Source organism: Gordonia sp. QH-12 (assembly GCF_001578675.1).
Classification (GTDB): Bacteria; Actinomycetota; Actinomycetes; order Mycobacteriales; family Mycobacteriaceae; genus Gordonia; species Gordonia sihwensis.
The window spans coordinates 171,692-229,362 of sequence record NZ_KQ969285.1 but is presented as its reverse complement, the minus strand read 5'-3'; the positions used below and the strand labels follow the sequence as shown (position 1 = coordinate 229,362).

51 protein-coding genes (1 of these 51 cut by a window edge) are annotated in these 57,671 nt (G+C 68.8%); 10 read left to right on the top strand and 41 right to left on the bottom strand.

The window, feature by feature from the left end:
• The 13 genes from Y710_RS05690 to lspA all read right to left on the bottom strand — a co-directional run.
• Positions 1-711, bottom strand: the 5' portion of a protein-coding gene (locus tag Y710_RS05690) for an MlaD family protein (RefSeq protein WP_039866956.1). It extends 459 nt beyond the left edge of the window; only the first 711 of its 1,170 coding nucleotides appear in the window; its start codon is at positions 709-711; its stop codon lies off the left edge, out of view.
• Positions 699-1,799, bottom strand: a complete 1,101-nt coding sequence (locus Y710_RS05685) for an MlaD family protein (protein ID WP_045537433.1) — start codon at positions 1,797-1,799, stop codon at positions 699-701. Before Y710_RS05685 ends, Y710_RS05690 begins: the two co-directional genes overlap by 13 nt.
• A complete protein-coding gene (locus tag Y710_RS05680; protein ID WP_231875686.1) occupies positions 1,796-2,893 on the bottom strand; it encodes an MCE family protein in 1,098 nt (365 codons plus the stop codon). Before Y710_RS05680 ends, Y710_RS05685 begins: the two co-directional genes overlap by 4 nt.
• 2 nt (positions 2,894-2,895) lie before the next feature.
• Positions 2,896-3,888 (bottom strand): MCE family protein, encoded by a 993-nt coding sequence (locus tag Y710_RS05675; RefSeq protein ID WP_006895354.1) that lies wholly within the window; start codon positions 3,886-3,888, stop codon positions 2,896-2,898.
• Entirely contained in the window at positions 3,885-4,919 is a 1,035-nt protein-coding gene (locus Y710_RS05670; RefSeq protein ID WP_062366736.1) for an MlaD family protein, read from the bottom strand. Before Y710_RS05670 ends, Y710_RS05675 begins: the two co-directional genes overlap by 4 nt.
• The gene (locus Y710_RS05665) at positions 4,916-6,211 is read right to left on the bottom strand and encodes an MlaD family protein (protein ID WP_006895352.1); all 1,296 of its coding nucleotides are present in this window, start codon (positions 6,209-6,211) and stop codon (positions 4,916-4,918) included. The genes Y710_RS05670 and Y710_RS05665 overlap by 4 nt, the downstream gene beginning before the upstream one ends.
• 3 nt (positions 6,212-6,214) lie before the next feature.
• Positions 6,215-7,081: an ABC transporter permease gene (locus Y710_RS05660; protein WP_006895351.1), complete on the bottom strand. Its 867-nt coding sequence runs from the start codon at positions 7,079-7,081 to the stop codon at positions 6,215-6,217.
• Between the two features lies 1 nt (position 7,082).
• Entirely contained in the window at positions 7,083-7,928 is an 846-nt protein-coding gene (locus Y710_RS05655) for an MlaE family ABC transporter permease (protein WP_006895350.1), read from the bottom strand.
• Positions 7,929-8,216: 288 nt separating this feature from the next.
• Positions 8,217-9,599: a threonine ammonia-lyase IlvA gene (gene ilvA, locus Y710_RS05650; protein WP_006895349.1), complete on the bottom strand. Its 1,383-nt coding sequence runs from the start codon at positions 9,597-9,599 to the stop codon at positions 8,217-8,219.
• Positions 9,556-9,837 (bottom strand): hypothetical protein, encoded by a 282-nt coding sequence (locus Y710_RS05645; protein ID WP_039866952.1) that lies wholly within the window; start codon positions 9,835-9,837, stop codon positions 9,556-9,558. The genes ilvA and Y710_RS05645 overlap by 44 nt, the downstream gene beginning before the upstream one ends.
• Positions 9,838-9,906: 69 nt before the next feature.
• On the bottom strand, positions 9,907-13,443 hold the full coding sequence (gene dnaE / locus Y710_RS05640) for a DNA polymerase III subunit alpha (protein ID WP_006895348.1): 3,537 nt from the start codon (positions 13,441-13,443) through the stop codon (positions 9,907-9,909).
• Between the two features lie 137 nt (positions 13,444-13,580).
• Positions 13,581-14,507 carry an RluA family pseudouridine synthase gene (locus Y710_RS05635; RefSeq protein ID WP_062366734.1) on the bottom strand — a complete coding sequence of 309 codons (927 nt, stop codon included), beginning with the start codon at positions 14,505-14,507 and terminating at the stop codon, positions 13,581-13,583.
• Positions 14,500-15,102 (bottom strand): signal peptidase II, encoded by a 603-nt coding sequence (gene lspA / locus Y710_RS05630; protein WP_006895346.1) that lies wholly within the window; start codon positions 15,100-15,102, stop codon positions 14,500-14,502. Before lspA ends, Y710_RS05635 begins: the two co-directional genes overlap by 8 nt.
• A gap of 83 nt (positions 15,103-15,185) precedes the next feature.
• On the opposite strand from lspA, the gene Y710_RS05625 reads away from it, so the two are divergent.
• On the top strand, positions 15,186-16,172 hold the full coding sequence (locus Y710_RS05625; protein WP_062366732.1) for a hypothetical protein: 987 nt from the start codon (positions 15,186-15,188) through the stop codon (positions 16,170-16,172).
• 53 nt (positions 16,173-16,225) lie between these two features.
• Here Y710_RS05625 and Y710_RS05620 read toward each other — a convergent pair whose 3' ends face one another.
• Positions 16,226-16,807 (bottom strand): WKL family lipoprotein, encoded by a 582-nt coding sequence (locus Y710_RS05620; RefSeq protein ID WP_006895344.1) that lies wholly within the window; start codon positions 16,805-16,807, stop codon positions 16,226-16,228.
• A gap of 196 nt (positions 16,808-17,003) precedes the next feature.
• Between Y710_RS05620 and Y710_RS05615 the strand changes: the two genes are divergently transcribed.
• Entirely contained in the window at positions 17,004-17,939 is a 936-nt protein-coding gene (locus tag Y710_RS05615) for an asparaginase (RefSeq protein ID WP_006895343.1), read from the top strand.
• A gap of 23 nt (positions 17,940-17,962) precedes the next feature.
• Here Y710_RS05615 and Y710_RS05610 read toward each other — a convergent pair whose 3' ends face one another.
• Both Y710_RS05610 and Y710_RS05605 read right to left on the bottom strand, forming a co-directional pair.
• A complete protein-coding gene (locus Y710_RS05610; RefSeq protein WP_006895342.1) occupies positions 17,963-19,378 on the bottom strand; it encodes a DNA polymerase IV in 1,416 nt (471 codons plus the stop codon).
• Positions 19,371-19,556: a hypothetical protein gene (locus Y710_RS05605; protein ID WP_006895341.1), complete on the bottom strand. Its 186-nt coding sequence runs from the start codon at positions 19,554-19,556 to the stop codon at positions 19,371-19,373. Before Y710_RS05605 ends, Y710_RS05610 begins: the two co-directional genes overlap by 8 nt.
• A 44-nt stretch (positions 19,557-19,600) precedes the next feature.
• Between Y710_RS05605 and Y710_RS05600 the strand changes: the two genes are divergently transcribed.
• Positions 19,601-20,365: an SGNH/GDSL hydrolase family protein gene (locus tag Y710_RS05600; RefSeq protein WP_039866949.1), complete on the top strand. Its 765-nt coding sequence runs from the start codon at positions 19,601-19,603 to the stop codon at positions 20,363-20,365.
• A gap of 12 nt (positions 20,366-20,377) precedes the next feature.
• On the opposite strand, the gene ileS is transcribed toward Y710_RS05600, so the two are convergent.
• The 21 genes from ileS to Y710_RS05495 all read right to left on the bottom strand — a co-directional run bounded on the left by ileS (position 20,378) and on the right by Y710_RS05495 (position 45,929).
• Complete coding sequence (ileS, locus tag Y710_RS05595; RefSeq protein WP_062366730.1) at positions 20,378-23,566, bottom strand: isoleucine--tRNA ligase; 3,189 nt, start codon at positions 23,564-23,566, stop codon at positions 20,378-20,380.
• Between the two features lie 301 nt (positions 23,567-23,867).
• The gene (locus Y710_RS05590; protein WP_062366727.1) at positions 23,868-24,650 is read right to left on the bottom strand and encodes a hypothetical protein; all 783 of its coding nucleotides are present in this window, start codon (positions 24,648-24,650) and stop codon (positions 23,868-23,870) included.
• A 56-nt stretch (positions 24,651-24,706) separates the two neighbouring features.
• Positions 24,707-25,489 carry a DivIVA-like cell division protein Wag31 gene (locus tag Y710_RS05585; RefSeq protein WP_006895337.1) on the bottom strand — a complete coding sequence of 261 codons (783 nt, stop codon included), beginning with the start codon at positions 25,487-25,489 and terminating at the stop codon, positions 24,707-24,709.
• Between the two features lie 327 nt (positions 25,490-25,816).
• Positions 25,817-26,116, bottom strand: coding sequence for a YggT family protein (locus Y710_RS05580; RefSeq protein ID WP_006895336.1), 300 nt, complete (start codon positions 26,114-26,116; stop codon positions 25,817-25,819).
• Between the two features lie 87 nt (positions 26,117-26,203).
• Entirely contained in the window at positions 26,204-26,986 is a 783-nt protein-coding gene (gene sepF / locus Y710_RS05575) for a cell division protein SepF (RefSeq protein WP_062366725.1), read from the bottom strand.
• Positions 26,987-27,070: 84 nt separating this feature from the next.
• Positions 27,071-27,811, bottom strand: coding sequence for a YggS family pyridoxal phosphate-dependent enzyme (locus Y710_RS05570; protein ID WP_062366723.1), 741 nt, complete (start codon positions 27,809-27,811; stop codon positions 27,071-27,073).
• Positions 27,808-28,545 (bottom strand): peptidoglycan editing factor PgeF, encoded by a 738-nt coding sequence (pgeF, locus tag Y710_RS05565; protein ID WP_062366721.1) that lies wholly within the window; start codon positions 28,543-28,545, stop codon positions 27,808-27,810. Before pgeF ends, Y710_RS05570 begins: the two co-directional genes overlap by 4 nt.
• Positions 28,545-29,708 (bottom strand): cell division protein FtsZ, encoded by a 1,164-nt coding sequence (gene ftsZ, locus Y710_RS05560; RefSeq protein ID WP_006895332.1) that lies wholly within the window; start codon positions 29,706-29,708, stop codon positions 28,545-28,547. The genes pgeF and ftsZ overlap by 1 nt, the downstream gene beginning before the upstream one ends.
• 176 nt (positions 29,709-29,884) lie before the next feature.
• The gene (locus Y710_RS05555; protein ID WP_006895331.1) at positions 29,885-30,634 is read right to left on the bottom strand and encodes a cell division protein FtsQ/DivIB; all 750 of its coding nucleotides are present in this window, start codon (positions 30,632-30,634) and stop codon (positions 29,885-29,887) included.
• Complete coding sequence (murC, locus tag Y710_RS05550; protein WP_062366720.1) at positions 30,631-32,109, bottom strand: UDP-N-acetylmuramate--L-alanine ligase; 1,479 nt, start codon at positions 32,107-32,109, stop codon at positions 30,631-30,633. The genes Y710_RS05555 and murC overlap by 4 nt, the downstream gene beginning before the upstream one ends.
• A complete protein-coding gene (gene murG / locus Y710_RS05545; protein WP_062366717.1) occupies positions 32,106-33,296 on the bottom strand; it encodes an undecaprenyldiphospho-muramoylpentapeptide beta-N-acetylglucosaminyltransferase in 1,191 nt (396 codons plus the stop codon). Before murG ends, murC begins: the two co-directional genes overlap by 4 nt.
• A complete protein-coding gene (gene ftsW, locus Y710_RS05540; protein ID WP_062366715.1) occupies positions 33,275-35,071 on the bottom strand; it encodes a putative lipid II flippase FtsW in 1,797 nt (598 codons plus the stop codon). The genes murG and ftsW overlap by 22 nt, the downstream gene beginning before the upstream one ends.
• Complete coding sequence (murD, locus tag Y710_RS05535; RefSeq protein ID WP_045540523.1) at positions 35,068-36,564, bottom strand: UDP-N-acetylmuramoyl-L-alanine--D-glutamate ligase; 1,497 nt, start codon at positions 36,562-36,564, stop codon at positions 35,068-35,070. The genes ftsW and murD overlap by 4 nt, the downstream gene beginning before the upstream one ends.
• A 1-nt stretch (position 36,565) precedes the next feature.
• Positions 36,566-37,657: a phospho-N-acetylmuramoyl-pentapeptide-transferase gene (gene mraY / locus Y710_RS05530; protein WP_006895326.1), complete on the bottom strand. Its 1,092-nt coding sequence runs from the start codon at positions 37,655-37,657 to the stop codon at positions 36,566-36,568.
• A gap of 64 nt (positions 37,658-37,721) precedes the next feature.
• Positions 37,722-39,797, bottom strand: coding sequence for a UDP-N-acetylmuramoyl-L-alanyl-D-glutamate--2,6-diaminopimelate ligase (locus Y710_RS05525; protein ID WP_062366713.1), 2,076 nt, complete (start codon positions 39,795-39,797; stop codon positions 37,722-37,724).
• Positions 39,798-39,925: 128 nt separating this feature from the next.
• Positions 39,926-41,842 carry a peptidoglycan D,D-transpeptidase FtsI family protein gene (locus Y710_RS05520; RefSeq protein ID WP_045539581.1) on the bottom strand — a complete coding sequence of 639 codons (1,917 nt, stop codon included), beginning with the start codon at positions 41,840-41,842 and terminating at the stop codon, positions 39,926-39,928.
• Between the two features lie 22 nt (positions 41,843-41,864).
• Positions 41,865-42,677 carry a cell division protein FtsL gene (locus tag Y710_RS05515; protein ID WP_231875684.1) on the bottom strand — a complete coding sequence of 271 codons (813 nt, stop codon included), beginning with the start codon at positions 42,675-42,677 and terminating at the stop codon, positions 41,865-41,867.
• 5 nt (positions 42,678-42,682) lie between these two features.
• The gene (gene rsmH, locus Y710_RS05510; RefSeq protein WP_062366709.1) at positions 42,683-43,711 is read right to left on the bottom strand and encodes a 16S rRNA (cytosine(1402)-N(4))-methyltransferase RsmH; all 1,029 of its coding nucleotides are present in this window, start codon (positions 43,709-43,711) and stop codon (positions 42,683-42,685) included.
• 249 nt (positions 43,712-43,960) lie between these two features.
• Complete coding sequence (gene mraZ / locus Y710_RS05505) at positions 43,961-44,398, bottom strand: division/cell wall cluster transcriptional repressor MraZ (protein ID WP_006895321.1); 438 nt, start codon at positions 44,396-44,398, stop codon at positions 43,961-43,963.
• Positions 44,399-44,852: 454 nt separating this feature from the next.
• Positions 44,853-45,263, bottom strand: a complete 411-nt coding sequence (locus Y710_RS05500) for a DUF3040 domain-containing protein (RefSeq protein ID WP_006895320.1) — start codon at positions 45,261-45,263, stop codon at positions 44,853-44,855.
• Between the two features lie 132 nt (positions 45,264-45,395).
• Positions 45,396-45,929 carry an SAV_6107 family HEPN domain-containing protein gene (locus Y710_RS05495; protein WP_062366707.1) on the bottom strand — a complete coding sequence of 178 codons (534 nt, stop codon included), beginning with the start codon at positions 45,927-45,929 and terminating at the stop codon, positions 45,396-45,398.
• Between the two features lie 337 nt (positions 45,930-46,266).
• Here Y710_RS05495 and Y710_RS05490 point away from each other — a divergent pair, with 337 nt between their 5' ends.
• Positions 46,267-46,935 (top strand): GNAT family N-acetyltransferase, encoded by a 669-nt coding sequence (locus Y710_RS05490; protein ID WP_062366705.1) that lies wholly within the window; start codon positions 46,267-46,269, stop codon positions 46,933-46,935.
• A 78-nt stretch (positions 46,936-47,013) separates the two neighbouring features.
• Positions 47,014-47,832 (top strand): LppM family (lipo)protein, encoded by an 819-nt coding sequence (locus Y710_RS05485; RefSeq protein ID WP_231875683.1) that lies wholly within the window; start codon positions 47,014-47,016, stop codon positions 47,830-47,832.
• 42 nt (positions 47,833-47,874) lie between these two features.
• Here the strand turns inward: Y710_RS05485 and Y710_RS05480 are convergent, their stop codons facing one another.
• Positions 47,875-48,858, bottom strand: a complete 984-nt coding sequence (locus Y710_RS05480) for a methylenetetrahydrofolate reductase (RefSeq protein ID WP_062366767.1) — start codon at positions 48,856-48,858, stop codon at positions 47,875-47,877.
• A gap of 114 nt (positions 48,859-48,972) precedes the next feature.
• Here Y710_RS05480 and Y710_RS05475 point away from each other — a divergent pair, with 114 nt between their 5' ends.
• From Y710_RS05475 to Y710_RS05460, 4 genes are read left to right on the top strand one after another with little or no spacing between them, the layout of a single operon-like run.
• Positions 48,973-50,067, top strand: coding sequence for a polyprenyl synthetase family protein (locus Y710_RS05475; protein WP_062366701.1), 1,095 nt, complete (start codon positions 48,973-48,975; stop codon positions 50,065-50,067).
• 5 nt (positions 50,068-50,072) lie between these two features.
• Positions 50,073-51,599, top strand: a complete 1,527-nt coding sequence (crtI, locus tag Y710_RS05470) for a phytoene desaturase family protein (protein ID WP_006895314.1) — start codon at positions 50,073-50,075, stop codon at positions 51,597-51,599.
• Positions 51,596-53,077: an alpha-(1->6)-mannopyranosyltransferase A gene (locus Y710_RS05465; protein ID WP_006895313.1), complete on the top strand. Its 1,482-nt coding sequence runs from the start codon at positions 51,596-51,598 to the stop codon at positions 53,075-53,077. The genes crtI and Y710_RS05465 overlap by 4 nt, the downstream gene beginning before the upstream one ends.
• The gene (locus Y710_RS05460; RefSeq protein ID WP_006895312.1) at positions 53,070-53,981 is read left to right on the top strand and encodes a phytoene/squalene synthase family protein; all 912 of its coding nucleotides are present in this window, start codon (positions 53,070-53,072) and stop codon (positions 53,979-53,981) included. Before Y710_RS05465 ends, Y710_RS05460 begins: the two co-directional genes overlap by 8 nt.
• Before the next feature lie 12 nt (positions 53,982-53,993).
• Here the strand turns inward: Y710_RS05460 and Y710_RS05455 are convergent, their stop codons facing one another.
• Complete coding sequence (locus tag Y710_RS05455) at positions 53,994-54,359, bottom strand: Rv2175c family DNA-binding protein (protein ID WP_006895311.1); 366 nt, start codon at positions 54,357-54,359, stop codon at positions 53,994-53,996.
• A gap of 70 nt (positions 54,360-54,429) precedes the next feature.
• Here Y710_RS05455 and Y710_RS05450 point away from each other — a divergent pair, with 70 nt between their 5' ends.
• Positions 54,430-55,659, top strand: coding sequence for a protein kinase domain-containing protein (locus Y710_RS05450; protein WP_062366698.1), 1,230 nt, complete (start codon positions 54,430-54,432; stop codon positions 55,657-55,659).
• Positions 55,660-55,698: 39 nt separating this feature from the next.
• On the opposite strand, the gene Y710_RS05445 is transcribed toward Y710_RS05450, so the two are convergent.
• Positions 55,699-57,093 carry a class II 3-deoxy-7-phosphoheptulonate synthase gene (locus Y710_RS05445; protein WP_006895309.1) on the bottom strand — a complete coding sequence of 465 codons (1,395 nt, stop codon included), beginning with the start codon at positions 57,091-57,093 and terminating at the stop codon, positions 55,699-55,701.
• 70 nt (positions 57,094-57,163) lie between these two features.
• On the bottom strand, positions 57,164-57,664 hold the full coding sequence (locus Y710_RS05440; RefSeq protein WP_006895308.1) for a polyadenylate-specific 3'-exoribonuclease AS: 501 nt from the start codon (positions 57,662-57,664) through the stop codon (positions 57,164-57,166).
• Between the last annotated feature and the right edge of the window lie 7 nt (positions 57,665-57,671).

The window sequence follows — 57,671 nt, the reverse complement described above, 5'->3', positions numbered from 1 at the left end:
CGTCGCGTCGAAGAGCGAGTCGAGCCCGCCGGCGAGGCGTCCGAGATCCGGTTGGACCTGCGCCGTGGTCTTGAGGATCGTTCCGGAGTTCTTGATCAGGGTGGTGGTCTCCGGCAGCACCTTCGCCAGATCGGCGAAGATCACGCCTCCGGAGTTGAAGACCGACTTGAGCTGGTTGGGCCCGCGGTCGTTGAGTGCGATCTCGAGTTCCTTGAGCGTCGCGGTGAGTTTCGGCGCATCGATCTGGCTGATGACGTCGAGCGTCGACTGCAGCATCCCCGGGAAGGCCGCCGTCACGTGCGTCTGGCCCACCTGGATCACATCTCCGTCCTGCAGGTACGGGCCGTCATCGGTGGTCGGGGTGATGTTCACGTACTGCTCGCCCGCTGCCGACAGGCCGAGTGCGGAGAACGTCGCTCCCTTGTTGATCTTGTAGTCGTCGCGCAGATCGAGAGTCACGTCGACGCTCTTGGGCGTGACCTGAATGGAACGGACCTCGCCGATCTGGGCGCCGCGCAGCATCACCTTGCTGGTGTCCTGCAGGCCGCCGGAGACCGGGAAATGCACCATGACCTGATACGTGCTCTGCCACGGACGCCAACTGAGACTGTTGAAGGCGAGGAACGCCAGACCCACCAGCATCACCACGACCAGCCCCAGGTTGCCGATCATGATCTTGCGTTTGCGCAGCCATCGCATCATGAGCAGCATCCCTTCGTTCCGGTGAGACGAGCGATGATGCGGGCGAGTGTCTGTTCCAGACTGTGCATGCCGTTGGTGACGTCCGCGCCTTCGGGCAACCGCGACGCCGAATCGAATCCGGCGCCCGGCGTCAGCCAGTACACCTTGGCCGAGACCGCCGCCGCACTTCCGGACGTCGACTTGACCCACTTCGGGTTCAGCTCGGCCATGCGGTCGGCGAGCGGCCCGAAGATCGGCGCCGCATTCTCCAGCGCCACCAGCGTGGTGTTGAGGTGGCCGAGCATCTCGCCGAAGTCGGCCTGCTCGGTGTTCAGGAAATCGTTGGTCGCGGCGGTCACCTTGTTCGTCTTATCGAGGGTCGTCAGGATCATGCCGAGTTGGTCGTTGACCGTGTTGATCGCCGCGGGGAGCTTGTTGATCGCGGCGGCGATCTGGTTGCGGCCGTTCGCCAGTTCCTTCGACCACCGCGCTGTGACGGCCATCGATTGGTCGACCGCCGCCGAGTTCTTGTTGAACTTGTCGATCGCGGTCGTGAATCCCTCGATGGCGCCGTGCAGTTCGGGAGCATTGCCGCCGATGGCGGTGCTGAGCTCGGTGAAGATCCGCTGCAGGGAGCTCACCGAACCCGAGTCGACCAGCCCCGTCAGGCTCACGAGCAGGTCCTCCACCGTCGCCGCCGCCGAAGTGGGGCCGGTCAGGGTGCCGCCGTCGCGCACCATTCCCTTCGAGGTGTCCGCCGGCGGCTGCAGCGCGACGAAGACGTCGCCGAGCGGTGTCGCCTGACGCAGTTCGGCTCCGGTGCCGATCGGCAGTTCGGTGTCCTTCGCCACCTTCATCGTGACCTCGGCGCGGTAGTTCTTCGCGACGATGGACTCCACCTCGCCCACATCCAGGCCGCCGAGACGGACCTTGGCCTTGTTCGGCAGGTTGAGTGCGTTCTCGAACGAGGTGTGGACGGTGATCGAATCGCTGATCCCGCCCGGGGCGGGCAGCGGGATCTGCTCCACCGTGACGCCTGGGACGGCGCCGCATGCGGTGAGGCTGACCGTGGTGACGAGTGAGACCGCCGCGAGACCGGCCTTGCGAATCCTGGTCATTTCTTGCTCAGCTCCAACAGTCCGGAATAGATGCCCAGATCGGGGCCGAAGTCCTTCAGCTGACCGGTGTCGCAGCCCTTCTGGTTCAGGTTGATCGCATTGCAGAACTTGTTGAGCATCTGGTTGTCGAGCAGCGACTTGTCAAGGAAGACCGAGGCCCGCCACGCACCCTGTTCGGCCGAGATCGAGTTCGAGAGGTTCTGGAACAGCAGCGGCGCCACATCGATCGTCTCCACCACCTCGCGGGAGAAGTCGGACAGATTGGCCGCCAGCGACGCCATCCGCCCGGTCGCACCGCTGATCGCACCCGAGTTGGCGGCGAGGAACTCGGAGGTGTTCTGCAGGGTCTTGTTCAGGTCGTGCAGCGACGCGACGAGGCCGACCGACTGGTCGCCCAGCATGTCCGAGACCTGCGTCATCGACGACGAGAACTGCTGCATCTTCGGATAGTTGTCGGTGAGCGCCGTGGTGAGCGTGCTCAGCGACTTGATGATCGACATCAATGCGTCACCGTTGTCCGCGCCGAGCTTGCCCGCCTTCGAGAGCGCATCGAGCGCCTGCCGCAGCTTCTCGCCGTTGCCGGAGGCGATTCCCGAAGTCACGTCGACGAAGTCGGCGATCGGCCCCTCGCCGGGCCGGTCTCCCGACATGGCCTTGACGATCTTGTCGATCGAATCGAACAGCGTGCCGATCTCCACCGGCGCCTCGGTGTGGCGGATCACGTCGCCGTCGCCGAGCTTGGGTCCCTTGGTGTAGGTGGGCGACAGCTCGATGTGCCGCGTGGTCACGATCGAGGTGTTGACGATCGCCGCCGTCACATCGGCGGGCACGTCGACGCTGTTGTCGACGGTCATCGTGACCTTCACCCGAGTGCCCTGGGGCTCCACGGAGGTGATGCGACCGACCGGCATTCCGAGAACCGCGACGTCGTTGCCGGTGAAGATTCCCGACACGTCGTCGAAATAGGCTGTGACGGTGTTGGCCTGGCCCAGCGCCGCGGTCCAGGTGGCGGGCATCAGCGAGCAGCCGCTGACGGTCGTCGCCGTCACCGCGACCAGCGCCACCGCGGCCATCGCGCTCTTGATCCGGGACATCCTCAGCATCCGTCCACCACCCGCGCCGCGCAGAGCCAGTTGTCGGGGAACAGGCCCCACGGCAGGTAGCCGTTCGCATAGGGCCCGTCACCGGTGAGATTCGTGGTCAACCGGGCGGTGACCGGCAGGACGTCAAGCAGCTTGCGCAGGTTGTCGCGGTTCTTCTCGAGTCCGTTCGCAATCGTGTTGAGGTTCGCCATCACCGGTGCGAACTGGTCGCCGTTCTCCGCGGCCACCGCCGACGCCTGATCGGTGAGGGCGGCCACGCCGTCGAGCATCCGGGTCACGAGTTGTTCGCGAGCCACGATCTTGTTCGCCAGTTGGGCGCCCTGGCCGACGATGATCGACAGCGCGAACTGACTGTCGACGACCTGCTTGGTGACCGCATCGGTGTCTTTGAGCAGCTGGTTGATCTGATCGTGCCGATTGTTGAGCACGTTCGACATCCGGGTCAGCGCATCGAGTGTGGGTCCCATGATCGCGGGCGCACCCGCCAGCTGCGTGCTCAGCGTGCGGATGCTGTTGGTGAGGTCATTCGGTTCGATGCCCGCAAGCACCGGGGTGCCCTTGGCCAGGGTCTGCTGGAGGTCGTAGGGCACGTACGTGTGCTGGATCCGGTCGTTCGGCGTCGCCTTGTCGCTTTGCCCGAGCACGATGTCGACGTACCGCTGCCCCAACAGCGTCGACATCTTGATCTCGGCGGAGCCGTCGTCCTTGACCTCGACGTCCTTGTCGACCTTCATGGCGACCTCGACGTGGTCTCCGGCCAGTTCGGTCTTCGACACTTCGCCGACGTCGATGCCCGCCACGCGGACTTTGTCACCGGGACGGATTCCGCCCGCCTGTTCGAAGTCTGCGGTGTACGTCCGCTTACCGAGTCCGGCCGAACTCAGCCCGACCACGGCGACCAGGACGATCGCGATGACGACGACACCGAGGATCCCGTACCACAGCCGGCGGTTGCCGTGGAACGACCGGGCGAGACGCTTCTTCATCGGCACACCACCGAGTGGTTGGTGCCACCGATCTTGTTGATCAGGCCGGGCGGGAACAGGACGTCGCCGATGGAGATGTCGAGGTCACACGCGTAGATGTTCAAGTAGTTGCCCTGCATCATCACATTCGGGAAGTGTCCGAGGAAGATCGGCAGCTCGACCGCGAGCCGGTCCATCTTGGCGCCGTTGGCGATCAGTTTGCCGGTGGCGTCGTCGGCGGCGGTGCCGGCCGACTTGAGGGTCGCGCGGTTCTGCGCGAACACCTGGGCGAAACCGGTGGTGGTCTGGCCGAGCTGATCGATCGCCTTGCCGAACTGCTGAGAGTTGCCGTTGAGACCCTCGATCAGCTTTCCGGTGCTGTCGAGGAGGGTCTGCACCTGGTCGCCCTGTGAGGCCAGTTCGCGCATCACCACCCCCATGTTCGTGATGATCGCGCCGAGCACCTGGTCGCGGTCGGCCATGTCGCTCGCCACCTGCCCGATCTCGGCGATCGTGCGAGAGAGAGACACCTCGTCGCCCTGGAAGGCCTGGATCAGGCTCTCCGACAGCGCGTTGACCTGTTCGGGTGTCAGCGTGTCGAAGACCGGCTGGAATCCGGCGAGGAGTTTGGTGACGTCGAACGAGTCCTCGCCCGGCAGACGCAGCGCCGAGCCCTCGCTCAGCTGAGCCTGGGGTGTCGGACCGTCCAGCGACAGCGCCAGGTACCGCTGACCGATCAGGTTCTGGTAACGGATCGCGGCCCGGGTGTTCGCGTACACCTTCTGATCGTCCTGGACCTCGAACCTGACGAGGGCCCTGCCGTCGTCGAGGTCGATGCTCTCCACGCGCCCGACGCGCACGCCCGCCATTCTGACGTCGTCGCCCTCCGCGAGCCCGGACGCGTCGTTGAACGTGGTCGTGTACCCGCTGGTCGGCCCGCTCACCGAGCGCTCGAGCGTGGACCAGATCAGATACGTCATCGCCAGCGCGACGATCGCGAACAGGGTGAATCCGATCAGCGGCTTGCGGATGGTCGATTTAGCGGCGCTCACCGGCCTCCCTCCTGCGGTGTCACGGCCGAGACCAGCGGGCCGAGCATGAGGCTGTCGGCCGAGGTCGGCTTCCGTCCGAGCGCGCCCTTGAGCGTCTTCTCGTCCTTTCCGGTCGTCACAGCACTGACCGGCTTCTGGGCGGCGGCCCGCTTCATTCCCGGCGGGTACACCGTCAACGGTCCCGACATGGTCGGGCCCGTGCCGGTCCCGGGGCCGACGCATCCCGGCCCACGGGCCGTCCCGTAGGGGCCGCCGTCGTACACCGGGCAGTTCTGGCGCGTGTACTGCGCGAACGCACTGAAGCTGACGCCGAGGTTCAGCTGAACGTGGCCGTTCACGCCGGTGAAGACTCCGAGCACTCTGCCCGCCAGGACGTAGAGCTGCTGCAGCGCCTCGGGCAGTGAGTTCGGTTCCAGGGTGATCGCTCCGAGCATCGTGTTCAGATCACGCACGATCCGCTTGCCGCCGTCGCCGTTCTTGGCGAAGAGGGTGTGCACTTGGTCGAGCATCCCCTGGCCGGCCGACAGCAGTGCGGTCAGCTGGTCGGCGTTCTGCGCGATCGTCATCGCCGGAACCACCGACTTGCCGAGCGCGTCGAGCAGTTGCGGGGTCGACTGCGCCAGACCGCGGATCGCCCGGTCGAAGTTCTCGAAACCGGACGGTGCGCCCGGCGGGAACTGCGCGTTGATGGTCTTCCAGTAGGTGTCGAGAACACCGACGAAGGTGGAGAAGGTTGCGCCGCCGCCCTGCAGCGCGTCGGCGATGGTGCCGAGCACCATGCCGAGATCTTCGGGCGGGACACTCCGCAGCAGCGAGCGGAGCTCGTTCTGCGCGTCCTGCAGCCGGATGGTCGGCTCGGAGGTGTCGGCCTTCACCACGTCGCCGCCGCTGATCGACTCCGAGGCGGGATTCGCCGGCGCGATCAGCTCCACCGAGTTCACGCCGAAGAGGTTCGACGGAACGGTGCGCGCGGTGGTGTTCGCCGGGATGCCGGACGCCTGGTCCGGGTTCAGGATCAACGCGACGTCCTTCGTCGGGTTGTCACCGCTGCCGACCAGGGTGATCGAATCGACCGACCCCACGATGAAGCCGTTGTAGCGGACGTCGGCCCCGGGAACCAGTCCGTCGCCGACGTCGGTCAGCTCCGCGGTGACCTCGGTGCGGTCGTCGAACTTACCCTCGTACCGGGCCAGCAGCAGTGCGAACACGACCACCGCCACGGCGAGGAACGCCAGCCCCCGCAGGAAGTACGTCTTGAGCGACGGATCGCGCCCACCAGTATCGATTCGCATCCGTCACCCCGATATCTTGATGCCGGCCGAGGTGCCCCAGAACACCAGCGTGAGGATCAGGTTCGCGAAGACGATCGTGATGATCGACAGCCGGATCGCATGCCCGGCCGCGACACCCACGCCTTCCGGACCGCCCGACGCGAAGTATCCGTAGTAGCACTGGATGAAGGTCGTGAGCAGGACGAAGACTATGACTTTGAGGAACGAGAAGACCACATCGCGCGACAGGATGAATTCGTCGAAGTAGTGCAGGTAGGTGCCCGATCCCTGTCCCGACTGGATCTGGAACATGAACTGGCAGGCGATGTAGTTGGCGGCCAGCGAGATCGCGTACAGCGGGATGATCGACAGGACCGCCGCGGCCATCCGGGTCGTCACCAGATAAGGCAGCGGCCGGATCGCGATCGATTCGAGCGCGTCGATCTCCTCGCTGATCCGCATCGACCCGAGCTGCGCCGTGAACCGGCAGCCCGACTGTGCGGTGAACGCCGTCGCGGCCAGCAGCGGAGCGATCTCACGGGTGGTCGCGAACGCCGAGAGTCCGCCCGTGATCGGCGACATGCCGAGCAGGTTGAGCGCCGTGTAGCCCTCGATGCCGACGGTCGCGCCGCCCATCACGCCGAGGATCACCATGACGCCGACGGTTCCGCCGCCGACGACGATCGCGCCGTTGCCCCACGCCACGTCGGAGAGCAGTCGCCAGACCTCTTTCCGGTAGTGCGTGAAGGTGATGGGCGCCAGTCCGATCGACTTCACGAGGAAGGTGATCAGGTGCCCCATCGCGACGATGCCGTCGCGCGGCGCCTCCCACAGCTTCCGCAGCCAGCCGAGCGGTTTGAGCAGCGGCGGTACGTAGCGTGACGCGGCCATCTCACACCACCTTCGCCGGCACGACGAGTGCGAACACCTGGGTGAGCACCACGTTGACGGTGAACAGCAGGATCACCGAGTTGACGACCGCCGCATTCACCGAGTTCGCGACACCGGCCGGGCCGCCGCTGGTGGTGAGGCCGCGGTCGCAGGCGACGATCGCCACGATGGCGCCGAAGATCACGGCTTTCACCAGGGCGAACAACAGATCGGGCACGCCGGCGAAGGAAGCGAACGTCCCCGTGTAGCTGCCGGGCGTCCCGCCCTGGAAGTAGACGTTGAACAGGTAGCCGGTGATGAAGCCGACGAAGCAGACGAAGCCGCAGAGCAGGAACGAGACCACCATCGTGGCGAGCAGCCGGGGCGAGATCAGACGCTGGATCGGGTTGACTCCCATCACCCGCATGGCGTCGATCTCCTCGCGGATCGTGCGCGAGCCGAGGTCGGCGGCGATGGCCGAGCCGACCGCACCCGCCAGCAGCAGCGAAGTCACCAGCGGCGCGCCCTGCCGGATGACGCCGAGGCCGGTCGCGGCGCCGGAGAACGACGTGGCGCCGATCTGGCCGGCGATGTTCGAGACCTGGATCGAGACGATGACGCCGATCGGGATCGCCACGAGCAGCGTCGGGAAGACCGACGTGGAGGCCATGAACGCGCACTGCCGGATGAACTCGCCGAAGGGGAAGCGCTTCTTGACGATGTCTTCGATGAGGACCTTGAACACTTCGACGAACATCGCGAGCTGACGGCCGAAGGTCTCGAAGGACTTCTTGATGTGCTCGTCGAACCATTTGCGGGCGCCGCTGTCGGACCAACGACGCGCAGCAGCACGTGGGTGCGCGTCCACCGTGTCTGTGCTCAATCCCCTGCCTTCGCCCTCTTCGCCTCCGCGGGTGCGGTGGGGAGTCGACAGTCGCCGCGCCCCCCGCCGGCCCCACCCCCGAGGGGGTGTTCGGTCGTAATATACACAGCGATTTCGGGAAAGTGTGCCAGGCGCCACACATAACTTCACCTATGTAGGAAATAGGCAGGTGACCCTCCCACGACGCCGGTAACCAGGTGATCGGGTGGTCGAGACGACGACGGCGGCCGCCCCCGTCGTTGCCGGGAGCGACCGCCGTCGCGCTGGGTCCGCCTACGTCAGGTAGCGGTACGCCGGAGTGTCCGGCTCGAGTTGTTCGACGTCCAGACGGGAGCGCTTCATCCGGTCCTGCAACCCGGACAGATCCGACGGGTCGCCGAGTTCCACGCCGACCAACGCGGCCCCGGTCTCGCGGTTGTTCCGCTTGACGTACTCGAACAGAGTGATGTCGTCGTCGGGACCGAGGACGTCGTCGAGGAAGCGGCGCAGCGCGCCCGGCTCCTGCGGGAAGTTCACCAGGAAGTAGTGCTTGAGACCGCGGTGCACCAACGACCGCTCGATGATCTCGCCGTAGCGGGAGACGTCGTTGTTGCCGCCCGAGACGAGTGCGACCACGGTGGCACCGGCGGGAAGATCGAGTTCGCGCACCGCGGTCGCCGCGAGCGCGCCCGCGGGCTCGGCGATGATCCCCTCGTTCTGGTACAGCTCGAGCATGGTCGAGCAGATCGCCCCCTCGCTCACATTCGTGATGGTGACGCTGCCCGGCGCGAGGTCGATCTCCGAGGCCTCGATCACCGGCACCCGCGGGTGCGAGGTGACGTCGGCGAGCACGGGGTGGTTCACCACCCGGGCCCCGGCGGCCGCCATCACGCCGTGCCCCAGGCCGCCGATGCGCTGCACTGCCGCACCGTCGACGAAGGAGTCGACGGTCGGCAGCGTGTACGGTGCACCGTTGACCAGCGCGGCCGCGAGCGACACGGCACCGTGCGGCTCCACGCCGACGATCGCGACGCCGGGGCACGCCGCACGCAGGTAGGTGACGATTCCGGCCATGCAGCCCGCACCGCCGACCGGCAACACGACGACGTCGGGATCGGCTCCGAGCTGCTCGAGGATCTCCTTGCCGATCGTGCCCTGCCCGGCCGCCGTGCGCGGGTCGTCGAAGGCGTGGATCCACGTGGCGCCCGTGCGGATCACATCGCTCTGGGCCGCGGCCGCCGCGGCGTCGTAGGTCTCACCGACCGGAATGAGCTCGACGAACCCTCGGCCATGCCACAGAATCCGGTCGCACTTCTGCTTGGGAGTGGTCGTCGGTACGTAGATCCGACCCTTGACCTGCATGGTGGCGCACGCGAACGCGACGCCCTGTGCGTGATTGCCCGCGCTCGCCGCGACGACGCCTGCGGCCAGTTCATCTGCGCTCAGCTGCGCCATGACGTTGTAGGCGCCGCGGATCTTGTAGGAGCGGACGGTCTGCAGATCCTCGCGCTTGAGATGCACTCGCGCACCGGTGGCGTCACTCAGGCGGGGGCAGTCCTCCAGCGGTGTCCGGCGTACGACGCCGTCCAGACGACGTGCCGCAGCCTCAATGCTCGCCGGGGTGAGGGTCGAATCAGCGGCGGGAGTGGTGTTCGGCGATGAAGTCACGCTCTCCATCGTCCCACCGTTCACGAAGCAGCACATAGCCGCCCCACCACACCGTGATCACCGCGACTGCACTGGCCCACATTGACGCCGTCCCGGAGCCGGTGAAGGTGAACACGAGCGCGGCGACGACCACGCCGGCGACCACAGCGGCCAGCTTGTACAGCGGCCACGGCACCCCGAACACCGGAACCTGCACGGCGCGATGCACAGTTGCGGGCTGAGGTGCCTGTCGGATCAGCGTGGTCATATCCACAGTGTAGCTCAGTCGACGAGTTGAGATTCGGTGAACCGAATCTCGGCCTCGTGCCTGCCCTTCTCAGGTCAGACAGCTCGGGCCCAGGAGTGCCTTCAAATCCCCCATCAGGGCCGACGACGGCGCCACGCGCAGTGAGTCCATCAACCGCAACTGCGTCTGCTTCCGGTCGCTGACCAGCGTCACATGAACGTCGGAGGTCCCCGGATGACGCACGAGGATCTGTTTGAGCGCGCTGACCCGGTCGGGCGTGCAGACGCGGGCCGACAGCGTGAGATTCAGCGGCTTGGTGGTGCCGACCGCTGACAGGTCCGGAACCGCGAGGTCGTTGGCGCTGATCATCGTCGAATCGTCACGCTTGTTGACACGGGCCTTGACCAGGACGATGTTGTCGGGCACCAGGTCCATCCCGTACGCGACGTACGCGCGCGGGAAGAAGTACACCTCGACGCCGCCCACCATGTCCTCGAGCTGGACCGCCGCCCACGGCTCGCCCTTCTTGTTCACCCGTCGGGTCACCGAGGAGATGATGCCGCCGATGGTGATCTGCGCGCCGTCGGCCACCGACCCTTCGAGGAGCGCGGTGATCGAGGTGTCGGTCTGCGCCGCGATCGCGTGCTCCAGTCCTGCCAGTGGGTGGCCGGACACGTACAGGCCCAGCATGTCTCGTTCGAGAGCGAGCTTGTGCTTGGTCTCCCACTCGTCCTCCGGCACCTTGACCGCGAACACGTCCGAGGCACCGCCGTCGTCGTCTCCGACACCGCCGAAGAGGTCGAACTGGCCGACCGCTTCGGCCTTCTTGGTCGACAGCACGGCGTCGATCGCTTCGGAGTGAACGAGGAACAGGCCCTTGCGGTCGTGACCGAGCGAATCGAAACCGCCGGCTTTGATCAGCGACTCGGTGACCTTCTTGCTGCACGCCTGCACGTCGATCTTGCCCAAGTAGTCCGAGAAGCTCGTGTAGGTGCCCTTCTCCTCGCGCGCCGAGATGATCGAGGAGACCACTCCGGACCCGACGTTGCGGATCGCGGCCAGACCGAATCGGATGTCCTCCCCCACCGCGGCGAAGTCGGCACGCGACTCGTTGACGTCGGGTGGCAGCACCGTGATGCCCATCTTGCGACAGTCCGCGAGGTAGATCGCCGCTTTGTCCTTGTCGTCGCCGACCGACGTCAGCAGCCCCGCCATGTACTCGGCCGGGTAGTTGGCCTTGAGATAGGCGGTCCAGAACGAGACCAGCCCGTAGCCGGCGGCGTGCGATTTGTTGAAGGCGTAGCCGGCGAACGGCAGAACCGTGTCCCACAGGGCGGTGATCGCCCCCTGTGAGAAGCCGTTGTTCTTCATCCCCTCCGCGAAACCGTCGTAGGCCTCGTCGAGGATCTCCTTCTTCTTCTTTCCCATCGCACGACGGAGCAGGTCGGCCTGTCCGAGCGAGTAGCCCGCCACCTTCTGAGCGATCTGCATGATCTGCTCCTGGTAGACGATCAGGCCGTAGGTCTCCGCCAGGATCTCCTTGAGCGGCTCCTCCAACTCGGGATGGATCGGCTTGACGTCCTGCAGACCGTTCTTCCGCTTGGCGTAGTCGGTGTGCGCGTTCACACCCATCGGCCCCGGGCGGTACAGCGCCAACACGGCGACGATGTCTTCGAAGCCGGTGGGCTGCATCATCTTCAGCAGCTCGCGCATGGCCGCGCCGTCGAGCTGGAAGACGCCGAGCGTGTCGCCCCGCGCCAGCAGCTCGTAGGTCTTCGGATCCTCGAGCGGCAGCTTGTCGAGATCGAGGTCGATGCCGCGGTTGGTCTTGATGTTCTCGATCGCGTCACCGATGACGGTCAGGTTGCGCAGCCCGAGGAAGTCCATCTTGAGCAGACCGATGGCCTCGCACGAGGGATAGTCCCAACCGGTGATGATGGCGCCGTCCTGCGCACGCTTCCAGACCGGGATCGCGTCGGTGAGCGGTTCGCTCGACATGATCACCGCGCAGGCGTGCACGCCCGCGTTGCGGACCAGCCCCTCCAGGCCGAGGGCGGTGTCGTAGATCCGCTTGACGTCCGGATCGGTCTCGATCAGCGTGCGGACCTCGGTGGCCTCCGAGTACCGCTCGTGCTCGGGATCGGTGATGCCCCAGACCGGGATGTCCTTGGCCATGATCGGCGGCGGGAGCGCCTTGGTGATCCGGTCTGCGATCGCGAAGCCCGGCTGACCGAATTGGACGCGGGCCGAGTCCTTGATCGCGGCCTTGGTCTTGATCGTGCCGAAGGTGATGACCTGAGCCACTTTGTCGTGGCCCCACTTCTGGGAGGCGTAGGTGATCATCTCACCGCGGCGACGGTCGTCGAAGTCGATGTCGATGTCGGGCATCGACACGCGCTCGGGGTTGAGGAACCGCTCGAACAGCAGACCGTGCGGAATGGGATCGATGTTCGTGATGCCGAGCGCGTAGGCCACCAGCGACCCCGCGGCGCTGCCTCGTCCCGGCCCGACGCGGATCCCGACCTCCAGGGCGTGCCGGATGAGGTCGCCGACGACGAGGAAGTAGGCCGGGAAACCCATCTGGTTGATGACCGACAGTTCGTACTCGGCGCGCGAGATGTAGTCCGCGGGCGGATTGCCGTCGAACCGGCGGTCCAGACCGGCCATCACCTCGCGCGCCAGCCACGTCTCCTGCGTGTAGCCGTCCGGCACCGGGAAGATCGGCATCCGGTCGTGGTGCGCGTAGACCTCCTCGTACGACTGCACGCGTTCGCCGATCTCGAGCGTCGAATCGCAGCCGCCGGGGACGACGTCGTCCCACAGCGCTCGCATCTCCTCCGCCGACTTGAGGTAGTAGCCGTCGCCGTCGAACTTGAACCGTGTCGGGTCCGACAGCGTCTTGCCCGTCTGGAGGCACAGCAGCGCCTCGTGCGCCTTGGCGTGATCGCGGGTGACGTAGTGACAGTCGTTGGTGACCAGCGGCTTGATGCCGAGCTTGCGGCCGATGTCGAGGAGCCCCGACCGCACCCGCTGCTCGATCTCGAGGCCGTGCTCCATCAGCTCGAGGTAGAAGTTCTCCTTGCCGAAGATCTCCTGCCACTTGCCCGCCGCCTCGAGAGCCTCGGCCTCGTGGCCCAGCCGCAGCCGCGTCTGCACCTCACCGGACGGGCAGCCGGTGGTCGCGATGATCCCTTCGGCGTGCTCGGCGATGATCTCGGCGTCCATACGCGCCCACTTGCCGAGCTGTCCCTCGATCGACGCCAGCGACGACAGTTTGAAGAGGTTCCGCAGCCCGGTGGCGTTCTCGGCGACCATCGTCATATGCGTGTACGCACCCGAACCGGAGACGTCGTCGGACTTCTGGTCGCGCGTGCCCCACTGGATCCGCTTAGTGTTGAAACGGGACTCCGGTGCGATGTACGCCTCGATGCCGATGATCGGCTTGATGCCGTGCTTGCGCGCGGTGTTGTAGAACTCGCTCGCACCGAACATGTTGCCGTGGTCGGTCATCCCGATCGCCGTCATGCCCAGGCGCTCGGCCTCGGCGAACAACGGGGACATCTTCGCGGCACCGTCGAGCATCGAGTACTCGGTGTGATTGTGAAGATGAACGAACGACCCGGACACGCGGCGACTCCTTGAGGCGATCGAACCAACTTGAGACCACTCCACTGTAGAGAAGACCTCGGACACTTCCGCCGTGGCACGCGGACCTGTGACGGATGAGACGAGCGGCCCGCGCGAGGGCCGATCACCTCCTCGTCTCACGGCTCCCGGAGAACGTCCAGGGCGTGCTGCAGATCGGCCGGGTACTCCGAGGTGAACTCCACGCGACGACCGTCGGCGGGGTGCGCGAAGGCCAGCATCCGGGCGTGCAGCCACTGCCGTTCGAGCCCCAGCCGGCCCGCGAGCCGAGGATCGGCGCCGTAGGTCGGGTCGCCGCAGCACGGATGGTGCATCGCCGAGAAGTGCACACGGATCTGGTGCGTGCGTCCGGTCTCCAGATGAACGTCGAGCAACGACGCCGCCGCGAACATCTCCAGGGTGTCGTAATGCGTCACGGATTCACGACCGCCCGCGGTGACGGCGAAACGCCAATCGGACCCGGGATGTCGACCGATCGGCGCGTCGATCGTCCCGGACGGCGGATCGAGGTGCCCCTGCACCAGCGCGTGGTACCGCTTCTCGACGGTGCGTTCCTTGAACGCCCGCTTCATCAGCGAGTACGCGCGTTCGGACGCGGCCACCACCATCACCCCCGAGGTACCCGCGTCGAGGCGGTGCACGATGCCCTGGCGCTCGTGCGCACCCGAGGTGGAGATGCGGAAGCCGGCCGCCGCCAGCGCTCCGATGACGGTCGGCCCCGACCAGCCGAGCGACGGATGCGCCGCGACGCCGGCGGGCTTGTCGACGACGATGATGTCGGAGTCGTGGTAGAGCACCTCGAGGTCTTCGACCGGTGTCGGCTCCACCGTGAGCGGCTGCTCCGGCTCGGGAAGAAGCACGTCGAGCCACGATCCGGCCGCCAGCTTGTGGGACTTGCCCACCGGGACGCCGTCGACGGTGATGTCACCGGCGTCGGCGAGCGTCGCGACCACCGTGCGCGAGAGACCGAGCACGCGCGCCACGCCCGCGTCCACGCGCATCCCGTGGAGACCGTCGGGGACCGGCATCGCCCGCGAGTCACGCATCGTGGTCCTCCTCGTCCTCGCCCGACTCCGCCGGGTGCTTCTCACTGCCGTGCCGAGCCGCCCATCCGGTGCGGGATCCGTCGTAGTCGTAACCGAGCAGGGTCAGCACGACCAACAGAACCGCACCGCAGACGACCGCCGAATCGGCCATGTTGAAGGTGGGCCACCAACTCCCCACCTGAATGAAGTCGACCACATGGCCGCGCAGCGGCGCCGGATCGCGGAACATCCGGTCGGTCAGATTGCCCAGCGCCCCGCCCAGCACCAGGCCCAGGCCGATCACCCAGCCCAGCGAACCGAGCCGCTTGGCGTAGCGCGCGATCACCACGACGACGGCCAGCGCGACGAAGGTCAGCACCCACGTGTAGCCGGTGGCCATGGAGAACGCCGCGCCGCTGTTGCGGACCAGGTGAAAGGTGAGGAAGTCGCCGATCACCGACACCGTCTCACCGGGTTCCATCTTCGCAACCACCAGCACCTTGCTGAGGACGTCGATCAGGTAGGCGGCGACCGCCACCGCGATGAGAACGGGGATCAGCCCGACTCCGCGGCGGCGCGCCGGGTCTCCGGCGCGCTGCGCCGCAGGTTGGTTCATGACCTCAATTCTCCACATCGGCCGCGTCAGCGTCGCACCCCGCCTCGTCGGGACGGCCCGCGGCCCGCACTACTCTGGCTCGGGTGACTGTCTCGTCTCCGGTTTCCCCGCGTTCCACCACTGCCCGCCGCGCCGTCGGCATGGCCGCCGCGGCGGTCGTTCTGGCGTCCGGCGCCGCGGCGTGTTCGTCTTCGAACGACGCCTCCGGCGACGGTCCGTGTGCCACGACGCCGGCCAGCAAGTCCGACGGCGCGCGGTCGATCACCGTGCCCGACGCCGAGGTGACCGTCCTCTCCCCCGGCGAGGGTCCGGCGCAGCCGCTCACCGTCTCGCCGAGGACCGATGCCGCCCAGCGGGTCACGCTGGAGACCTCGTCGCTCGAGGCGAGCGTGGCACCGACCTCGCGCACGGAGAACACCAATCAGGTGCAGAAGACCGAGCAGCAACTCGTCACTCCGATCACCGCGCGCGCCGTGTGCGACGATCCGAGCAGTCTCGAGTTCTCCATCGGAACGCCCACCAGCAAGGACACCGCTCTCGACGGCCTGCTCGGCGCGCTCGACGGATCCACGGGCGGCATCTCGTACGCCCCGGGCCTGGTGCCCACCCGGCTGCGCCTCAAGCCCGACGAATCGTCCGAGTCACCCGCACGCAGCGCGCTGGAGCAGTCGCTCGTCGGGGCGCTCGACTACGCGGTGCCGGTGCCGACCACCCCGGTGGCCCCGGGTGCCCGATGGCAGTCGGTGCGGACGGTGTCCGCGGCCGCGACGGTCACCCAGACCATGACCGTGACACTGACCGCTCGCGAAGGCGACATCCTCAAACTCGACGTGCGGGTCGACGAGACACCGGTCGACTCGGTCTTCTCTATCCCGGGGTCCGACGCGAAGCTGCACATCGCGAAGTTCTCGATGAGCGGCTCGGGCTCGTTGACGGTCGATCTCCGCTCGCTGCTGCCGGTCTCGGGCGACCTCACGATGAAGGGCGGCCGCGAACTGACCGGCGACGACCCCAACCGGCCCATCCTGCAGCAGAACGAATTCACCCTCACCTGGCGGAAGTCGGAATGACTCCGCGCCTGGCGAGGGCGAATGGATGTGCTCCGGTCAGCGGCTGACCGGAATCAGCCCGCGGCCTTCTTGCTCGAGGTCGCGCTCTTGGCCTTGCTCGACGGCGAAACGCACAGCGGCGACTGCACGTCGGTCTGGCTCAGCAGCGGGCAGACGGTCTCCTTGGAGAGCTTCCAGCGGCCGTTGTCGAAGACGATCGACGCGTCGATCTTGGTCGGCGGGTTGTTCGGCAGCTTCACCTCGACCTTCACCTTGGCTCGGTTGGGCCCGGCCTTCAGGATCGGCTTCTTGATCTCGTAGGTGACGTCCGGGTTCTCCTTCTTGGCCTTCACCAGCTGCGTGAAGAGGTTCGGGTCCACCTCGGAGCCCTCGACCAGGTCGGTCTTGGCCGCCGGCTTGATATTCGGATCGAGCGCCTTCTGAAGCATGTCGTTGAGTGCGGCGACGCCGGGAACCTTGTTCGGGTTCGTCATCTCGGCCTCGGTGCCGGTGGCCGCACTGCTCGTGGCCGCGGCGCTGGACGTGGTGGCACTGGGCACGGGCGGAGCGTCGGAGTTGTCGTTGCCGCCGCACGCCGCGGTCGCGGCGATGGCGCCGGCAAGCACGGCACCGGTCACGATTCTGCGAATGTTCACCGAAGTAGTCCTCACATTGGGGTCGGATTCCAGCGGGCCCTCCCAGACCCGAACTCAGACCACTATGCCAAAGAGCCCGCGATCCGCACACTCGCTCAGGCCGGTATCGGGTGACTTCTCAGCTTGGTCTCATCTGTCTCGCCAGCCCCACCGCGAGCTGCAGACACGATCGACGCGGGATGCAAGAATCGAGACCATGAGCACACGTCAGGTCGTGATGATCACCACTGGCGGCACCGCCGCCTCGCAGACCACCGACGACGGGGCCGTGCCGGTCCTGCACGCGGCCGACCTCGTCCCGGCGACCGCCGACGACGTCCGGGTCGCACCCGTCGAGCTGATGGCCAAGGACTCGTCGGCGATGACCGTCCGCGACCAGTTCGCAATCGTCGCAGCGATCGCCGAGGCCTTCGCCGATCCCGCGGTCGCCGGAGTGGTGGTGACGCATGGAACCGACACTCTCGAGGAGACCGCCTACTTGGCGGACGTCTTCGCCGCCGACCCCCGCCCGGTGGTGTTCACCGGCGCGCAGTTCCCGGCCGATCACCCGCTCTCCGACGGTCCGGCCAACATCGCCGCCGCGGTGGCGCTGGCGGCCGACGCGGACTCGCGCGGACGCGGTGTGCTGGTGGCGATCGGCGGCCGGGTTCTCGGCGCGCGCGGCGTGTTCAAGACCTCGACCACCGAGGTCACCGCATTCGACACCGTCCATCCCGACCTGCCGCGACCGCTGGTCTCGGACACTCTTCCCGAGGGCAGGCCGGCCCGTGTCGACCTGCTCGCGCTCTACCCCGGCGTCTCACCCGGCACCATCGCGTCGGCGGTCGCCCAGCGGGCGGCGGGCATCGTGCTGTCGGCGACCGGCTCTGGCAACACCCATCCCGACATCACCGCCGAGGTGAATCTCGCGGTGCAGCGCGACGTGGCGGTGGTCGTGTCGACCCGGGTCCCGTACGGCCCGGTGGAGCCGACCTACGGTGGTGGTGGCGGCGGCGTCGATCTCGTCCGGGCCGGCGCGATCTTCTCCCCGTGGCTGCGGGCGCCGCAGGCGCGGATGGCCCTCATCGCCCTGCTCTCCCGCGGCGCCGACGCCGACGCGATCGCCGCCTTCTTCGCGGCGTCGTCCCCCTGACCGCACAGCCCCAGCTGTACTGTCTAGTCCGGATCCCCCGATTCGGCGACCTCGTCCCAGGCGAGGCTGTCGAGCGGGTCCGCCCGCGTCAGTCTCGGCTCGGGCAGTCGGAAGGTCTGCGCGCGGCCCGGACCGGTCGCGCGCGTCTCGAACCGGACGGTCACGAAGCCGTGACCCCCGCCCTGCACCCATCCGTGGCCGTGATCGGGATGCGAGACGTCGGTACCGGTGGGCCAGTCGACGACGGGTTCGGCGGCGGTGTCCTCGTCCGGGACGCCGGGCGCACCAGTGGCCGCAGCCCCCGTGCCGGAGGGCGACGCGGAGTCACCGAGGTCACCGAGATCGGGAAACAGCGTCTCCTGGTGAGTGTCCGACAACCCGGAGTATCCGACGCCGACCAGGCGGATCGGCCCCACCTCCAAGGGATCGAGCATCACCCGGTGCGCCGCCGCGGTCAGCGCATCGAGGTCGGTCGTCGGCGCGGGCAGAGTGGTCGAGCGGGTCAGGATCGACATGTCGGAGCGGCGCAACTTCACCACCACGGTCCGCGCGCCGCGGCCGTCCGCCAGCAGCCGTCGATGCGCATGCGACGCCGCGCCCGAGACGGCCGCCCGGAGTTCGGCCGCGCGCACGATGTCGACCGCGAAGGTCGATTCGGCGCTGATCTGCTTCGCCTCCGCCCGCTCGGTCACCGGGCGATCGTCGATCCCGCGCGCGAGCCGGTGCAGCGACGGTCCCGCGGTGGCGCCGAGGACCGAGGCGACCTCGACATCCGAGAGCGCCGCCAGGTCGCCGATGGTCTCCACTCCCAGCCGAGCCAGTCGGTCTCCGGTCACCGGGCCGATCCCCCACAGCTTGCGCACCGGCAGCGCTTGCAGGAAGTCCAATTCCGTGGACGGCGGAATCACCTTGGCCCCATCGGGTTTGGCCATTCCGGAGGCGATCTTGGCGATCTGTTTGCCCGAGCCGAAGCCCACCGAAGCGGGCAGCCCCGTCTCCTCCCGGATCGCGGCGCGCAGCCGGTGGGCGAAGTCGAGCGCGTCGGCGGCGGTGGCGCCCGCGAGCTCCTGCGGTTCGCCGAACGCCTCGTCGAACGAGAGCGTCTCGATGACCGGGACGAAGGTTCTCACGAGTCCGAAGACGCGGCGGCTCACCACCGAGTACACCGATCCGCGCGGCGGAACCACCACCGCGGAGCCGCCGACCAGCCGCCGCGCCTGATGCATCGGCATCGCCGAACGGGCACCGAACGTCCGCGACTCGTAGCTGGCTCCGGCCACCACGCCGCGGCCACCGGTGCCGCCGACGAGCACCGGACGCCCGGCCAGGGTCGGCCGCGTGAGCTGCTCCACCGACGCGAAGAAGGCATCCATGTCGATGTGCAGCACCCAGCGCGCGCTGCGCTCCCCGCCGGCGGTGCCGGGTGCGGAGTCAGTCACGGGGACGGCGGCACAGGGCCAGCACTCGGGGATCGGTGGTGACGAAGCGGTCGACCTCTTCACCCGCGTCGCAGCGCAGCAGCGCGATGGTCGCCGAGTCCGGCCGCAGCGACACGACCTCCCACTGCGCGCCGTTGTCCTCCCAGCGCTGGAGTCGCTCGAGATCGTCGCCGCTCATGGCCCGATTCTATCGCCGGCCCCGCGGGCGTACTCTCGGCAGACGTGCCTTTCCTTCGATATGCAGCATTGGGCGACTCCTTCACCGAAGGAGTCGGGGACCACGACCCGCAGCGGCCGAACGGAGTCCGCGGCTGGGCGGACCGGGTGGCGGCCGAGTTGGCGCGGCTCGAGCCCGGCGCCGAGTACGCCAACCTCGCCATCCGCGGTCGCAAGCTCGAGCCGATCGTGGCCGAACAGGTGGAGCCGGCGCTCGCACTCGACCCGGATCTGATCACCCTCTACGCCGGCGGCAACGACATCCTCCGGCCCAAGGTCGACATCGACGCCCTGCTCTCGACGTACGACGCCGCCGTGGCGCGACTGACCGAGTCCGGTGCGCGACTCGTGCTGTTCACCGCGCACGATCCGGGCGGCTGGCCCCTCTTCAGCGCCCTTCGCGGGCGCTTCGCGATCTACAACGAGGGCGTCCGCGAGATCGCCGACCGCCACGGCGCCACCATCGTCGACTTCTGGCGGATCGACGACTACCGCGACGTCCGCCTCTGGGACTTCGATCGGCTGCACATGTCGGCCGCGGGCCATCAGCGCATGGCGATCGCCGTGCTCGACGCGCTCGGCGTCGAGCACGGCCTCCGGCCGCTGGAGCAGGCCCCGCTCCCCGACCTGTCGCCCGCCCGCCGGCGCGCCGAGAACCGGCGTTGGATCAGGGAGTTCGCCGTGCCGTGGATCGGCAGACGCCTGCGCGGCACCTCCAGCGGCGACGACCTCTCGCCCAGGTTCCCGGAGATGACCGCGCTCGGCGCGTGAGCCGAGCGGCGACTACGCCTTCTCGATGTCGGCGGTGACGCCGTCTCCGAGTTCGATCGCCCCCGGTCGGTCCGAGGTCACGTCGAACGCGGTCGCCAACACCTCGCCGGCGATCATGTCCGAATGACGCCTCGCGGTCTCCACCCGCTCCTCGGGCACCGCCAGGCGCACCGAGATGCGGTCGGAGATCTCCAGCCCGAGGTTGCGGCGCGCGTCCTGCAGTTCGCGGACCCGGTCCTTCGCCCAGCCCTCGGCTTCGAGTGCGGGCGTCACCGCCGTGTCGAGGACCACCAGACCCGCCCCGCCCGGCATCTCGGCGGTCGAATCGGGTGCGACGGCGACCAGCTTCCGTGAGAACTCCTCGCCCTTCAGGACGATCCCGTCGGCGACGACGGTCTGTTCGCCGGTCTCCGGATCGGTGCCGAACTCCCAGTCGCCCGACTTCACCGCCTTGATCGCGCGCTGGACGTCCTTGCCGATCCGCGGCCCGGCCGCTCGTGCGTTCACGGCCACCTCCACGCGGCCGACGGCGTCGACGTCGGTCGAGAGCACGACCTGCTTGACGTTCATCTCGTCGGCGATCAGATCGGTGTACGGCGCCATCCGTTCGGCCGCGGGCGCGGCGACGGTCAGCGCCGGAAGCGGGAGACGGACGCGCAGCTTGTTGGCCTTGCGGACACTCGACGCGACCGAGCACACGGTCTGCACCTGATCCATGGCCGCCACCAGTTCCGTATCGGAGGGCAGCTCGTCCTCGGCCGGCCAGTCGGTCAGGTGCACCGACCGTTCACCGGTCAATCCCCGCCACATCGCCTCGGTGGCCAGCGGAAGCAGCGGTGCGGCGAGCCGGCCCGCCACCTCCAGCACCGTGTACAGCGTGTCGAAGGCGTCGGGGTCGGTGTCCTGGCCCGCCCAGAACCGGGCCCGCGACCGCCGCACGTACCAGTTGGTCAGCGACTGGCAGAACTCGCGGAAACTCTCGCAGGCGCCGGCGATGTCGTAGACGTCGAGCGCCGCGGTCATCTCGTCGCGCGTCTGGGCCAGTTTGGCGAGGATGTAGCGGTCGAGGACGTGCTGCGAATCGGTGCGCCACGTGGCCGGGCGCTCCGCGTACAGCTGCAGGAAGCTGTATGCGTTCCACATCGGCAGCAGAGCCTGGCGCACTCCCTCGCGGATGCCGCGCTCGGTGACCACCAGGTTGCCGCCGCGCAGGATCGGCGAGGCCATCAGGAACCAGCGCATCGCATCGGAGCCGTCGCGGTCGAATACCTCGTTGACGTCGGGGTAGTTGCGCTTGGACTTGCTCATCTTCTGACCGTCATCGCCGAGCACGATGCCGTGTGCGGCCACCGTTTTGAACGCGGGGCGGTCGAAGAGGGCGGTGGCCAGCACGTGCAGGTTGTAGAACCAGCCGCGGGTCTGTCCGTTGTACTCGACGATGAAGTCGCCCGGATTGTGCGCCAGCTGATCGCCGCCGCCGTCGAACCACTCGGTGTTCTCGAACGGGTAATGCACCTGCGCGTACGGCATCGACCCGGACTCGAACCAGCAGTCCAGGACCTCCGGCACGCGTCGCATCGTCGAACGCCCGGTCGGATCGTCGGGATTCGGCCGGGTCAGTTCGTCGATGTGGGGCCGGTGCAGGTTCTCCGGCCGCACCCCGAAGTCGCGCTCGAGCTCGTCGAGACTGCCGTAGACGTCAACCCGCGGGTACGCCGGATCGTCGGAGACCCATACCGGGATCGGCGCTCCCCAGAAGCGGTTGCGGCTGATGTTCCAGTCCTTGGCTCCGGCGAGCCACTTGCCGAACTGCCCGTCCCGGATGTGGGCCGGCGACCAGGTGATCTGCTGGTTCAACTCCAGCATCCGGTCCTTGATCTCGGTGACGGCGACGAACCACGACGGCACGGCCATGTAGATCAGCGGCTGGCCCGACCGCCACGAGTGCGGGTAGGAGTGCTCGATGGTCTCGTGCCGAAGGATGCGGCCCGCCGCCTTGAGATCTCTGATGATGTTCGGGTTGGCGTCGAAGACCATCTGGCCCTGGTACGGCGGCACCAGATCGGTGAAACGGCCGCCCGGATCGAGCGGCTGCACCACCTCGATGCCGTTGGCGGTCGCGACGTCCATGTCCTCCTCACCGAAGGCCGGCGCGAGATGGACGACGCCGGTGCCGCTGTCGGTGGTGACGTAGTCGGCCAGCAGCACCACGTGCGAGGCGGGGTGGCCGAGGAAGAAGTCGAACGGCGGTCGGTAACTCAGCCCCGCCAGTTCCTTGCCGAGGTACACCCCGACCGTCTCCGGTTCGCCGAGTTCCTTCGCGTACGCACCGACAAGAGCCGAGGCCAGCAGGTACTCGTCGCCGTCGGCGGTCCGCACATGCGAGTACTCGGTCTCGGGATGTACCGCGATCGCCAGGTTCGACGGAAGGGTCCACGGCGTCGTCGTCCAGATCAGCGCGTTGACGCCGTCGAGCGGTGATCCCGGCGCGGAGAGCGGCATCGTCACGGTGACCGCCGGATCCTGGCGCATGCGGTAGGCGTCGTCGAGCTTGGACTCCTGGTTGCTCAGCGGCGTCTGCTCGTACCAGGAGTACGGGAGCACGCGGTATCCCTGGTACACCAGGCCCTTGTCGTGCAGGCGCTTGAAGGCCCACATGACCGACTCCATGAAGTCCAGATCGAGCGTCTTGTAGTCGTTCTCGAAGTCGACCCAGCGGGCCTGCCGGGTGACGTAGTCGCGCCACTCGCCCGTGTAGCGGAGAACCGAGTCGCGGCAGTATTCGTTGAACTTGTCGACGCCCATCGTCTCGATCTCCGATTTATCGGTGATCCCGAGTTGCCGCTCGGCCTCGAGTTCGGCGGGCAGACCGTGGGTGTCCCAGCCGAATCGGCGGTCGACCTTCTTACCGCGCATCGTCTGGTACCGCGGGATCACGTCTTTGACGTAACCGGTGAGCAGGTGGCCGTAGTGCGGAAGTCCGTTGGCGAAGGGCGGACCGTCGTAGAACACGAACTCCGGTGCGTCCTCGCGATTGGCGATCGACGCCTTGAAGGTGTCGTCCTCCGCCCAGTACTGCAGGACGGTCTCCTCGACCTGGGGAAACGACGGCGCTCCCCGCCCGGTTCCGTCGGTCAGATCGACGATCGGGTAGGCGCGCGCCGTGGTGCTCTGCTGTGATTCGGGGGTCGTGTCGCTCACGCGCTGCTCCTCGTGCCTGGTCTTCGCCGACGCTCTCGTCGGCCCTGTGGGCACGGGGACGCGACTGTGTGGACTCGCCTGAGTTCACGGTCTGCGCGCGGTACCACCCCGCTTGCACGCCCGAGGGGCGTGCCTCTCATCGTGACGGCTGTGTCGGGCCGCACCCGCCCGGTTCTACTGAGACCCAGCGGGTCCGTTCTTCCGGGAGCTCACCGGTGATTGCCGGGTCGTCGCTGCGAACAATCAGTCTACTGCACGGGGCCCGACCGCACCGGGCCGGGAGGTCTGCTCGGGCGGTGGCTCAGTCGTCGGAAGGGTCGCTCTTCGGTGACCGCCCGCCATCGTCCTCGGTGTCGTCCCAGACGAACTGCATGGCCGGCAACTCGGGGTCCGACGACCGCACCACGATGTCGTCCGTCGGATCGCCGGCCAGACGCCGCCGCCCGACATATGTCTCCGGCAGCGCGTCCGCCTGCGGTGCACTCGTCTCCGGTGCGCCGCTCTCCGCTGCTGCCGACGGCGCCGGCTGCTGCGGAGTCTGCGCAGGCCCCTGCGGAACCGGCTGCGGTCCCGTGCGCGGCCCGCTCGCCGACTGCACGGGGAACGACCCCGTCGAGCGGAGGTAGTCGTTGACGTCTCCGGCGCCCTCGGGAGCGCGCTCCGCACCCGGCTGCGGAGCGGAGAATCCGCCCGACAGAGCGGACAGTTCGCCGTTGCCCGGATCGGTGGGCACTTCCGAGACGGGTTCGGGTGTGGCCGAGACGATCGAACCGAGACCCGCCGACTCGCCGCCGCCGACATCGCCCGAGTCGACGGGCACGTGCTCACGAGCCGGACCCTCGTCCTCGGCGTCGAGGGGCTCCTCGCGCGCCGCGGATTCACGCCCGCGGATCGTGAACAAGGGCTCGTCCTCGGCGCCGGCGCCACCGCGCCGGTTGGCCCGCAGTGTGTCGATGACCAGAAGGATCAGGCCGACGACGCAGACCGCCACGCAGGCGATCGCGAGCGGGAGATTACTGGTCACCAGTGCGACCACCAGAAGGCCGAAACCGACGAGGGTGGCGGCCAGCGCAAGGCTCAGCATGTCACCCTCGTCGGTTCGGGGAAGATGTGCGTGTACACGTCGGTGTCAGCCCCAGATCAGCTCTGCGAGTATCCGCCCTCAGCGGCATAACTCGCCTGTCCGTTCTCCACCGGGGCGGCACTGCCGCGCTGCTGGAGTTCCTCGAGCTGCGACTCCAAGTACGTCTTGAGTCGAGTGCGGTACTCGCGCTCGAACGTCTTGAGCTGCTCGATGCGGCCTTCCAGCACCGTGCGCTGCTGGTTGATGGTCGTCATGATCTCGGTGTGCTTCTGCTCCGCGTCGCGCTGCAGGAAGTCCGCGCGTTCCTGCGCCTGGCGCACCTGGGTCTCAGCTCGGGTCTGTGCATCGGCGAGGAGTGCCTCGCTGCGCTGGCGAGCGTCGGCGAGCGTGGCGTCGGCGTTCGACTTCGCCTCGGCCACCATCGCGTCCGAGCGCTGGCGAGCGTCGGCCATCAGGCTCTCGGCCTCGCTCCGGGCGCTGCCCGTGACTCGGTCTGCGGTGTCCTGGGCCAGCGCCAGCACACGTGCCGCACGCATGCTGGCCTCTTCGTCAGCGGCGGGAGCCGGCGCCGCGGCGGGCTCCGGTGCGGGCGCGGGAGCAGGCTCCGCGACGGCCGCGAACGCCTGAGTGCGATCCGGGGCACCGGAACGCGCCTCGTCGAGTTCGGTCTCGAGTTCGCCGACGCGCTGCTTCAGGTCGTTGTTCTCGTCGATCAGCCGTGCGAGTTCAGCCTCCACGAAGTCGAGGAATTGATCGACCTCGTCCTCGTTGTAACCGCGCTTGCCGATCGGCGGTTTGCTGAACGCGACGTTGTGCACATCAGCTGGTGTGAGCCGCATTTCTGCCTCTCCCCTTAGGTCATTTCGCGTGTTGATTTCGTACACGCCGTCTTCTGGCACGGTCAGCCGGAACGTAGGTCCGCACAGGCGAACACGAACTGCCCCAATCTTGATCGCGTTTCTATTAATACCAGTACCACTACGCAACTAGCGTGTCATCTCGTCACACCAGGACCAAGGCGTGTTGTCTGCCCGCGACCCGTTCGCAATCGAATCTAGGCCGAATCATCGGGTCACCGTGGACTTCGTAAATGACACGCTGAGGCAGCAGAATTGGCGTTGCACACCGACCACCAGCGACTATTCGATTAATCACATTCGTGGAAGTCACGTGGTGTGGATCGCGAAGCCCAGAACCACCCGCATCAGGATCGACAACACGATCAGCACGATCATCAGCGAGAGGTCGAGCCGCACCGGACCCAGAGACAGCGGCGGGATCAGTCTCCGCAGCAACTTCACCGGCGGATCGGTCAGTGTGAAGACGAATTCGATGACGACCACGCCGGGCCCGGACGGACGCCACCGGCGCGCGAAGGACTGCACCAGCTCGACGACGAAGCGGCCGAGGAGCAGCAGAACGTAACAGAACAGTACGAAGTACAGGATCCAGAGGAAGGTGCTCACCCCTCAAGGGTGCCTGATAACCGTGCAGAACGCCGCGCCGCCCCGGAAACGACCGGGGCGGCGCGGCGGACGACGACGAGCTGCGGCTCAGGACTGACTGTAGAAGCCGCTCTCGGCGATGCGGCGACGCTCCTCCGGGCTGACGTCCACACCGTTGGGCGAGAGCAGGAAGACCTTGGTGGCGACCTTGTCGAACGAACCGCGAAGCGCGAAGACGAGGCCGGCGGCGAAGTCGACCAGACGCTTGGCCTCGTCGTTGCTCATATCCGCCAGATCCATGATGACCGGGCTGCCGTCGCGGAACCGTTCGCCGATCGTGCGGGCCTCCGAGTAGTCGGCCGGCCGCAGCGTCGAGATCTTCTTCATGGCACTCTCCGACAGCGGATCGTTGTCGACCTGGGGGTCGAGCGCGACGGCGTTGGCGCCGCGCACCGTGACGTTGGACGAACGATTCAGCGGCTCGAGCCTGCGGACCGACTCCACGTCGGGCGAGCGGCGGGCGCCCACAAACGGGCGATCCGACTCGGCGCGTACCGCGAAAGCGCGGTCGTCGGCCGAACGGGCGAACTCCGCCTCGCGGTAGGCCGGTTCGCGGTAGCGCGGCTCGGCCTCTCCGAACGGTTCGCGGTACTCCGGCTCCCGGTAGTCGGCCTCGCGGTAGCGGGATTCGCCCCGGTAGTCCCGCTCGCGGAACTGCTCGTCGCCGTAGAAGGCGTCCTCGCGGGTCCCGTTGCTGCGGTACTTCTCCATGTACGCACGCTCACGTGCCGACATGGCCGGCTGCTCCTCGGGGTCGGCCAGGTAGTCGTCCTCGAACTCGCTCGGGGGCACCATGCCGAAATATGCCTTGAACTTCTGCATCGTCGTCATTACGAGCCTTCCTGAACGGTGAAGTCATTGCGGGTGGATGGGCGCTACACCTGATCGCTAGTGGTTCTGTTGTGACCAGTGTGACTAAAGCGAGACTATCGGCCGCGTCCCCATAATTGCGGTTCCGACACGCACACACGTCGATCCGTGCGCGATCGCCGCTTCGAGATCTCCGGACATCCCCGCCGACAGCTCGACTGCGTGTGGGAACCGTCGCAGGAAGTCCGCGCGGATCCGGGCCAGCCGCTCCATGGCCTCGTCGGGGTCCGCTCCGAGCGGGGCCATGGCCATCAGTCCGTCCAGGCTGAGCGTGTCCGGCGAGGCGAGCACCCGTTCGGCGGCCGGAGCCAGTTCCGCCGGGGCCAGACCGCCGCGCTCCGGATCGCCGTCGATGCTCACCTGCAGCAACAGGCCCAGCGTCCGGTCCCGGTCACCCGCCTCCAGAGCGCGCGCCGATGCGCCGTCGAAGGCCTCGATCAGTGGGAGGGAGTCCACCGAATGCACGCGGCGCGCCCAGCGGGCGATACCGCCTGCCTTCTTGCGCTGCACCCGTCCGATCATGTCGACGGCGAAATCGACGTCCACCCGCGCACGGACCGCCGCCGTCTTGCGCCCGGCCTCCGGCTCACGGGACTCGCCGAACTCCCGCACACCCAGGCGCAGAAGCCGCACCACGTCGTCGGCCGGGAAGTACTTCGTGACGACGAGCAGGCCGATCTCGGCCGGATCGCGTCCGGCCGCGGTCGCGGCGGCCGCGATGCGACGCGCGGTGGCGGCCAGTCCGTCGGCGAGCTCGGATGAGCGGGGATCCCGCTCGTCGGTCACCGCCGCGCTCCGGCGCTGTCCATCCAGATCACTGAAGCCAGGCGGCCGGTCGGCGCGCCGCGCCGATGGCTGAACAGCGACGTGTCGCTGATCGTGCAGCGCGGGTCGACGGCCACCGCCGACACACCGGCCTCGAGCAGTTGACGCCGGATGCCCGCACGCAGGTCGAGCCCGGGCGTCCCAGTGGAGGTTCGGCACGAACTGCCCGGCAGATGCCGTTCCACATCGGCCTGCATCGCCGCGGGCACCTCATACCGTTCGCCGCTCGCGGCCGGGCCGAGGAAGGCCCCGATCCGTTCCGGCCGCGCTCCCAGCCGGATCATCGCGCGCAATGCCTCCGGCACGATACCGATCCGGGCACCGACGCGACCGGCGTGCACGGCGGCGATCACCCCCGCCTCGTCGTCGCTCAGCAGCACCGGAACGCAGTCCGCGGTCAGCACCGCGAGCACCAGGTCGCGCTGGTCGGTGACCAGTCCGTCGGTAGCGCGCACCGGTTCGGCGACCGGTCCGTCGACGACGGTCACGTTCCTCGTGTGCAGTTGTTCCATCCACACCACCCGGGCGGGCTCCACGCCGAGATCCCGGGCCAGCCGCTCCCGGTTGGCCGCCACCGCGGCGGGGTCGTCGCCCACGTGATCGCCGAGATTGAAAGAGTCGTACGGTGCCGCGGAGACGCCGCCGGCGCGCGTGGTGACCGCGCGCCGGACGACGAAGGAATCGTCAGCCGCCATCACTTCATGAAATCGGGGACGTCGACGTCATCGTCGTCGAGCCGCACCGAGTTGCGGCGGGGCGTCGGCTCGCCGAACGGGTTGCCCGAGCGCTCCCGGGAGGTGCCGAACAGCGGGTCCTTCGCATCGGGCTTGGCGGTCTCCCCCGCCTGCGCCTGCGCGACGCCGGCATTGCTCGCCGTGGCGGCGTGGGCGCCCTGCTGGCGCTTGGACGGTGCGCCGGCGTCGAAGCCCGCGGCGATCACCGTCACTCGAACCTCGTCGCCGAGGTTGTCGTCGATGACCGTGCCGAAGATGATGTTGGCGTCCTCGTGTGCCGCTTCCTGCACCTGCGAAGCCGCATCGTTGATCTCGAACAGACCGAGGTCGCTCCCGCCGGCGATCGAGATCAGCACACCGCGTGCACCCTCCATCGACGCTTCGAGCAGCGGCGAGTTGATCGCCGACTCGGCCGCCTTGCGCGCCCGGTCCTCGCCGCGCGAGGCCCCGATGCCCATCAGCGCACTTCCCGCGTCGCTCATCACGCCCTTCACATCCGCGAAGTCGACGTTGATCAGGCCCGGCGTGGTGATGAGATCGGTGATGCCCTGCACGCCGTTGAGGAGGACCTCATCGGCACTGCGGAAGGCGTCCATCAGACTCACCTGCGCGTCGCCCAGGTGCAGCAGGCGGTCGTTGGGGATCACGATGAGCGTGTCGCACGACTCGCGCAGCGCCGCGATGCCCGCCTCGGCCTGGTTGCCACGTCGCTTGCCCTCGAACGAGAACGGGCGGGTCACGACACCGACGGTCAGCGCGCCGAGCTTGCGGGCGATCGATGCGACCACCGGCGCACCGCCGGTGCCGGTGCCGCCGCCCTCACCCGCGGTCACGAAGACCATGTCGGCGCCCTTGAGGAGTTCCTCGATCTCGTCCTTGGCGTCCTCCGCGGCCATGCGGCCGACATCCGGATTGGCGCCGGCGCCGAGGCCTCGGGTCGACTCGCGGCCGATGTCCAGCTTCACGTCGGCATCAGAGATGAGCAGGGCCTGCGCGTCGGTGTTGATGGCGATGAACTCGACGCCCTTGAGCCCCTGCTCGATCATGCGGTTGACAGCGTTGACGCCACCGCCGCCGATGCCGACGACTTTGATGACGGCCAGATAATTGTGCGGTGGCGTCATGATGCCTTCCTACTTCGAACAAACCCTAAAGCTCAACCATAGGGTTATAGTTATGTCAAGTACTGGTGTTGAGGACGACGGTATTGATCGCGGCGCCGTGGTGCCAGGAGGCTCGCGGCGTGTCGCGAAATCAGTGTCGGATTTCCTCCCGAGTCCCCGTCCGCGGACACGCCGACTCAGCTGACCGACGCGTACTCGGGACTCGAGACGTTGTACTGCTGTCCGTCGACGATCAGCAGACTCCGCAGGGCTTCGGCTTTGTCGGCCGTCCGCCCCGCGTCTCCCCACACGGCCTTCTTGCCGCTCTTGAGACGGAGCGTGATGTCCGACGGCGAGTCGGCCGCGACGGCCACGACCCGAGAGGCCAGCCAGTCCGGGAGATCCTGCACCACGGTCAGCGCCGCCCGCGTCGTCGGATTGGCCGCGGACGGGTCGGTCATCTGCAGTGCGGGCAGCCCCTGCAGGGACTTGGGCAGGTCCTTGGCCGACCCGAAGGTGAGATAGACCATACCCAGGCGATCCATCACGCCGATCCGTCCGGACTGCTCGACGGTCACCACCGGCGTCCGTTCGGTGACCGCGATCGTCAGGGTCGAGGGGTACTTCCGGCTGACGTTCACCGACTCGATCTCCGGCAGCGCGGACACCCGGTTCGCGATCTCCGCCGTGTCGACCTGCAGCAGCGGTGAGCCCTCAGGCACCTGCGCGGTGCGCAGCACCTCCCCCGCATCGATCGCGGTCGCTCCGGTCACGTCCACCGACCGCACCGACATCAGCGGCGTGAAATAGGCGATCGCCACCAGCCCGCCGACCACGACGACGAGGGCGATCACCGAGCCGATGAGCGGCCACCGCCGCGGCGACGAGGCGGCGCCCGGACGCGTGCGCCGCGCCCGGTCCGGTTCCGCCGTACGCCGCCGGCTCATTCGGCCGCGGCCCTCTCCAGCGCTTCCAGAATGGCCGGAGCCTGCATGGTGATGTCGCCGGCGCCGATGGTGAGCACCAGATCGCCGCGCCGGGCACGGTGAGCCACGGCGTTCGCGATCTCCGACAGATCCGGGACGAAGACCGCGGGAGCGGTCACCGCATCGGAGATCAGCCTGCCGGTGACCCCGGGCTGCGGTTGTTCACGGGCACCGTAGACGTCGGCCACGATCACCTCGTCGGCCAAGCTCAGCGCCGCGGCGAACTCGGCGGCGAACTCCGCCGTCCGCGAATACAGATGCGGCTGGAACACGGCCAGCACACGCCCCGACCGCGCGCCGACGACGTCTCGGGCGGCGGTGAGCACGGCGCGGACCTCGGTCGGATGGTGCGCGTAGTCGTCGTACACGTCGACGTCGGCGGCACGGCCCCGCGATTCGAACCGCCGGTGCACCCCGCCGAAGCTCTCGATGCCCTCCGCCACGGTGTCGACGTCCTGCCCCGTCCGTGCGCATGCGATCAGGGCTCCCAGCGCATTGAGCGCCATATGCCTGCCGGGCAGAGTGACGGCCAGTTCCCGGACGCGCGGCGTGTCGACCAGCGGCTCGGAGAGTCGGACCGTGGCCAGCCCCCCGGTCCCGTGCGCCGCGAGTTCGACGAGTTCGGCGACCACCGGCACACCCTCCACCGTGATCCGCGCGGCACTGCCGTATCCCAGGACCGCGACCCCGCGCTCGGCGCAGCTCGCAACGCATCGCTGCGCCAGCGCCGCGGCTCCCGGATCGTCGAGACAGACAACCAGCGTTCCGCCGGGGCGGATCAGTGCGACGAATTCGTCGAAGACCTGCGCGTAGGCCGCCTCGGTACCGAAGAAGTCCAGATGGTCGGCCTCGATGTTGGTGACCACGACGATGTCCGGCACGTATTGAAGCAGGGAGCCGTCGCTCTCGTCGGCCTCGGCGACGAAGACCTCGCCGCTGCCGTGATGCGCGTTGGTGCCCGACTCGTTCAACTCACCGCCGACGGCGAACGACGGGTCGACACCGCAGTGCTGCAGTGCCACCACCGACATCGACGTGGTGGAGGTCTTGCCATGGGTGCCCGAGATCAACACGGTCCGGTGTCCGCGCATCAGCAGGGCGAGCACCTCGGGCCGGTAGAGCACCGGGATACCGCGGCGGCGTGCCTCGACGAGTTCCGGATTGTCGTCGGGCACGGCGGCCCGGGTGGTGACGACGACGGTCGGACCGCCGTCGAGCAGATCGAGGGCGTCGGGTGCGTGGCCGATCCGGACCTGCGCGCCGCGGGTCCGCAGCGCCAGCACCCCGCGCGAATCCTTCGCGTCCGAACCGGACACCTGACCGCCGCGAGCGAGCAGGATCCGGGCCAGGCCCGACATGCCCGCGCCGCCGATGCCGACCATGTGCACCCGCTGCAGCTGCGCCGGAAGCGTGTTCTCGATCGCCGGGTCGCTCATCGGAGTCCGTCCTGCGTCGTCGCACGGTCGCCGCGTCGAGCGGCAGCCAGTTCCAGTGCCGCCGTCGCCACTTCGACGGCGGCGTCGCGGTGGCCGAGCCCCGCGGTGGCGGCACTCATCGCGCGCAGGCGTTCGGTGTCGCCCAGCAGTGCGGGGATCTCTCGCTCGACCCACTCGGGCGTCACGTCCGCGTCGTCGACGATGACGGCGCCCCCGGCCCGTTCCGCGGGCAGTGCGTTGAGTCGCTGTTCGCCGTTGCCGTGCGGCAGCGGGACGTACACCGCCGGGAGTCCGGTGGCGGAGATCTCGGCGACGGTCATCGCTCCGGACCGGCACATCACCAGGTCGGCGGCCGCGTACGCGAGGTCCATCCGGTCGAGGTAGCTGACCCCGACGTAGGGCGGGGCGCCCGGCGGCGAGACCGGGTCGATCGTGTTCTTGGGGCCGTAGGCGTGGAGAACACCGATACCGGCCGCGCCCAGCGCCGTAGCGGCCGGCGCGACCGCCTCGTTGAGCCGCTGCGCCCCCTGCGAGCCGCCGAAGACGAGCAGGGTCGGCGCATCCGGGTCCAGACCGAAGAATCGGCGCGCCTCGGCACGGGCCGAAGCACGGTCGAGTCGGGTGATCGCTCCGCGCACCGGGATTCCGACGACCGTGGCGCCGGCCAGCCCGCAGTCGGGGACTGCCGCGAGGACGCGGTCGGCGAGCCGGGCGCCCACCTTGTTCGCGACACCTGCGCTGGCGTTCGCCTCGTGGAGCACCACGGGGATCCGCCGGGCACCGCGGAGTCGACTGCGCGCCGCGAGATACGCGGGCAGTGCGACGTAACCGCCGAAGCCCACCACCACATCGGCGTCGACCTCGGCGAAGACCTTGCGCGTGGCGGCCACCGAATGTGCCACTCGCCACGGAGTCTTGGCCAGTTCCACACCCACCTTCCGAGGCAGGGGAACCGGCGGGATCAGACGCAGGTCGTATCCGCGCGCGGGCACGATCGTGGTCTCCAGGCCGCGACTCGTCCCGAGGGCCGTGATCCGCGCGTCCGGCTCCAGTTCCCGCACGGCGTCGGCCACCGCGAGCGCGGGCTCGATGTGGCCTGCGGTTCCACCGCCTGCGACCACCACCGAAAGTGCCGATCCCCCCTCGTGCGACCGCTTCCGCTTGCTCACCGGCGACCGTTCTCCCATCCGCCTCTGCCGGTCCGCCGCGCACGATCGCGCGGAGCCGGCGACCTGGACTCCTGCCACGACCGGGACGGTCGCGCACCCCTAGGAGGATAGTGGATCTCCCCCGAGCTCGATTCGCCCGACCGGCGTCGCATTCGCGGCCCGGATGCCTCGGGCGTCCGCGGGCGGCCCGCCCATGTGCGGGGCGCCTCGCGACGGCCGGTCCCGGACGAACCGCGGACGGGTGCCGGTCGCCGGATGGGCGCGGCGGTCGGCCGGCGCCGCGGCGACGAGCCCGCAGCCCGGTACGTTTCGGGCCGCGGGAGACGGAGCAACCGCGACAACCCCTTCGGCGCCGGCCCGGCCAGCGCCGCGACCGCCTGCGGTTCGTGCCGTGCGGCGTTCGCCAGCAAACCGAGCATCGCCAGCATCGTCAGTGCCGAGGTACCGCCGTACGACAGGATCGGCAACTGGATGCCGGTGACCGGCAGGATGCCGACGACGTATCCGATGTTGATGAAGGCCTGCACCAGGAAGAGCACGGTGATCGTCGCCGACATCAGACGCAGGAATGGGTCCACCGAACGGCGGGCGATCCGCATCCCGACGTACCCGAGCAGCAGGTACAGCCCCAGGACGATGATCCCGCCGACCAGTCCGAGTTCCTCGCCGATGATCGCGAAGATGAAGTCGTTGTGCGCATTGGGCAGATAGTTCCATTTGGCGGTGCTCTGGCCGAGCCCCTTGCCGAACAGTCCACCGTCGGCCAGCGCGAACTTCGCCTGGTTCGGCTGATAATCGGCGCCGAGCGGATCGGAGTCACGGCCGAGGAAGCTGAAGATGCGCGCGGCACGGTACGACTCGGCGAAGGCCAGCGCGACGCCGGCCACCGCGAAGACCACGCCGAAGGCGGCGAAGAACCGCCCCGGCAGCCCGCCGAACCACAACAGCGTCGCGACGATCATCCCCAGGATCATCGTCGTGGACTGATTCGGCTCGATGATGACCAGGAAGGCGACGCCGAAGGCGACCGGGATCAGCGGGAAGATCAGATCGCGGGCCGTGGACGTGCGCGGATCGCGAGTCGAGAGGACCGCGGCTCCCCACATGCACAGCGCCGCCTTCGCCAGTTCCGACGGCTGCAGCGTGAGCCCGCCGAACGAGAGCCAGCGGCGCGCACCGCCGCCGGCGACGCCGAAGCCCGGGATCATCACCAGGATCAGCAGGACGATCGAGATCAGCAGAATGGGCAGGGAGGCCTTCTGCAGCGTCCGCACGGGCATCCGCAGCGCGATGTAGAACAGCACCAGACCCAGGGCCACGAACATCACCTGCGTGGTGAACATCCCGTAGGCCGAGCCGTCCTTCGCGTAGCCCTCCACAGCGGACGCCGAGAGCACCATCATCAGGCCGAGCGCGATGAGGATGACGGTGATCGAGACGATCAGGTGGAACGAGGTCAGGGGCCGCGCGAGCAGATTCCGGACTCCCCCGGCGAGGAACGCCGCACCCGCTTTGAGATCCGATCCGCGCATCAGGCGAAGCCTGCGAAGCGGGTCCGCGTCCGCGGTGCCGCCACGCCGGGCGCTCCGAGTGGACGCGGTCCGGCGATTCCGGCGCCGAGCCGACCGGTCTGCGACTCTCGCCTCCGACTCTCCATCAGCGCTTTCGGGGGCGTCAGGACGGTCGGAGGTGTCGCCGGGCGCCTCGGCGGCGTCCTCGCCCTCGGCGGCGGAGCGCGGCGCCGAATCCTCGACGTCCTCCGCGACGCCGGTGTTCTCGTCGCCGGAACTCATCGGTTCGCGCGGGAGTCGGCGAGGGCGGTCGCGGCGGCGGCGAACGACTCGCCGCGCTGCGGATACCCGGCGAACATGTCCAGGGAGGCGGCCGCCGGTGCGAGGAGCACCGCGTCCACCCCTGGCGAGTCCGCCTGCGCCAACTCCCAGGCGGCACCGACCGCCTGGCTCATCACCGCGTCCGACGATCCGGTCGCGGAGACGGCACGTGCCCGTTCACCAGTCCGCTGAGTCATCACAGAGCCATCGTCCCCTGTGAATACTGTGACGGCTGGGACTTCTGGGGCGTGTCGCGCAATCGCGTCGAGAATGATCTGCCGATCCCGGCCGATCGCGACGACTCCGGCCAACCGCGACACTGTTCCGGCGATCAGGTCGTCGACGGGTGCGCCCTTGAGCAATCCGCCCGCGATCAGCACGACACGCTCGTGTGCGACCACCGCAGCGTGGGCAGCGTGCGGATTCGTGGCCTTCGAGTCGTCCACGAAGGCGACGCCGTCGATGCGCGCGACCACCTGACCGCGATGCGCGGCCGGCCGGTAGGCCCGCAGTCCGCGCGCCACCGCCTCGGGATCGATTCCCACGGCGCGAGCGAGCGCAGCCGCGGCGAGGGCGTCCGACAGTCCCGACGGTCCCGCCGGCCGCACATCGGCGGCGGGGATCATCGCGAGGGTGCCGTCCCCGAAGGCGCAGTCGACCAGCGTGCCGTCGACGATGCCCAGCATTCCCGGTCGCGGTACGCCGAGGGTGAATCCGACCCGCCGGGAGTCGGGCCCGACCGGCAGCGCCGCCGCGCCCGCATCGTCCTCACCGACCACGGCCACCCGGCCGGTCAGCGCTCCGGCCTTGGCCTCGGCGTACGCCTCGCGTGAGCCGTGCCAGTCGAGGTGATCGTCCGCCACGTTCAGCACCACGCCGGCGTCCGGCCGGACCGACGGCGCCCAGTGCAGCTGGAACGACGACATCTCGACGCACAGGACGTCGGCGCGCGGCTCGGCGCGGAGCGCATCGGCCACCGTGAGACCGATGTTCCCGCAGGCCAGACCGCTCTGTCCGGCGGCCGTGACGATCGACTCGATCATTCCCGTCGTGGTGGTCTTGCCGTTGGTTCCGGTGATCACCAGCCAGGTGCGCGCGGGTCCGAACAACCCGGCGCGATCGGCGCGCCACGCGAGTTCCACATCACCCCACACCGGCGTACCCGCTGCCGCGGCCGCCACCAGCAGCGGCGTGTCCGGGCGGAAGCCGGGTGAGACGACGATCAGCTCGATGCCCTCGGGCAACTCCGCGGTGCCGTCATCGGCGACGAACTCCTCCGGCGTGTGCACCGGCACGCCCCGGCGTACGAAATCGGCGCCCGCCTGCGGGTCCGCGAACGTCTGATCCATCACCTCGGGCTTCGCACCGAGTTCCAGCAGCAGGTCGACGACGGCCACTCCGGTGGCACGACCGCCGGCCACCAGAACGCGGGCCTGTTCCAGCGAAAGCCCCATGTCAGCCCGCATGCGAGATGAACTCGCCGTAGAACAGGGTCAGTCCCAGCGCACAGGAGATGGCCGTGAGCAGCCAGAACCGGATGATCACCGTGGTCTCGGCCCAGCCGCCGAGCTCGAAATGGTGATGGAAGGGCGCCATGCGGAAGACCCGCTTGCCGGTGGTGCGGAAGAAGGCGATCTGCACCACCACCGAGACCATCTCGGCGACGAACAGCGCGCCGATGACGACCATGAGCAGTTCGGTGCGCGTCGTCAGCGACAGACCCGCCACCAGACCGCCGAGCGCGAGCGAACCGGTGTCGCCCATGAAGATCTTCGCCGGCGCGGCGTTCCACCAGAGGAAGCCGAGGCAGGCGCCGCCCGCCGCCACCGCGACGATCGCGAGGTCGAGCGGATCGCGCACGTCGTAGCAGGCGCTGGCGTTCTCGGCGTTGGCCGGGAGCGGCGCGCAGGGATTGCGGTACTGCCAGAACGTGATCAGAACGTATGCACCCATCACCATCGCCGCCGAACCCGCGGCCAGACCGTCGAGACCGTCGGTGAAGTTCACGGCGTTCGACCATGCCGCGACCACCAGCCAGCAGAACAGCACGAAGCCCACCGCGGTCAGCGAGATCACGTTGATGTCGCGCGTGTACGAGAGGTACTCGCTGGCCGGTGTCTGGCCCTCGGCGTTCGGGAACTGCAGCAGCAGGACGCCGAAGATGACCGCCGCGATCATCTGCCCGACCGACTTGGCGGTCTTGTTCAAACCGAGGTTGCGCGATTTGTAGATCTTGATGAAGTCGTCCAGGAATCCGACGGCGGCCAGCGCGGTCGCCAGGCCGAGCACCAGCAGACCCGAGGCGGTGGGGCCGCCACCGTCGTCGAGCAGCCCGAACAGATGCGCGCCCAGGTAGCCCAGCCACAGCGCCGCGACGATCGCGACACCGCCCATCGACGGCGTCCCCCGCTTGGACTGGTGGCTCTGCGGCCCCTCGACCCGGATCTCCTGGCCGAAGCCCTGCCGGGAGAAGACCTTGATCAGGACGGGCGTCAGCAGAATCGACACTGCCAGCGAGATCGCGCCCGCGATCAGTATCTGGGTCACTGCATGTCCTTACTTGTCGGAATCTGTGAACTAAGAATCTAGCGCGAGCCGCCGCTCCGGCAGGTCAGCGGGTGAGCACCTCGACCGGGAGTCCGGCGTCCTCACGCCAGTACGCGAGCAGCGTCTCGCCGAGTTCTCCCCCGGCCAGCAGCACCAGGTCTCCGGGCTTCGGAGACTCGGCGGGCCGTGTACGCAGATGGTCGACGGCTGCGGCGGGCGAGGCCACCAGCACGGCCTCGTCACCCCACGACCCCTCCATCACCGCGCCCTGATGCAGCGCCCGTACGGTACGGAGATCTTCGCCGACGGCGATCACCTGATCGACGGCCAGCCGGACGATCTGCCGGCCCAGGCCGTCGTGGTCGACGCACCGCGCGTTCTCGTCGCGTCCGTCCGCATCGGCGAACTCACCGGCGATCACCCAGGTCCGGCGGGCCGACTCCCCTCCTCGGTGGGCACTGCCGACTCCGGTGTCGGCGGCCAGCGCCACGAGTTCGCGGACCGCCCGGCGTGCCTCGTCGATGCCCGCCTGCGGGTCCACCAGCAGCACCCGCAGCGCCGGCCGCGCGTCGACGGCGTCATCGACCACGCGGGCGTCGAGCAGCTCGCCCAGCACAGACCGATCGTCGAACGGATATTTCACGCCGTCGATCTCCTGCCCCTTCTCATGGCCCTTACCCGCGACCAGCACCACGTCGCCCGCCTGCGCCCAGTCGACCGCCGCGGCGATCGCCTCGCGCCGGTCGCCGATCTCCCGGATCTCCCCGCGCGCGTCCGCCACCGCCCGCGCTCCCGCGAGCACCGCCGTCCGGATGTCCTCGGGCCGCTCGGACCGCGGATTGTCGTCGGTGACGATCACCAGGTCGGCGCCGCGTGCCGCGGCCGCGCCCATCAGGGGCCGCTTCTCGGTGTCGCGATCGCCACCCGCCCCGAGGACGACGGCGATCCGTCCCGGCGTCTGGGCCGCAAGGGTCGCGAGAACCGCCTCGACCGCGGCCGGCTTGTGCGCGTAGTCGACCACGGCCAGGAAATCCTGTCCGCGCTCGACCTTCTCGAGCCGGCCCGGCACCGCCACGCGGGCCAGACCGGTGACCGCCGTCCCCACGTTCACTCCGGCCGCCGCACTCAGCGCTACCGCGAGGAGAGCGTTCGCGACGTTGTACGCACCCGGCAGGGGAACCGTCAGCTCCACCTCCGAGCCCTCCGGCGTGGCCGCCAGAACCGTCTGCGACCCCGGCTCGGTCCGTACCGTTCCGACCACCGACCAATCAGCCGCACCGGTGGTCGACACGGTGGTCACGGACGTACCGGCGACCGCGGCCATCTTCACGCCCCACGCATCGTCGACGCAGACCACGGCGCGTTGCGCCCGGGTCGACGAATCCGCCCGGAACAGCCGGGCCTTGGCCGCGAAGTAGGCGTCCATCGTGTGGTGGTAGTCGAGGTGGTCCTGCGAGAGATTCGTGAAGCCCCCGACGGCGAACCGGCAGCCGTCCACGCGGCCGAGTTCGAGGGCGTGGCTGGAGACCTCCATGACGACGGTGTCGACTCCGCGCTCGAGCATCACGGCGAACATCCGCTGGAGGTCGGGGGCCTCCGGGGTGGTCAGCGAGCTCGGGACCACGGTTCCGTCCACGCGGATCTCGACGGTCCCCAGCAGTCCGACCACCCGTCCCGCGGCCCGCAGAGCGGCCTCGGTCAGGTAGGCGGTCGTGGTCTTGCCCGACGTCCCGGTGATACCGATGAGGGTGAACTTCGACGACGGGTCGCCGTAGATGCGCGCCGAGACCTCCCCCAGCACCGACCGCGGGCGGTCGTGCACCAGCACCGGCACCGACCCCAGGCCGGGCGCGGCGCGAATCAGGTCCAGTCCCGCCGCATCGGTGAGCACCGCGACGGCACCGGCGGTCGACGCCTGGCCGGCGTATCGAGCACCGTGGGTGCGGTCGCCGGGCAGCGCGGCGAACAGGTATCCGGCACCCGCGTCCTGCGCACGCAAAGTCGCGCCCGTGACCTCGGCGTCGGCGCCGTCGAGAACCAGACCGAACTCGTCCGCCAGTGCGCTCAGGGCCACCGGCCGGAGGTGCTCCGGGCGGATCGGCCCACTGCTGTTCGTCGCACCGGCTCCCGGCTCCACCACTACCTCAGACCTCCGCCTTGACCTTCTCGTCCCGTTGAGACGTACTCGTCTCGCCGACGTCTCCCCCTCGTCCGCCGGAGCGCACGCGGTGATGACGCAATGAATCTACCGTGCGATGCGGCGCGCCCTCACGCCTCCAAGCGCAGGCGCGGAGCCGGCTGCGCGGAGAACGGCACCTGGTCGTGACGCAGAAGCCACGAACCGATGGTTCCGAACAACGGCGCCGCGGACTGACCGCCGCTGCCGTCCGAGCTGCGCACCGGATTGTCCATCATGATGCCGATGACGAACCGCGGCGCGTCGGCGGGCGCGATACCCGCGAAGGTGATGTTGTAGCTCGACCGCGAGTAGCAGTTGCAGGACGGGTCGACCTGCTGTGCGGTACCGGTCTTGCCCGAGGTCTGGTAGCCCGGGATGGCGCCGGTGTAGCCGGTGCCGTTCTGCACACCCTCCGGGTCCTTCTGCATGACGGCACGGAACATGTCGCGAACGGTCTTGGCCGTCTGCGGACTGACCACCCGCACCGACTCCGGCTTGCTCACGCCGGCCTCGTCCTCGTCCTCGGGAGCGATGATCCGCGGCTGGATCCGAACCCCGTCGTTGGCGATCGCCTGGTACATCGACGTCATCTGCAGCAGCGTGGTCGACAGACCCTGACCGATCGGCAGGTTGGCGAACGAGCCGCCCGACCACTGACTCAGCGCGGGCACCGCGCCGGGGCTCTCGCCGGGGAGGCCGACTCCGGTGCGCTGACCGAGCCCGAAGCGGTCGAGCATGTCGGCGAACCGCCGCTCACCGACCTTCTGCGCCAGCATCAGTGTGCCGACGTTGGACGACTTCCCGAAGATGCCGGTGGTGGTGTAGGGCGCGGTGCCGTGCACCCACGCGTCGTTGACGGTGATACCCGACATCCGAATCGACCCCGGCACCTGGTGCACCTCGTCCGGGGTGGTGACCCCGTATTCGATGGCCGCGGAAGCGGTCACGATCTTGTTCACCGACCCGGGCTCGAAGGGCGAGGTCACCGACCGGTTGCCGAGATCGGCCTTCTGCTGCTCCGAGAGCGGCCGCGAGGCGTCGAAGGTGCTGTCGTTGGCCATCGCCAGCACTTCGCCGGTGTGCGAGTCGAGCACCACGGCGGAGACGTTGTGCGCGCCCGACTTGTCCTTCGCCAGGTTCACCTGGCTCTGCACGAACCACTGGAGGTCGGAGTCGATCGTGAGGTGCACGGTCTCTCCGTCGACGGCCGGATGGACGTTGCGCTTGCTGCCCGGGATCACCGCGCCGTCGCGACCGCGGTCGAAGGTCTCGGTGCCGTTGGTGCCTGCGAGCACGGAGTCGAGCGACGATTCGAGGCCGATCAGACCGTTGCCGTCGAAGTTCACATCGCCGACCAGGTTGGCGGCGAGTGAACCGCCCGGGTACAGGCGGTTGCTCTGCCGCTCGGCGCCGACCTCGGGGAACTCGTCCTGGATCTTCTTCGTGACGTCCAGCGACACCAGGCGGGCGAGGTAGACGAAGTCCTTGTCCGACTTCATCTGTGCCAGCAGATCGTCGGACGCGATGCTGCCGCCGAGGGCCGACGAGACGCCGTCGGCGATCTGCTTGAGGCGCACGTCAACGTCCGGGACGGTCGAATCCTTCTTGTGTTCCTCGGCGATCTGCTTGCGTACGGCCTTCGGTTGAAAGGTCAGTGCCCGTGCGTCGTCGGTGTGTGCCAGCAGGCGTCCGTTGCGGTCGACGATGCTCCCCCGCACCGCAGGCAGTTCCTGGGTGATCGATCGTTGCTGCGAGGCCTGCGCCGAGATGGAGTCGGCCGCGATCACGTGCACGTACAGCATCCGGCCCGCGATCACGAGAGCGACCACCGCGACGAGCACGGTCAGGATCCGCTGGCGGACGACGAACCCCGACGGCCCCGAACCGGAACGTTCGGGGGGACGGGGAGGCCTGGGCGGAGGCGTTCCGGTGCCGTTCGACGACGCGCCGGACGGGCGGCCTCCCGCCCTCGCCTCGGCTGCGCGCGGTGTACGGGTGCGGGTCATGATCTTCCGATTGTCGCGCGCATCAACGCGCGGGCGCGGTATTGGCGGGCGGCGTGGCGGTCGTCGAAGACGCCACATCGGTGGGCCGACTCACCCGATTCCGGACATCCGGGCGCACCGAGGTCTGGGGTGCCGGATTCGTCCGAGACTGCGATGTCGGGACCGAGGACGGGCGGGGGTTCGGCGCCGGCCGCGGGTTCGGCGCAGGCGTCGACGGCGCCGGAGCGGGAGTGGTCGCCGTACGCGGCGGTGCACTCTGCGATTGTTCGCCACCGAGTCCCTCGGAATCGTCGACCTTGTTCTTGTCGATCTTCTCGACGGGGTCCGGCGCCGGGTTCAGGTCCGGAAGCGGGCTGCCGGTCGCCGGTGTGGGAGTGCCGCGGAGCCGTGGCTTGCCGTCTGCTCCGACGATGATCTCGGCGGCGTTCGACGCCGGAACCATCCCCTGGCGAGCGGCCGCCCGCGCGATCGCGGGCGCCTGGTCGCCTGCGTCGGCTGCCGCCTTCAACTCGGCGGCACGGGCCTGCAGCTCCTGGTTCTCCTTGCGGAGCGCGTCGATCGAGTACGAGTCCTGCGCCGATTTGGTGGTCAGGAACAGAGTCAGCGCGAGGGCGCCCATCACCAGGACCAGGATCGGCACCACGAGCGGGACTCCGGCGATGCGGCGCCCGGTCATCGGCAGCCGGGCTCCGGTGCGCTCACGGCGAGTGCGCCGATCGAGAGCCCGCTGGGCCGCCTTGGATCGCGACGGACGCTCGCTCGCCGCGGCGCCGGTGCGCCGTCGACGCTGACGGTCGGAACCCTCGCGTGGTCCGGTGGCGGTGCGAGTGTCCACAAGCGTCACTGTGCTCCCCTTCCGTCTGCGGTCCCGCCGCCGCGACCCGCGGGGTGGTTCGGTGCGATACGTTCGATGGCCCGGATCCGGACAGGGGCCGAACGCGGGTTGGCCGCACGTTCGGCCGCGTCTGCCTGTTCGGCTCCGCGAGTGACGAGCGAGAACCGCGGGGCGGTCCCCGGCAGATCGACCGGCAGACCGGCCGGGGTGGTGTTCTCCACCGCACGGACGAAGTCGCGCTTGACGATTCGGTCCTCGAGCGACTGGTAGCTCATCACGGCGACCCGGCCGCCGACCGCGAGTACTTCGAGCGCCGCCGGGATCACCCCGCGCAATGAGTCGAGTTCGTGGTTCACCTCGATCCGGAGCGCTTGAAAGGTCCGCTTGGCCGGATGGCCACCGGTCCGCCGGGTCGCCGCCGGGATGGTGGCGTACAGGAGCTCCACGAGACGTCCGCTGGTGGTGAACGGCTCCTTGGCGCGTTCCCGGATCACTGCCGAGGCGATCTTCCCCGCGAACCGCTCCTCGCCGTACTCGCTGAGCACTCGGGCGAGAGAGCCGTGGTCGTAGGTGTTGAGGACGTCAGCCGCCGTCAGCTCGTCGTCGGGATTCATCCGCATGTCCAGCGGTGCGTCGACGGCGTACGCGAACCCGCGTTCGGCCCGGTCCAGCTGCATCGACGAGACCCCGAGGTCGAGGAGCACCCCGTCGACCTCGTCGCGTCCGGTGGCGGCGACCACCGACTCGATCTCGTCGTAACGATTGTGGTGGAACTCCACGCGGTCTCCGAAGCGTTGCAGACGCTCGGAGGCGATGCCGATCGCCGATGTGTCGCGGTCGATGCCGACGACGTGCAGACCCGCCAGGCGTTCGAGGAAGTACTCTGTGTGGCCGCCGGCGCCCAGCGTGCCGTCCACCAGGACCGCGCCGCCGCCGTCGGGCGACCGACGGGTGAGAGCCGGTTCCAGCAGCGCGAACATGCGATCAGCCATCACCGGAACGTGTCCGTGTTCGCCTTGCCGCGGTGCGTTCACCCCGCTCCCTCCCTGCTGCCGTGAGAACCGTGCCGATAATTTCTGGGCGTCGCCCCCTGCGACGCTCCGGAGACCACCGGCATCGATGCCGTGGAACTGCGGCGGTGTGGGCCTGCGATGAGACGGGGTCCCCGCCCGAGCGCACCTGGCGTTGGGGAAGTACGTCAGGGTCGATCGGGCCGAGGCCTCGACTCACCGCAGCAGTCGTGATCTCCGAATGTTCAATTCACGTGTGTCGACGCGATCCCGTTACAGGATCGAGTCGAGGGCGGACGATCCCGCGTTGGAGAACGCCTCCTCGTGCTGGGCCTGGTAGTCGCGCCAGCTCTGCGCGTCCCAGATCTCCAGGTGGTCGTACGAGCCGATGACGACGCACTCCTTGGTGAGCCCCGCGTAGTCGCGGTGCTCGGCCGAGAGGTTGACGCGGCCCTGCCCGTCGAGCCGCTGCTCGTCGGCGCCGGCGAAGAAGTACCGCAGAAAAGCGCGGGCCTCCGGGTCGTTGCGCGACGCGGTGACCGCCTTCTCGGCGATCGCGTCGAACTCCTCTGCCCGGTACACCGACAGGCTGCGGTCCTGGCTGCGTGTGACCATGACTCCTCCTGCCAGCGCGTCGCGGAACTTCGCGGGCAACGTCAGTCGCCCCTTGTCATCGAGCTTGGGCGTGTAGGTGCCGACGAAACGAGCCACGTCGACACCTCCTCACCCTCCCGGGTTCGGCGGTTCCGGTTCCCCCTCGCCCAGTGATGCCCACACTACCCCACTTCCCACCACATTCCACCCCGCAGGCCCCACCGTTTCCCCACCATCAACTATATGAGCAGGTCAGAGTGCCTGAGCTTCACTGGATTCTCAGCAATCATCGACGTGTCGCAGCTCACTAGTGTCGTTACGAAAGGGGTCAAAAGGTAACGAAGTGACTGGTGAGACCAACCAAGAGCGGTAGGTGGGGCATTGTGGGGAGAGGGGGTGGGGCACTGTGGGGAGACGGGGTGGGACGCTGTGGGGACACCTCGGAGACAGACGTTCCCGAGATACGAAAAACGGGGCCGCATCTTCCTTTCGGAAGTTGCGACCCCGCCAGGGAGATCGTTGTCGACGCAGGGCACGTCAGGCCGTCAGCCGCCGGTGCCGACGGCCGGTTCTACAGATCGCGGTCGTCCCGCTCGAAGCGACGGTTGAAGCGATCCTCCATCCGTCGGCTCAACGAGCCGTGACCGCTCGCGGCCTTTCCGGACTTCTTCGACGAGGAGGCGCCGTCGGGACCCGAGATCCGCCCGCGGCCAGCCATCAGGCCGAAGACCGCGGCCCCGAACATCAGCAGGAATCCGACGAAGCTGAGGATCTTCAGTCCGCCGACCTCGACGTCGACCATCATTCCGCCGACCAGCAATGCGAGTCCAGCGAGGAACCCGAGAGCGACCACGATCCGACGACGTGCGTTCGGCAAGCGCACCTTGTGGCGGGTGACGCTCGACGCGAACTTCGGGTCTTCGGCGTAGAGAGCGCTCTCTATCTCATCGAGCATGCGCTGCTCGTGCTCTGAAAGCGGCACCGCTCCTCCCTTACTGGATCGTGGCGAGGATTTCGTCTTCTCGCCTCTCTATGTCAATAGTACGAGCCCGAGCGCCCTTCGACCACCATTGGCCGACGATGCGTTCACAATCACGCCGATCATCCCGCGCACTCAAGCGACGGTTCCGCGCGCCGCCGGACGCTTCGAGGTGAGCTTCCCCTGCTCGTACGCCAGCAGCGTCGCGTCGGCCACGTCCAGGAACTCGACCGCACGGCGCTCCACGCGCGCGCAGAACGTGGAATCGACGGTGCGCACCAGCCCCGCCTCGACGTGCGAGCGCATGGTCGAGAGTTCGCCGAAATAGTCGGCGAGTTCCCGGCACTGGGGAGCACGCTCCTTGATCCGACTCCACGCGTCCGCCGCACCGCGGCGTCGGCGGACGCGGCCCGAGGGCTCATAGATCTCCAGCACCGCGCCGGCGGCTCGGATCGCCGCGAGATAGAACAGCCGGAATCGCTCGGCCCCGTCGTCGTCCACCGACGCCGCCTGCTCGAACAGGTCCTCTGCCCGATCCAGGAGATCGCGGCTGCGGTGCACCACGTGCGGGTCGACTCCGTGATCGGCTTGTGCACCGGACACCGACGGGGCGGGTGCGAGATGCAACCCGGCGAACTGCCGCCCGGACCGTTCTGCTGACCGCTCCATCCCAACTCCTCCGTGTCGGCGCCCGGCTCTGTCGGGCTCGTGACGAAACCATGACAGAGGGGTACGACAAAGAGGGCGTTGCGACGACGGGCCCGACGGCCGGCCGTCGCACGGCGCCGGCACTCCCGCGAAGACTTCGACAGCGGACCCCGTCACCGATGATCGGTGGCCCGGCGATGTCTTCCCCATCGCCGGGCCACTGGACCGCCCAACCGATACGAACATCAGTTCGACAGGCGTCAACCGTAGCCGGTGTGAACGCCGATGGGCAAGTGCCGCTACGCTCCCAGAGTCTGGCAGCCGCAGACGAATCGAGCCGACGACGAAGGGAACGGGCATGTCACTGGACGCCTCCCCGATCCGCGTCGCGCGCCTCCCGGCCGATCTGGCACACCTGTGGCTCGATCCCGCGGTGCACACCTACATCACCGCCATGCACTACCCCCGCGGAAGCGAAGCCCACCGGTTGCCGCTGTGGCGCGATCACATCGCGCGCCCCGGGTGGTCGGCTTTCGGCGCGTTCGCGACGCTGTCCGCGCTCGACTCGCTCCGGCCCACGTACTCCCGGCTGCGCGTGCGCGCACCGCTGGCGCTCTCGGATCGCGAGATCCTCGTCGGGGTGGCGTACGGCTACCGCGGTGCACCGGACCAGTGGTGGAACCGCCAGCTGTATTCGGGACTGCTACAGGCCGGAACCCGGCCCGCCGACGCGCGCGAGTTCATGCGCGACTACTTCGAACTCACCGAACTGCATGTGCATCCGGCCGGTCAGGGCCGCGGCGTCGGCCAACGGCTCCTGACATCGCTGCTCTCGGGCAGACCGGAGAGCAAGGTCCTCCTCTCGACGCCCGAAGTCCAGGGTGAGGCCAATCGCGCCTGGGGCCTCTACCGCCGCCTCGGCTTCGAGGATGTCCTGCGGCACTTCACCTTCGCCGGAGACGCCCGGCCGTTCGCCTTCCTCGGACGCCCGCTCCCTCTTCCGGACGCCGGTCCCCCGCCGCGATGACCGGCCGCCCGCGGTCCGTCCGACGCACCGATGACGACACTGCGCAGGTTGGCGCATCTCTTCTGGCACGATGAGTCGGTGACCTCGTTCCGCCGCACCGCGCTCGCCCTAGCCGGACTGTTGGCACTGATCCCCGTGCTCACCGGTTGTCTCACCAAGTCGACCACGGTCGGAGACCAGTTCTCCGGCACGGTCATCATCGCCACGTCACCGGATCAGCATCCGCAGAAGCCGTCCTTCGACATCCCGGCCTCGCTCAGCGGCCAGGTCTGGACCACCGACTTCCCGGAGAAGTCGGATGAGAGCAGTGCCGTACCCGCCCCGTCGACGCAGAGTTCGCGCCCCGGCGGACAGGCCGCGCCGTCGCCCGACGGCAAGGTCGGGTCCGAGCTCACCTTCGACAGACTCTCGGCGGGTCAGTTCAGCCAGCTCGGCGACATCATCGCCGCCGCCCTCCCCGACCCGTCTGCGACGGTCCATCTCAAATCGTCCCGCAGCGGCGACATCGTCCGTTTCCGCGGCTCGGCGTCGCTGACGGACGCCGATCCCGGCAGCGTGTACTTCTCCCTGTCGATCACGTTCGGCGGTGAGGTGGTCGCGACCAACGGTCATCAGGCGGGCGACGACACGGTGGTCTGGACGCCCAGCCCGGGACAGAACGTCGACCTGCAGGCCGATTCGGAGTACGCGGATCCGGCGACCGCCGCCGTGCCCAGCTGGACCTGGTTCATGTTCCTGCTGTGCGCGATCATCGTCGCGATGGTCGTCTACGCGGCCTACCAGAATCGGGACCGCTCACCCCGTCCGGGACGCCCGAAGCGCAAGCCCGAGGCGCCGCAGTCCGACGAGGAGTCCCCGAAGCCCGAGCGCGAGACATCCGGGCGCGGCGCCGACTGACGCCGTCCGCGTGCGGTCGCCCTCTCCGGCGGACCGCACGTCTCAGACGCCGGCCAGCGCCCCGCGCGTGTCGATGCCGATGCGCTCGAGCACCTCGCTGGTCGCCTTCGCGAAGTTGAGGCTGCAGAAGTGCAGGCACGGCACCCCTTCGGAGATGAGCCGCAACGAGGCCTCCGTGCACAGGTCGATGCCGACCGCACGCACGTCGGCCCGATTCTCCTCCGGTCCGTCGCCCGCCGCCTTCGCGAGCCGTTCCTCGACCGCCGGGGGGATCTTGCTGCCGGACAGTTCGGTCATCCTGCGCGCCGAGGCCAGCGAGGTGATCGGCATCATCCCCGGGATCAGCGGTTTGGCGCCCTGCTCGGGATCGGCGGCGACGATACGGTCGCGCAGGCGGAGGAAGTCGTCGACGTCGAAGAACATCTGCGTCACCGAGTACTCCGCGCCCGCCCGCAGTTTCCGCACCAGATTTCCGGTGTCGGCGGCGAGGTTGGGCGCGCGGTGGTGGCCTTCGGGGAACGACGCGACGCCCACGTGGAAGTCGCCGAGTTCTCCGATCAGGCGCACCAGTTCTTCGGCGTACGCCACGCCTTCCGGGTGCTTGACCCACTCACCGAGCGGATCACCGGGCGGATCACCGCGCAGGGCGAGCAGGTTGACGATGCCCTTGTCGGCGTACGCGCCCACCAGGCCGCGGAGTTCGTCGACGCTGTGGTTGACCGCGGTCAGATGCGCGACGGTCAGCAGCGTGGTCTCGGTCGCGAGTTCGCCCGCGATGCGCACGGTCCGGTCGCGTGTCGATCCGCCCGCACCGTAGGTCATCGACACGAAGGCCGGGTTCATTCGTTCGAAGATCCGGACCGCACGCCACAGTCGCGCCTCCTCGGCGGCGTCGCGCGGTGGGAAGAACTCGACGGAGAACGGCACCGGCCCGGAGTGCGGGTCGGCCAGACGCTCCACGACCGACTGCCCCGGGCGGGCGCGGACGTCGGAGTCGGTACTGATCGGATCGGTCACCCCAGTCATCATACGGACACCCGGCGAGCGGCCCGCGGCCGCCGATGCCGCGGCTGTGCCCGCGATCACCGCCGCTGCGGCGCGTGGCCGGGCTGTCGACGAGGACCGGTAACCTTGCCAGTCGTGGTCAACATTGCGCACGTGCCCGCCGCGGTCGACGAGATCCTGACGGCGTTCTTCGACTCCGGCCGGCCTGCGCTCGACGACATCTACCCCGCGGTCGCGGAGGCCGGCGACGTGCTCGCCGACTTCGTGCTGTCGGGCGGCAAACGGGTGCGGCCGCTGTTCGTCTACGCCGGCTGGCGATGCGGCCCCGAAGCGGCCGCCGACACCGGCCCCGGGGAGTCGACGGCATTGCGGGTCGGCGCCGCGATCGAGTTGATCCAGGCCTGCGCCCTCATCCACGACGACATCCTCGACCGCTCCGACACGCGGCGCGGCCGCCCGACCGTCCACCGCCGGTTCGAGGCCCTGCACGGCGACCGGGGGTTCGCCGGCGACCCCGCGCACTACGGCGTCTCGGCGGCCATCCTGCTGGGCGATCTGGCACTGGCCTGGGCCGACGACCTCGTGCACGGCATCACTCCCGCCGACGGCGGTCCCGCCGATCCGCATCCGCTGCCGCGGCCGGTGGCCGTTCTGTGGTCTCAGATGCGGACCGAGGTGCTCGGCGGTCAGCTCCTCGACATCACCAACGAGTCGTCCGGCGACGAGTCAGTGACCGCCGCGTACCGGGTGATGGAGTACAAGACGGCCGCGTACACGGTGGCCCGGCCGCTCCAGCTCGGTGCGGCGCTGTCCGGGGCCGAGGACGAGTTGTCACGCTCACTGCGTCGCATCGGGCTCGATCTCGGCGTCGCCTTCCAACTGCGCGACGACGTCCTCGGTGTATTCGGAGACCCCGCGGAGACCGGGAAGCCGTCCGGTGACGACCTCGTCGAAGGCAAGCGCACCGCACTCCTGGCCGAGGGTCTGCAGCGCGCGTCGGCGGCCGGCCGAGATCTGCTGCGCGACAGCCTCGGCCGTTCGCTGTCGGAGGCGGAGCTGACCGCGGCGCGCGACGTCCTGACCGAATCCGGCGCACTCACCGAGATCGAGAGACAGATCGACGAACGCCTCGACGCGGCCCTGGCCGGCATCGACGGACTGGATGCCGGAGAGTCCGCGCGCGCCGATCTGACCTGGATGGCCCGCCGAATCACCCATCGACGGCGGTGACGGCCATGACCGCTGATTCGCACGTCGTCGTCATCGGAGCGGGGCTGTCGGGATTGACCGCCGCGGCCCACCTGCGCGCCCGCGGACACGAGGTGACAGTCTTGGAGGCCACCGACTCCCCCGGCGGCCTGGTGCGCACCGAGACCATCTCGGGTCACCGATTCGACACGGGTGCAACGGTTCTCACCATGCCCGAGTTGATCGTCGACGCACTCACCGCCGTCGGCGTCGACCGCGAGCAGGCCCTGGAGCGGCTGGCCCTGCGCCCGGTGGACCCGAGTTACGTCATGAACTACGCCGACGGCTCGTCGCTGGCGATACCGCGCGAGCCCGCGGCCATCCCCGCCGCCGTCGAGCAGGTGTTCGGGACCGAGGCCGCCGACGGTACTCGCGACCTGCTGACCTGGCTGCGCCGCGTCTACGATGCCGAGTTCGACGTCTTCATCGACCGCAACTACGACGGCCTGGCCGACCTGACCGGACCGCGCACGCGCGCCGCCGCCGCGAACCTGGTCCGGCTCGGCGCGCTCGGCGGCCTCACCGCCGCCGTGGGTCGATTCGTCTCCGACCCCAGGGTTCAGCGGGCGTTCACCTTCCAGGCGCTCTACGCCGGCGTTCCACCCCACCGCGCGCGGGCGATCTACGCCATCATCGCGGATATGGACATCGGCCGCGGCCTCTGTGCTCCCGCGGGCGGCATGGGCCGCATCGGCCGGGTCCTCGAGCGCGCACTGGCCGACGCCGGCGTGCGGATCGAGTACGGAGCACGCGTCGACCGGATTCTGCGCCGGACCGACGGCTCCGCCTCGGGTGTGCTCGTCGGCGACCAGCGGCTCGCCGCCGACGCGGTGGTCGCGACACTCGAACGCGACGCGGTCGCCGAACTGTTGCACGACGAGCGCCGCCTGCGGACTCTGCGCTACTCGCCGAGCGCCGTGGTGGTGCACGGCGTGCTGCCGGCCGGGACCACCGCGGGCTGGCGGTCCGGCCATCACACTCTCGACTTCGGCGCCGCGTGGACCGACACCTTCGCCGACCTCACCGCTCGCCCGGGCCGACTGATGGGCGACGGATCGTTCCTGATCACCCGGTCTGCGGCCACCGATCCGGAGACATTCGTGGCCGACGGATCCGAGTCGGTGTCGGTTCTCGCGCCGACACCGAATCTGGTCTCGGCCGATCTGCCGTGGGATGTGCTCGCCGAGCCGTACACCGCCGAGTTCCTCGGCGTCCTGGAGTCCCGCGGCTACCCGGGTCTGTCCTCGATGACCGTGCTCCGGATCGACCACCCGCTGACCTGGCTGCGATCGGGTCTGCCCGCGGGGACGCCGTTCTCCGCGGCTCACACCGTCGCGCAGACCGGCCCGCTGCGCACGCCCAACCGCTGGCGGGGTGTGCCGAACCTGGCTCTGGGCGGCAGCGCGACCGTGCCCGGAGTCGGCATCCCGCCCGTGCTCGTGTCCGGCGGGCTCGCCGCGGCGCGGATCGACGACTACCTGCGTGGCCGGAACGGACACGGGGGGCGGTCGTGAATCTCCTGAAGCGCTATCCCGACGCCTGTCTCGGGTTCCTCGGTGTGCTGCTGGTGGTCGCGGGAAGCTACGGTCTCTCCGACGTTCCTCGCAACGACGCGACGCTCGCCGATCTCGGCCTGGCGCCGATGACGTACGGCCACGGGAAGACGCTGTCCGGCTTCGCGTTCTGGACGGGGATCGCGCTGATGGTCATCGCCTGGGTGCGAATCGGCCGGAGCCCCGAGCGGATGAGCCTGCGCGCCACGATGGCCACCGTCGGCGCCTGGACCGCGCCGCTGATGTTCGCGGTACCCACCTTCAGCCGCGACGTGTACGCCTACCTCGGTCAGGCGTCGGTGCTGATGCACGGATTCGATCCCTACACCGACGGACCCGCACACCGTCCCGGACCGATCGTCGATTCGATGGCGCAGATCTGGGCTCCCACGACCTCGCCCTACAGTCCCGGGTTCATGCTCCTGCTGCGCGGCATCGTCGGGATCACCGGCGACAACGTCTTCGCCGGCGTGTTCGCCATCCGCGTCGCCCTGCTGCCCGGACTGCTCCTGACGATGTGGGCGGTGCCCCGGATCGCCGCGCACTTCGGTGCGAGCCGGCGACTCGGGCTCTGGCTGGTCCTGGTGAACCCGATGCTGCTGATCCATCTGGTCGGGGGCCCACACCTCGAACTGCTGATGATGGGCTTCCTGGCCGCAGGCGTGGCCCTGGCGCTGGAGGGCAGGCACGTCGCGGGTCTCGCGGTCCTGGGCCTGGCGATCTCGGTGAAGGTCACCGCGGGAATCGCGATTCCGTTCGTCATGTGGATCTGGCTCGACCACCTGCGCAAGCGGCGCGCGGCCGATCCCGCGGCACCGACTCCGCTCATCGCCTGGCGCGACCGTGTCGCGATCTTCGTCGCGACGGGCGCGATCCCCGCCGCGGTGTTCGGTGCCTTCACGGTGATCCTCGGCCTCGGCCTCGGATGGATGAACGGCCTGTCGTACGCCTCTCGGATCATCAACCCGTTCACCGTCCCGATCTTCGTCGGGCACATCGTCACCTACGCCGCGGCTCCCTTCGCGACGCTCAACCTCCAGGCGGTCCTGGTGGTGACGCGGGCCATCGGCAGCGTCGCACTCGCGCTGATCCTCGTGTACCTCTGGTGGCGGTCGCGTCGCGACGAGCGGTCCGCGATGGCCGGCATGGCATGGGCGATGCTCGCTCTGCTACTGCTCGAACCGTCGACCCTGCCCTGGTACTACACGTGGGTCGCCTGCCTGGCCGTCGCATTCACCCTCCCGATGTGGGTGCGGCAGGTGGTCGTCGGAGTCAGCACCTTCTATCTCATCGTCTTCCAGCCGGACGACTCGATCCTGTTCTACAAGCCGCTCGAAACTTTGATGGCGCTGGCCTTCGCCGTTCTCGCGGCCGTCTCGCTGCGCCGCCGCGACCCGCTCAGACTGCGGGGGCTCGGGTCCCTGCTGATCCATGGCTGACGCCGACCGCGGGTACCGCCTCGCCGAGTCGCTCACGCGCGCGGCCGGCCGCACCTACTTCCTGGCCTCGCGTCTGCTGCCGGTGGACGGCCGGCGCGCGGTGTTCGCGTTGTACGGCTATGCACGCACCGTCGACGACGTCGTCGACGGTGCCGGTGGGTCGCAGCCGCGATCGGCGCGGCTCGACGCCCTCGAGAACGGCCTGGCCGCCGCACTCGCGGGGGCGCCGGTGCCGGCTGGTCTGAGCCGGGACGAGGCCGACATGCTCGCTGCGCTCGCCGAGTCGGTCGACCGGTTCGCGATCCCTGCCGAAACCTTCGAGGCGTTCGGCCGATCGATGCGAATGGACCTGCCCGGCGACCCCCTGTTCCGGAACCGCTACGCGACGCTCGACGCCCTGGCCGAGTACACCTACGGCTCGGCCGCGGTGATCGGCCTGCAACTGCTGCCGATCCTGGGCGCGGCTCCCGATCCGGACACCGCCCGGGGTGCAGCCCTGCTGGGCGAAGCGTTCCAGCTCACGAACTTCCTCCGTGACGTCGGCGAAGATCTGAACCGGAATCGGATCTACCTGCCCCTCGACCACCTCGGCGCCTTCGGGGTCGACGAGCAGGAGCTGCGTCACGACGCCACCGCGGGCACGGCCGGCCCCCGGATGCGGCGGGCGACGGCGCATCTGATCGCCGTCAATCGCGACCAGTACCGGCGGACGCTGCCCGCCATCGCCTCACTGCCCCGACGGTCGCGCCCCGCGATCTGCGCGGCCGCGCGGTCGTACAGCGCGATTCTCACCGCCATCGAAGACCGCGGTCACGACGTGTTCGCCGCGCGGGCCGTCGTACCGGTCCACCGCAGGCTCGGCCATGCCGTCACCGCCGTGGCCGGCCGCCCGGCTCTCGGCTGACCGGCTGCGCCGTCAGAAGGCCTGAGCCTGTGCGCGCCGGATCACCTCGCGCGCCGAATGAGTGTGCAGCGCATCGGCCGGGCGCAGCCCCAGGTCGTCCTGCTCGGTGAACAGCCAGCGCATCGCCTCGTCGCGCGTGTAACCGCCGTCGAGCAGGATCCGGACCAGCCCCTCGAAGTGCTTCGCGAGGCCGTCGGACCCGAAGAAGGCCTCCGGAATCACGGGTACCCCTCCGCGCGAGGCCGCGAGCAGGTTGTGGTCGCGGATGAGTGTGCGGAGCCGGTTGGACGAGACCCCCAGCCGCTTGGCGGCCTGGTCCAGGTCGAGAACTGGAACGTCGTCGGGAAGGATGTCGATCGAAAGCGGAAGAGAACCCACGGGGCAAAGCCTACCGGTGTCCTGCGCGGCACATACGAGGTCGTCGGCGCGGCGGGTAGATTCGAACACCGTGACCACCCCTGGCGACCCGCTCATCGGCCGAGTGCTGGAGCGCAGATACCGGATCGACGCGCCGATCGCTCGCGGCGGGATGTCCTCGGTGTATGTGGGAACCGACCTGCGTCTGGGTCGGCGCGTCGCAGTGAAGGTGATGGATGCGCGTTACGTGGGCGACCCCCAGTTCCTGCGCCGGTTCGAGTTCGAGGCCCGCGCCGTCGCCGGTCTGAGCCACCCCGGCCTCGTCGCGGTCTACGACCAGAGCATCGACGGTGAGGTCGCGTTCCTCGTCATGGAGCTCGTGCGCGGGGGCAGCGTCCGCGAACTGCTCCGCGAACGCGGGCCGATGCCGCCGCACGCGGTGGCGTCCGTCGCGATCCCGATGCTCGGCGGCCTGGGCACCGCGCACCGCGCGGGGCTGGTGCACCGGGACGTGAAGCCCGAGAACGTCCTCGTCTCCGACAACGGCGACATCAAAGTGGCCGACTTCGGTCTGGTCCGCGCGGTCGCCGAAGCCGGCGTCACGTCGGCGAGCGTGATTCTGGGGACCGCCGCGTACCTGTCCCCCGAGCAGGTCAACTCCACCGACGTCGACGCGCGCAGCGACGTGTACTCGGCCGGAGTGATGCTGTTCGAACTACTGACCGGACGGCAGCCCTTCAGCGGCAGCACTCCGCTCGCGCTGGCCTATCAGCGGCTCACCTACGACGTCCCCGCCCCCGGCGACCTGATCGAAGGCGTCCCGCCGCAGATCGACGAGATCGTCCTGCGAGCCACCGAGCGTGACCGCACCGATCGCTTCCGCGACGGATTCGCCATGCAGCACGCGTTGCTCGACGCCGCCGATGAACTCGACCTGCCCGCCTTCACCGTCCCGGCTCCGAGCCGGGCCTCGGCGCGGGTCACCTCCGCCATCGCCCGCCCGGTGCGGGCCGTGTCGGCGCAGGCGCCCGATCCGCGACCGGTCACCGCATACGATCCCGAGCCGCTCCCCCCGTCTGATCGTTGGGACGACGACGCCTGGGACGGACCCGACGAGCGACGCTGGGCGGACGACGAGCCGGAGTGGGCCGACCGGGCCGACTGGGAGCCGGACTCCGACGAGGTCGACGTGATCGACGAAGCCGATCCCGCGGCCACCTCGCGCGGACGCGCACTGGCGGCCGTGTGGTTGACGATCATCACGATCGTCGCCGTCGTGCTCGCAGCTGCGGGGTGGGCCGTGGGCGCCTCGCTCGCCTGAACCGGGCGCCGTCGGTCTCCTCAGCCGCGCAGGCTCCCCTCAGCCGCGCAGCATCTCCGCCACGAGGAAAGCCAGTTCCAGCGACTGCTGGGTGTTGAGGCGCGGATCGCACGCCGTCTCGTAACGGCCTTCGAGATCGAGGTCGGAGATGTCCTGTGCGCCACCGAGGCACTCGGTCACATCCTCACCGGTCAGCTCGATGTGAATGCCCCCGGGGTGACTGCCCAGCGCACGATGCACCTCGAAGAAGCCCTGCACCTCGTCGACCACGCGGTCGAAGTGGCGGGTCTTGAAACCGGTGGACGCGGTGTGGGTGTTGCCGTGCATCGGATCGCACTGCCAGATCACCTTGTGTCCGGTCGCCTCGACGGCCTGCACGATCGCGGGCAGGACCTCGCGGACCTTGCCGTTACCCATCCGCGACACCAGCGTCAGCCGGCCGGGACGGTTGTCGGGGTCGAGTGCCTCCACGTATTCGACCGCCAGCTCGGGCGTCGTGGTGGGGCCGATCTTGACGCCTATCGGATTGCTGATCAGCTTGGCCAGCGCGATGTGAGCGCCGTCGAGCTGCCGGGTGCGTTCGCCGATCCACAGGAAGTGCGCCGACAGGTCGTACAGAGTCTGCTCGTCGCCGCCGCGCGGGTTGTCGGCGAGCCGCAGCATGGCGCGCTCGTAGTCCATCACCAGAGCTTCGTGCGAGGCGAAGATCGACGCCGACTCGAGGCTCGAGTCGGTGACGCCGCAGGCGTCCATGAATCGCAGCCCGCGATCGATCTCCGCGGCGAGCGCCTCGTACCGCGCACCGGCCGGCGATGTGCGGACGAACTCGCGGTTCCAGTTGTGAACGTGCGCCAGGCGGGCCTCCGACCCGGTCAGCGACCGCACCAGGTTCATCGCCGCGGCGGCGTTCGCGTACGCGCGCACCAGACGCGAGGGATCGTGCACGCGCGCGGCCTCGTCGGCCTCCAGCGCGTTGACCATGTCGCCTCGGTACGAGAGCAGCCCGAGCGCATCGGTGTCGGACGAACGCGGCTTCGCGTACTGCCCCGCGATGCGGGCGACCTTCACCACCGGCATGCTCGCGCCGTAGGTGAGCACCACGGCCATCTGAAGCAGGGTGCGGATGTTGCCCTTGATGTGCGGCTCGGTGTTGGCCGCGAAGGTCTCGGCGCAGTCTCCGCCCTGGAGCATGAACGCGCGACCGTGGGCCACCTCGGCGAGTTGGTCGGCGAGCACCTCCACCTCGGACGGCATGCAGATCGGCGGGACGCTCTCGAGGACGGTGCGCATCTTGTGCGCCTCCTCTTCGGGCCAGCTCGGCTGCTGCAGAGCCGGGCGCGCCAGCATGTCGTCGAATTGCTCGGCGAGACGTCCCGGCAGGGGCGGCAGTTCGGGAAGCTCGTCGATGGGCACGTCTACGGTCCAGTTCACCACCGCTCCAGCCTATCGTGACGAACCGGACGTCGCGTCGGTCACCTCCGACAGTGCCGTCGGTTCTCGGCCGTCAGTTCACGCCGGCGCCGCCGCCGACGGCCGCTTCGATGGCGCGCCACTTGACGAGGTTGTGCCGCGCGTCGGCGAGCGCATCGTGTGCGTTGCGCGGAGCCGGAGGCAGTTCCGGACGGCCCGCGGCCTCCCAGTGCTGTCGGAGTTCCCGGGTGAAGCGCGGCATCTCCCGCGGCAGCTCGGTCATCGACCCCCACAGCTGACACACCACCACGTGGTCGTACGCGCCGACCCACGCCCACAGTTCGACGCCGTCGCCAGGGGCGGTGAGGAACTCGTAGAGGCTCTCGCGGATCGCTCGGCGACTCCGCCACGCCTTGTCGGCCGGGGACGGCAGCTTGTCGAGGACGTTGGTGCGTACCCAGTCACCCGCCCGCGCCGGATCGAATTCGGTCGAGACGGCGTAGAACTCGCGGCCGTCCTCGCCGACCACCCCGATCGACACCAGCTCGATGGTGGTTCCGTCTTCGATGAACTCGGTGTCGTAGAAGTAGCGCACGACTTCT

Excerpts from the sequence above, each read along its gene's own strand:
- Y710_RS05685 (WP_045537433.1), bottom strand. The coding sequence starts at position 1,799 with ATGACCAGGATTCGCAAGGCCGGTCTCGCGGCGGTCTCACTCGTCACC.
- Y710_RS05680 (WP_231875686.1), bottom strand. The coding sequence starts at position 2,893 with ATGTCCCGGATCAAGAGCGCGATGGCCGCGGTGGCGCTGGTCGCGGTG.
- Y710_RS05675 (WP_006895354.1), bottom strand. The coding sequence starts at position 3,888 with ATGAAGAAGCGTCTCGCCCGGTCGTTCCACGGCAACCGCCGGCTGTGG.
- Y710_RS05665 (WP_006895352.1), bottom strand. The coding sequence starts at position 6,211 with ATGCGAATCGATACTGGTGGGCGCGATCCGTCGCTCAAGACGTACTTC.
- Y710_RS05660 (WP_006895351.1), bottom strand. The coding sequence starts at position 7,081 with ATGGCCGCGTCACGCTACGTACCGCCGCTGCTCAAACCGCTCGGCTGG.
- ilvA (WP_006895349.1), bottom strand. The coding sequence starts at position 9,599 with ATGGAGAGCGTGACTTCATCGCCGAACACCACTCCCGCCGCTGATTCG.
- Y710_RS05645 (WP_039866952.1), bottom strand. The coding sequence starts at position 9,837 with ATGACCACGCTGATCCGACAGGCACCTCAGCCCGCAACTGTGCATCGC.
- Y710_RS05635 (WP_062366734.1), bottom strand. The coding sequence starts at position 14,507 with ATGCGTGACTCGCGGGCGATGCCGGTCCCCGACGGTCTCCACGGGATG.
- lspA (WP_006895346.1), bottom strand. The coding sequence starts at position 15,102 with ATGAACCAACCTGCGGCGCAGCGCGCCGGAGACCCGGCGCGCCGCCGC.
- Y710_RS05615 (WP_006895343.1), top strand. The coding sequence starts at position 17,004 with ATGAGCACACGTCAGGTCGTGATGATCACCACTGGCGGCACCGCCGCC.
- Y710_RS05605 (WP_006895341.1), bottom strand. The coding sequence starts at position 19,556 with ATGAGCGGCGACGATCTCGAGCGACTCCAGCGCTGGGAGGACAACGGC.
- Y710_RS05590 (WP_062366727.1), bottom strand. The coding sequence starts at position 24,650 with ATGCTGAGCCTTGCGCTGGCCGCCACCCTCGTCGGTTTCGGCCTTCTG.
- Y710_RS05585 (WP_006895337.1), bottom strand. The coding sequence starts at position 25,489 with ATGCGGCTCACACCAGCTGATGTGCACAACGTCGCGTTCAGCAAACCG.
- sepF (WP_062366725.1), bottom strand. The coding sequence starts at position 26,986 with ATGACGACGATGCAGAAGTTCAAGGCATATTTCGGCATGGTGCCCCCG.
- pgeF (WP_062366721.1), bottom strand. The coding sequence starts at position 28,545 with ATGGCGGCTGACGATTCCTTCGTCGTCCGGCGCGCGGTCACCACGCGC.
- ftsZ (WP_006895332.1), bottom strand. The coding sequence starts at position 29,708 with ATGACGCCACCGCACAATTATCTGGCCGTCATCAAAGTCGTCGGCATC.
- Y710_RS05555 (WP_006895331.1), bottom strand. The coding sequence starts at position 30,634 with ATGAGCCGGCGGCGTACGGCGGAACCGGACCGGGCGCGGCGCACGCGT.
- murC (WP_062366720.1), bottom strand. The coding sequence starts at position 32,109 with ATGAGCGACCCGGCGATCGAGAACACGCTTCCGGCGCAGCTGCAGCGG.
- murG (WP_062366717.1), bottom strand. The coding sequence starts at position 33,296 with ATGGGAGAACGGTCGCCGGTGAGCAAGCGGAAGCGGTCGCACGAGGGG.
- ftsW (WP_062366715.1), bottom strand. The coding sequence starts at position 35,071 with ATGAGTTCCGGCGACGAGAACACCGGCGTCGCGGAGGACGTCGAGGAT.
- murD (WP_045540523.1), bottom strand. The coding sequence starts at position 36,564 with ATGGGGCTTTCGCTGGAACAGGCCCGCGTTCTGGTGGCCGGCGGTCGT.
- Y710_RS05520 (WP_045539581.1), bottom strand. The coding sequence starts at position 41,842 with ATGACCCGCACCCGTACACCGCGCGCAGCCGAGGCGAGGGCGGGAGGC.
- Y710_RS05495 (WP_062366707.1), bottom strand. The coding sequence starts at position 45,929 with ATGGAGCGGTCAGCAGAACGGTCCGGGCGGCAGTTCGCCGGGTTGCAT.
- Y710_RS05490 (WP_062366705.1), top strand. The coding sequence starts at position 46,267 with ATGTCACTGGACGCCTCCCCGATCCGCGTCGCGCGCCTCCCGGCCGAT.
- Y710_RS05480 (WP_062366767.1), bottom strand. The coding sequence starts at position 48,858 with ATGACTGGGGTGACCGATCCGATCAGTACCGACTCCGACGTCCGCGCC.
- crtI (WP_006895314.1), top strand. The coding sequence starts at position 50,073 with ATGACCGCTGATTCGCACGTCGTCGTCATCGGAGCGGGGCTGTCGGGA.
- Y710_RS05460 (WP_006895312.1), top strand. The coding sequence starts at position 53,070 with ATGGCTGACGCCGACCGCGGGTACCGCCTCGCCGAGTCGCTCACGCGC.